The organism is Leptospira weilii (assembly GCF_006874765.1).
Classification (GTDB): domain Bacteria; phylum Spirochaetota; class Leptospiria; order Leptospirales; family Leptospiraceae; genus Leptospira; species Leptospira weilii.
The window spans coordinates 1410001-1467500 of the sequence record NZ_CP040840.1; the positions used below are offsets into that span (position 1 = coordinate 1410001).

Consider the following 57500-nt stretch of genomic DNA (forward strand, 5'->3'; position numbering starts at 1 on the left):
TTCGTCGGTTGGAATTGGAACAACCGGTAACTCTTCTTTTGGATATCGTTGAATGAGTCTGGCTATTTTTAAACTGTCTTCTTTATCGGTCTTTTTTAAAGATTGATAGATCGTTGCTAAGTCGCCGGGATTTAGGACAATTACTTGAGTTGAGTATTGATTTTGCAATTCTAAAAGATTGAGATCCAATCGAGCGATCCGTTGAGAGCGAGATTGCCAAAAAGCAGCGGAGCGCTGCTGTTGGCTCTTAGCGAAGCTAAGAAACCTAAACCTACAATATCATTCAAGGTTAACCATTTTAATAAACTGTTGATACCGTTTTCCGTTGTACCGAATTGTCGACGTTCGAGCAAGTTTTCCGTATTGATTCGAACAACCTCTAAACTTTTCTTTCCACAATCAATTCCTACATACTTGCCATCTTGACTTTTCATTTCTTTTCTCCTAAAATGACAGAGGCGGAAGGACTTAACAAAGTCGGGTGATAACACCAGCACTCCCATCGAACGATCCTTAGAGAGTGAGATGTTGAGTTGCCCTTCGCGGTCGACTTTGTTAAGTCGCCACACTTTGGTTTGCGGTGGCCGATTTAGATTCATCTATGGATCGGGGTCTTAAGCCCTGTCGAACGATCCTTGGAGAGTGAGACACTGAGTTCAGAGCGATCAATCCATCGAACGACCCTTAGGAAGTGAGATGCTGAGTTACTCCACCGGCCTTCTTGACTCCGTCGAATCAAGAGTATCACACTTCGAGCTGTCTTACGTTCAAGAATCATACTAATCTATGGATCGGCTAAACTCAGCGAATGCCTCTCTATGGATCGGCTAAACTCAGCGAATGCCTCTCTATGGATCGGCTAAACTCAGCGAATGCCTCTCTATGGATCGGCTAAACTCAGCGAATGCCTCTCTATGGATCGGCTAAACTCAGCGAATGCCTCTCTATGGATCGGCATTCAGGTCCGAAACATAGAATCGCTTTCGCATTTTGTTATATCGAACTCACGTTATTTTATAGAGTTCGAACAGGAATCCAATGGAGATATATTTCTCCGATGTTCGGTTCTAAATCAACATTAAACATTACATAAAAGATTTTACGAATTGGTTCGGCCGGAGTATTTGATAAAATTGAAAAAGAAGCATTAAAACTTTATGAGCGCTCTGTTAAAATTAGAACGATGACATCAGGTGGTGCTTCGCAAGAGCTCTCAAAGGGGCTTGCACGGGTCCGAACCCGATGGATCGCGGCAAAAGAATTATTTAAAGGCATATTCTCGTAGATCGGCGTGGAGCACCTGCAGCTTTTATAATCGCTCCGGCTGGAACTCATGATTAAAAATTAATATTTAATAATTTATAAATTATAAATATATAAAACCGGAGATTGTTTCATCAGATAAATATTATTCTAACAATGCGATTAAGAATAAATTAAAAAAGAGGAATATTCAGTATCGAATTCCAAATAAAAAGAATACGATAAATCCTGAATGGATTACTCCTTTACTGATCCCTATGAAATAGAGTGCCGTTAATTCGAGTAGTAAATCCCGCGTTTAGACGCAGAATTTTTCTATTACGTAGAGATGAGTAAAACCTTTTAGATGAACAGTCGAACGTACTCTTGCTTTGGCTCAATGCGTTTAGAGCCATAAAAACTTGTTGGGAATTCAAGGAAAAAAATTACTTCGCTTTTTGCATAGTAGCATGTTCGATTATTCTTTTCAGGATGGCTAACGATAGTTTTAGGACAAACTCTTAAAATGTACCGACAACTTTGCGATTCCTTGTCGTTGACCGTATCAAAATGTTGAATGCGGCAGTGAAGAAATTGTACGATCGGAGTTCGTTTAATTTTCCGAAGTTTTTTCCAACCAATAATAGAAAACTGGAAGAATCACCAGAGTTAATAATGTGGAAGATACGATTCCTCCGATCACTACGGTTGCCAGAGGTTTTTGCACTTCCGATCCGAGCCCGTAGCCGAATGCCATTGGTAGGAATCCGAAAGACGCTACAAGCGCCGTCATGATTACGGGGCGAATTCTGCTCGTGGCTCCTTTTAAAACCGCTTCTTTTAGGGGAATGTTCTTTTCTTCGCGAATCCTGTGAATCGTATCCAATTTGACGAGCCCGTTTAGCACGGAGATTCCGCATAACGCGATACATCCCACGAAAGCGGAGACGCTTAAATTCATCCCTCTTAAAAAGAGAAACCAAATTCCTCCGGTTAGTGCAAAAGGAACGCAAAAGAATACGAGTAAGGCTTGACGAACCGATTTCAAACCTAGATATAGAACTACGAAAATCATCAAAAATGTACTAGGGAGTATGATAGATAATTTCTCTTTCGCCTTCGAAAGATTTTCAATCTGCCCGCCCCAGTACACGGAATAACCCTGAGGGATATTCATATTTGAAATCTTATCTTTCGCTTCAGAATAGAATCCCTCTAAATCTCTTCCGCGTAGATTCACCGAAACCGCCACAAATCTTCTGGATTTATTTCTGGAAATGGTCATGATTCTTTCTTTTTTTTCTATAGAAGCCAGAAGTTTAATCGGAATCATTCCTCCGTCTTGTGTTCCCACTCCTATATTCGATATTTCGGATTCGCGATTTCTGAATTCTTCGGAGAGTCGGATTTTAATCGGAAACCGAACTTCCTCTTCGTAGTATCCTCCCAATTCGAATCCGCTCATAGACGCCTCGACTACGTTGTTGAATAAAGGAAGAGATATATTATAATACTTTAATCTAGATTGATCGGGAATGATATCGATCACCGTGGATTTCCGAAGAGCCATGATCGGATCGAGTTCCACTTCCGCTGCTCCCGGAATCTTATGCAGATTTTCTTTCAAAGAATTTTGTAAATCTAAGAGAATATTTAGGTCCTTTCCGAGAATTCTTACGCTGATATCCGCTCTACTTCCTTCCAGAAGTTCGTTGAATCTTGCCTCCAGAGGTTGGCTGAGAGTCAGTTCTGATCTTGGATAATTTTCTTGAACTTTTTTGTGGATTCGGTTTAAGAAATTCTCCCAATTTTTTTCCTTTAACAGATCTTCCAAAGATTCTTTTTTAAGAATGATAAACGTGTCGGCGTTGAAGGTTCCCATCGGGTCGTTTGCTACGGAACTGGTTCCGATTCTGGAGAACACGCTCTGAATCTCTGGCATTTGCATTAGGATTTTTTCCACTTCCTTTTGTTCCTTCAAACTTTCCTCTATACTGATATTTCCTTCTCTCACGATTACGAGCATCAAATCTCCCTCCATCAATTTCGGAAGAAAAACCGTTCCCATTCTGGAATAGATGAATAGAGTAAGCAGGAAAAACGCGATGGATCCGATTACAATCGGTTTCGGTTTATTTAATAGGATCGAAAGATATGTTTCATACAACGTTACAATTTTACTTTTTTTTATCTCTCGGTTTGAGATATGTTTTGTTGGGGTAATAAAAAAGAACAACAAAGGAGGGAGAAAAAATACCGCCAAAATCAAACTAAAACCCAATGCTAGAAGAACGGTTTGGGCCATCGGACGAAACATCTTTCCTGATATTCCGTCTAACGTTATAATTGGAACATATACGAGCATAATGACTACGATTCCGAAAGAGACGGGCTTTAAAACTTCCAAAGACGCGTTCAGGATCGTTTTAATCTTCTCTTCTCGATTGACAATGGAATTCCTTTCAAATCGTATTAGGACGTTTTCGGTAATTACGATGGAGGCGTCCACAAGGAGGCCGAAATCGATTGCTCCTAGACTCATTAGGTTCGCGGAAATTCCGAAAACCCTCATAAAAATCGCAGTCAAAAGCATCGATCCCGGAATGATCGTCGCAACAATGATCGACGCCCTTATGTTGAAAAGAATGAAACATAAGGTCAAAATTACTAGGATTGCGCCTTCGGAAAGATTTTTAGTAACGGTTTGAATTGTGGAATGGATTAGAAACGATCTTTCTAGAAGAATTCTGATTTGTACGTCCTCCGGGAGATCTAAACGGAACACGGCTCGGTTCAGGTCCGCATTGATTTGATAACTGTTTTCTCCCCGCAACATCATAGCGGTTCCTAAAACGATTTCTTTTCCTTCGGAACTTGCTCCGCCTAATCTCTGTTTGCCGTGTTCCTTTACCTGCGCTATATCGGAAACTCGGATCGGCGAGCCGGTGAGAGTACGACGAACCGTAATCTCGGATAAAGAGTTTAAGTTTTTCTTAATTCCATACGCTCTAACGATGGAGAGTTTGCCTTCGTTTTCGATAAAGCCTCCCCCGAAACTTTCTCCGATCGTAGATAATTCTCCGATCAATTGATCGATCGTGATTCCCAGAGTTCGCATTTTGGAAGGATTTAGATCGATATGAATTTCTTTTTCGTACCCTCCGTTGGAATCCACTTCTACGATTCCGGGCACAAGAGATTTTAACTGAGGACGAACCATATAATCCTGTACGGTTCTCAAGTAAAGCAAACGATCCTTTTCCGGGAGAAACGTTAGGCGGCTTCCCGGTTTTGCTTCCACGGTATAAAAGAGAATTTCCCCGAGTCCGGTTGTGTTCGGAACGATCGTGGGAACGATTCCTTTCGGAAGTTTTTCTTTAGCGCTTGTGATTCTCTCTAAAACCATACTTCTGGCTTGATAGATATCCGTGCCTTCCTTGAAAATCAAAGATATATTAGAAAGTCCGAATTTAGATATGGAACGAACGTCGATCAGATTCGGCATCCCCATCAGTTCTGTTTCAAGAGGAAATGTGATTACCTTTTCGATTTGCTCCGGATCCAAGGAACCCGTTTTGACGGTTACGATTACCTGCGTGTTCGTAATGTCGGGAACCGCGTCGATCGGAACTTCGTTTAAAGTAAAAAAAGAATATGTAAATAAAAATAATGCGGTTCCAACGGAGAGGATCGGATTATTTAAGCTGATATTCAAAAGTTTGGACAGCATATTGAAACGTTCCTATGATTTCTTTTTCGTTCGTGATATATAGTAGGTTGAGTAGCGCTTCGAGGTGGGCGATTTGTGCGTCCAATATCGCGTGATGAGTTTCGTGAAGTTGGTTTTCCAATTCCAGATAACTCAACATTAAAATTCTCCCTTTTTTAAATTCCACGTCTGCGTAGATCAGATCTTTTTCTATTTCGTCTAACTTTGACAAATTGAAAAGTTTAAGATTGGCCTTGGACTGTTCGTAATCTAAAAAGGCTTGTTTAAAGGCGGTCTTTACGAGGTTTTCCTGATGATGAAAAATCCCCTGCTTGGATTTTACGTTGACCTCGGCAGCCGAAATCTTATTTTGAAATTGATCCCATACTGGAACTCTAAACTTAAGACCGAAGTCGTAAAATCGGTTAGAGACCCCCGACCGGTCTTCTCCTACTTGACTGACGATGGAGTAGTCCGGATATTTTTCCAAGTTCGCGAGATTGAGTTCCGCCTTTGCCTTTTCTATTTCTTCTTTGGCCGCCATGAGAATCAGATTTTGCGAAAGCGCTTTGATTTGAAGTTCGTCGAAATTAAACTTCACTCCTTCCGAAAAAAAAGGGATTCGAAACGAGGGAACCGATTCGAGCATAAGATATAAATTCATAGCCTCGTATTGTTTATGCGAATCCAATTCGAGATCGTTGAAATGTTTTCGCAGAGCCAAAATTTTTCTTTGAATGATAAATAGATCCGTCTTTGCCTGCGGGGTTATGAAAGGTCTGGCGCGGATATAACTTTCCAAGATCGATAATCTTTTAAGACGTTCCTTGACGTGATTTCTTTTACCAACGGAAACTAAATAACGATAAGTGAACTTAAGAGCGTTGAAGCGAATCGAATTGTTTGCTTCCGCGAGTTGAATCTCCTTAATTTTGGAATCGTTATCCACTAAAAGCTGGCGCAGTTCCTTACGGCCCGGAAAGTATATGGGTTGTTCGAACTGAAGCGCATATTCCGCTCCGCTTTCGTTGGCCGCACTTCTTCGACCGTAATCCAGAGTCAAAAAAGGATTTTGAGTTTTTCCTTGTTGTTTGCGCTGATAAAAAAGCGATTCCAAATCCGCATTCAGGGAAAGAAGTAACGGAGAATTTTTCTCCGCCAAGTCAAAAATAGTCCGAATGTCCAATTCGGAATAAGCTTCGGATCGAATCGGAACGACTAAAATAACGGTGAGAATTACGAAACGTTCCAAAACGGATCCGGCCCAAAAAATATTTTTTGTCCGGTTCGATACTAGTTTAAAAAAACGGAATATGCTTTCGGGAGTTTTACTCCGTTTCGTCTGCATAGTTTACCTCGTATTTGAGTCCCTTAGGGTGAAAAATTTACGCTTTAGAACAAGCGATAAAAGACATTTATTTCAAACTCTTGAAACGGGAGAACGTATACCGTTCCATCCGATTTCAAAACCGAAAGAATAAAAATTGCGGAGATTGAGGATTAAATCAAAAGACGAACGGAAGAGAGAGATCGAATCTCGTTCGAACCGTTTTCGACAAAATCGAAAACGAACCCCATCCGTGCTAAGAAAGGAAAGAATGAAAAGAGCGGGTTTGCGGAATCAATACGCAGCGGTATAAAAAACCTTAAGAATTTGAAAAGGTGGGAATCCGTTTCCGAGAGAACGATTGAACTGGAATCCCATTCGCAACCGGAAGTCTTTTCCGAGTTCGATTCTTGATGACAAGAAGCCGAAGATAGAGGAGTTTCGAGAATTTTGCTTATTTTGGAATCGAATCCGCAGATTGGTCCGCAATTCAAAACCAACACAAGAACGGATAACAAAGTGCATCCGATCCACGTTTTAAAAATCGAGGAAACCATATCTCCAGCTTACCATACCTCAGAGCTTGTCAACGGAAAAAACGATCTTAAGACCTTTTCAATCACGGCTTATCATTTCCCAAAACTTCGCTTTAAAAACGAAATGAGCGTTTTTGAAAAATTCGAAACGATTCGTCGAGCCTATTTAACGTGAGTTCGATATAACAAAATGCGAAAGTGATGATTCTATGTTTCGGACTTGAATGCCGATCCATAGAGAGGCAGCCGCTGAGTTTAGGCAGCAACATTGAGTTAAAGCGCGGTCGCGAGCTATTTTATCTATGAAATTCGCGAGCTGCTGCGACGACCCATCGGGAGTCGTTGCGCTTTAGTTTCTTATTCGCCCAAACTTTCTTAGGCCAAACTCACGTATTTAAGTCGTTTTTTATCGTCCTTCGAAATAAACCCTCTTTGTTATAATATTCAAAAATATGAATTTACTCATTTTTGTAAATGATAAATGTCCTATCGCGATTCTTTTTCATATACGATCGACGGGGATTAACGCGTTTCGAACTTATATCGGAAAATGTCGTAGTCGCTAAAATCCTTATTTATGTCTATGTTGAGATCCAGGAGTATGCCTTCTTGGAGATTGTATACCCAGCCGTGAAGTTGAAGATCGTTTCCCTGGCTCCACGCGTTTTGAACGATCGTAGTCATACAAAGGTTATAGACCTGTTCTCTCACGTTTAGCTCTACGAGTTTTTTGTGTTTTTCATCCTCGTCTAAAATTCCGGAAAGTTCTTTTCGGTTCATTCGGTAAACCTGTTTGATATGTCTAAGCCAAGCGTCGATCAATCCGTGATATTTGCCGTCTATCGCCGCCTTGACTCCGCCGCAACCGTAATGACCGCAAACGACGATATGTTTGACTTTCAGAACTTCGACGGAATATTGAAGAACCGACATCAGATTCATATCCGTATCGATTACTAAGTTTGCGATGTTTCTGTGAACGAAAAGCTCGCCTGCGTTTGTACCCGTCATTTCATTGACTGAAATTCTGCTGTCGGAGCAGGATATGAGAAGGTATTTCGGAGTCTGGCCTAAAGCAAGATTTTTAAAGTAATTCGGATCTTTTAAAAGTTTTTCCTCCACCCAAATTCGATTGTTCTCGAAAAGTTTTTGATAATCCTGTTGGATGATCGGGTCCAGGGGTTTGTTTTTAATTTTCTGATAAGTAGAGGTCACGTCGATAATCTCCACTTTGATATTGCGGAACTCGGCCACGATCTTAAAGTCTTCGATGATTTCCAAAACGTCCGGATCGATATATTTAGACTTGGAGCCGTCTATGATCAAGTGCGCGTTATCCGGAACCTTATCCAGTTTGTACAACATGCTCGATTTGTTCAAAAAAGACACGTCTTCGGAGAGATCTATCTTTACCTCGACTCCGTACGTCATTTCCTTTTTGTTGAATTCGTAAGGATTCAGAATATTCCTTCTTACGATAAAGAACACGGAAAATAAACAACCGATTCCGATTCCGATAAGAACGTCCGAGAAAACGATTCCGATCAACGTCGAGACAAACGGAACAAATTGATCCATTCCTTTTCGGTATTGTGTTTGGAAAATTTTATAATCCGTGAGTTTATAGCCTACGACCAAAAGTACGGCCGCCAAAGAAGCCAAAGGGATTTTTGAGATCCAAGTCGGGATCAAAATCAGAGATAAAAGAATCAGCAAGCCGTGTAGGAATGCGGAAAATCTAGTTTTCGCTCCGGCTTGTAAATTCGTGGAACTTCGAATGATTACGGACGTGATGGGTAGTCCGCCAAGAATCGCAGAGAATAAATTTCCGGTTCCTTGGGCAACCAGTTCGCGGTTTTTGGAGACAATTCTTCTTTGCGGATCCAACTTTTCGATCGCATCCAAGTTCAATAGGGTTTCAAGACTCATCACGAGACAAATCTTAATCGCGGTCAGATAAATCGCCTGATTTTTCCATTGAGAAAAACTCGGGAAATGATTCCCCTGAAAAAAGTCCGTAATTCCGTTTAGTTGAATCGGCTGGATCATATGCTCCGAGCCGACGGCGATACCCAGTTCGAAAGTTTTAAAAACTTCGTTTAACAAAACACTGACCAGAATCGCGACTAAAGATCCGTGAATTATGAATTTTTTATGGAGTTTTAGCTTTTCCCAGATCAAAATCAAAACCAAGGAAACAGAGGACAGAACGATTGCTCCGGGAGTGAAACGATGAAACGCGGCCAGGATCTCCGAAAAAGTATTTTCCTGATCTTGTTGAAAAAAGACCATATCCCCTTCGTAATCCATATCGTAGCCGATCGCGTGCGGAATCTGTTTTAAGATTAAAACCGCTCCGATTGCCGCTAACATTCCTTTGATCACCGAAGACGGGAAAAAATTACTTAGAATTCCTGCTTTCAAAAAACCTAATGTGATTTGTAAAACTCCGGCCAAACAAAAAGCGAAAAGAAAGTCGTTAAAACTTCCTAATGTTTGAATCGAATCGAAAACAATCACTGTAAGTCCCATAGCGGGACCGCTCACGGATAGAGGCGATTTGCTGATCAGAGAAATTACGATACCTCCCACGATTCCGCTGATCAAACCGGAAACGATAGGCGTACCTGATGCAAATGCAACTCCAATACAAAGGGGAAGAGCGACCAAAAAGACGACGATACTAGAGGAAAAGTCGTGTCTTAAGTCGTCCCAAGAAACGTTAGGAAAAAAGTATAAGATATTCATATAAACTCCTTCGGATTAAGGCTCGGAAATTTCGAAATTGTTAAATCGAGAGATGGAGGTTTTCCGGAGGCGGGTTTTCTATTTCCGAAAAATATTGAATAAGGATTTGTTCGACCGCGTTATTGTAACGGACCGTTTCTAAATCGTAATCGAATATAAACTTATCTTCCTGAGATACGAGATCTTCTAGTTTGAGTTCAGTCGTTTTTTCCTTTTCGGCTTCCGGGGCTTCGCTTGAGGCCGCTGACGGCTGGAAATTTTTACCAAAAACGCTGTATTGGGTCCGTACAGTCGCGCAATAGAAAATCAGAGCGATGTATAGAAAAATAAAAAATTTATGGTCCAAGCAGTTTAGAAATTTCATAGGCTTTTTAATGAGAACTTTGGAAGCCGTCTTACAACGGAAAAGCATTTTAAAACAAATCGTTCGTTTGAAATTTGAATCGCATCGCTTTAGGTACAATAAATTCTCATTAAAAATATGTGTTTAGGTGCCTTACAAGCTAAGTCCGTTCATTTTTCATGAGAATAGACGCACTTGACTCAAACAGGAAATCTTTTGGTTGAAATCCGACCAAAGCTTGGGATTCGGAGTTTGTCTCAAAACCTTAAGAGAGATCAGTTACCATCATTCCACAAATTCCTAATAAAATGTAGGACTTTACACGTTTTAGTGGATAGATGTTGTATGTATGTAAAGTCTTAAAATCTATTCACTACTAATCCCTATCAAATAGAGTATCGTTAATTTGAGCATAAATCCCGCGGTTAGCGCAGAATTTTGGACACTCTATTGTGTAGAGATGAATAATATCTAAAAAGTTCCTACATTTTTGTGAAATTCAGGCGTCTCACTTCTATTGTCGCTCGACGGGCTTTAGGACAAATTCTTAATTCTTGTTTTAAATCGGACTCAGTACAATCGAATCAATATCGAATTTACAAAAAAATTCCATTGAGACCGTTGCGACTTCACCTGAATCCTAACTTATATTCAATAAGTCATTTTATGAGTATTTTCAATCATTTTTTAACATTATAATAAACTTCATCTTTTTATAATTTAAATTTTTTCGTTTACTGAATTTTTCCCAAGAAGATACTCATCTTAAATTGATTTTGAAAGTTCATTACTGATGGAATATTTGCAAAAAACCGAAAGAGAAATGGATGTCATTGCTTCTATTGAACAGAAGCATCATGTCATTGCAAAGTATCTTTTAGAGCAAGAACTCACTTTCAAAACCTATCCCTTTGATCGAAAGGCGATGATTAGAAAAATTCTGGAAAAGGGCGGAAAGATCCTCATTCAATTTTTGAACGTGGAAAATTTTCAGGAAGGAAGTTCCTTTATTCTTTATATGATTCTCGCAACATACATTGAACTGGAATGTGTCCTTCTTCAGAAATTGGAAAATTCTCTTTTTATTGTTAAGGTGAAAAAGCTTGCGATCGCGAGAAAAAGTAGGGATAATCAGAGATTTGCGGTCGAACCAGGAACTATGTATGTGACTAACGTGGTATCTTCCAAAGCCATAATCGAAGCGAATATGTTCAATATTCCGACCTTGGTGAAAGTAAATTTCGAAGATTATAAGAATCGTCTCAAACAAAAAACGAAAGACATCGTGGACATCGATACTTTCAAACCAGATTTGGATCGTAAATTCCAAATCGTTAAGAAAACGCTCAAATATCTTCTTATAGAAAATACCCAAGATGAGAGTTCTTATAAAAATGGTTCCCCGGAAAGGATCAATTACGAAGAGGAGGTGGACGACGATTTGTCCTCCTGCATCAGAGTATATAAGGACCAACAAATTGTTTCCGAATTGATCGTTCCGATTATCTATCTGAATCTTGAGCGAGAACAAATCCCGATCGGTTACTTTTCGATACAGAGTAAGGAACAAGAACTTACGGAGAAATACGTTCTAGAACTTCAAACTCTTGCTAACGAAATGGTAGATAGAATCAAAGAGTCGAATACGACGAAAACGATCGAACATTTTCAGATCCTGAACGCTTCCAAGACTGGAATCTGCGTTAAGATCGAAAATCCTCATTTGGTCGAAACCTTGCCGAAACAGAACGATTTTGTGTTCGATATCTTTTTTAAGATGCAGGCTCCGTTTACGGTTCACGGTTTGATTCGCTGGTTGGCTAAGGACGAGAATAACCATCTCATTTTAGGGATCGAACTCGCCGGAAAGTCGGATTTACCGGGAGAAAGAGCCCGTTACGAATCGAACATCGAATCTTTGTCTCAAGAATAATCGACTAGAAGTTATCTCAAAAATATTCTAGAATGATTGGAATCGGCGTCTTAAACAAAGATAAAGTTTTTGAGATAGCTTGCTTCTAATCAGAAAATTCTAAAATTGAATCCGATACGGATCTAAATACTCGTGGTCCTTTCTCCAAGGCCGCAGCCCGTGAAACTCCACTCCCGCCGCTTGTTTTGCGTTTAAAACGGTTTCTTTTCCCCGATGACGTATAACGCACTTCACGTTACCTATGTCGCTTTGCTCTACGTATCTAGGACTTCCATCCGGGTCTCGATAGATATAACCGGCGATTTGATCCTTATCCATTTCGCTTTCCACCGATATCTCATAACCGTCGAGACGCGTTTTGAAACTAAGTTTCGGATATTCCACTTTTGTCGAACTTCTCAGAGAACGAAGGATGGAATGCTGATGGATCGGAATTCCTCGTCTCAGAAGAGTGACGAAGGTCAAAGTCGGAGTCAACGGCTGAGGGCGGACCGTCACGATTTCCATGGACCAATCGTCCGGATCGTTGTCGAACTTAGGAACGAAGGTCCAGAATAATTCGGAAACTCGGTTTGTTCCCCAGATATGATTGAAATGTCCATTCGCATTTTGGAATGTGAATTTTCGGTTTGCGAGTCGAATCCAACCGGCGACCTCCGTAAAAGGGGATGAGACGATACTTCTCGTTTTGGGAATGGGAGTCTTTTCCAACCAACGGGGGAGATGTCCGCTGGGTTCCAATTTATGTCTGAATTCCAAATCCCAAGCTAGATCTTCCGACTTTGAAGTTTGGATTTTGCCGCGCATGTGATCTGGTCCTACGGATGCTTCCGGAAATTCGATCTCATGTTCCTTGATCAAAACGTCCTCATAGGGAAAAGACCGGACCGTAGTTCTATGATTCTTTGGGTTTTTACGATCAAATAAAGACGTCCAAAGAGTTCCCATCGGAAGCAGATCGCGATTGTTTCTGGGATTGAGTGTGGAATATCGGACCCAAAAAGCCTGGTCGTTTTCAGGAATGAGAACGGTCGCAAACCAGATTTCGAATCTGGGTTTTACAAAACTCGCCGCGAATTTGGAAATAAAACTTTCTCTTAAGTTCATCTTTCGATAACATCTGAGCGAGCTTTTTTGGATCGAAAAAATTTAAGCCCGACTTTTTTTTCTTTCCTTCAGGTATTCGATCACCGCAGGCATGACAGAGATAATAATAATTGCAAATATTACAATTTTAAAATTTCTTTTTACGAATTCCAGGTTCCCGAAATAATACCCGCCCAGAATGAAAATAGAAATCCATAGAATTCCACCTAGAACATTATATGTAATAAATTTAACGTAGGTCATCGTCCCGATTCCGGCGACAAAAGGCGCGAAAGTGCGTATAATTGGAATAAATCTTGCGATGATGATCGTTTTTCCGCCGTAAACCTCGTAAAACCGATGCGCCTTTTCCAAGTGTTCCTTTTTGATCATTGGTATTTTTTCTTTTTCTAATATCTTTTCTCCGGTAAGGTTCCCGACCGAATAATTTACCGTATCTCCTAAAATGGCGGCAATGATGAGAAGAATCAATGTGCTTCCCAAATCCAAAGAACCTCTCGCAATAAACGCTCCGACGGCAAAAAGCAGGGAGTCTCCGGGAAGAAAAGGTGTTACGACCAAACCGGTTTCCGCAAAAATTATCAAGAATAGAATAACGTAAGTCCCGTTTTGATACGTCTGGATGATCGCATCCAAATGTGTTTCCAAATTTAAAAATAGATCGATAAAAAACTGAAGAGTTTCCAAATTGCCTCCCTTGTTCGAAAGAACGAGGTCCTATTGTGAATTGAATTTAGGATAGGATTTATCCGGGAGCGGGTAAGTCAAACGCGTAAAACCCTAAAAAAGCAAACGTTCTTTTTCCGGATTATAACGAAAAATTTTTGTCGGGTAATTCAATCGGATCGAATTTGAGGAAATTCCTTTTCGATCCGGTTTGATTCTCGCGTCGAACTCGACCTCGTCTCCTAATTGAAGATTCATGGTTTGAAACTTTCGGGATAAATAAAACAACTGAGATTGGATGATCGATTTTCCGGAAATTAAAAGACAAATATCCCGCAATAGAATTCGGGATTGTTCCGGATTTTTATGATGTAGGATCGATTCAACCGTTCCGCGAAAGCGGGTTCTTTTGCGGGGAAGAATGTGAATTGAATTTTGCGCCGTCATTTTATTTTTCCACATGTTTCAAAACTTAGAAACTATTCCAAGAACTTATTCACTGAAAACGGGAAGTTTCAGTATTCTATGTTAGATATCAGAAGTCCTTGATTACCGATCTTTACAGTAAGCACTCAATGACCCCATCTATCGCTAATGTAAAAAACGGATAAACTAAAAAACGAATATAAATTGGCCAAAAGAGTTTGATGTATTTTCCCAAAGCGGAATGACGTCCATTGAAATGCTTTGGATAAAAAATCTTCGATCCGTTTCGGGCGAGAAAGTCTCGCCCCGGAGCCGTTGGCCTGACCGACCTCGTCTCGGTGAAACGCCTTATGAAAGCCTGAAATCATTGTATCCGCTAAAATCGCTAAACACCATTTACATCAGTAATCTGGCGAATGATTTGAAAAAAATTGACAGACCTCATGCCGTGGCGCAAAGTGTGCGACTGACTTAAGACATTAAGGTTGGAAATTTACCATTTGATTCACGTGATGCGGATCAACATAAACAGAGAGGTTTATTAGAGGTGAACGATAATGACGAGAACAGCATATTAGAATTTTCTAGTAAGTTGGGAAGTTTTCAGGAAAATTGCAAGCGGATTCTGGAAATCACCAATCTTTGGCCTGAAGCAAAAGCTCAGACTGTTCGGAACTTTGATTTTAATGCCGCCTATAAAGAATTCACAACATGTCTAATTGAATTATTATCAAGCAAGGAAGCAGAAAATACTGGGTTCATCTCTGATCTGGTGCTCTATTTTGATATCCGCGATAGAGATATTATGGCATATTCATGCCCTGAATGGTCGGAAGACGACGCAGATTGGAGCACGGATATTGGATCCCAAGCCAGTATGGATGATAATTCGATCGTTCGGACAATGCAAAGCCTGACAACAATTGACAACAAAGAGTCAGATATTTTCGCCTGCTTGGTTTTGATAGTCTTCAGCCACCACTTCGGTTCCGATAATTTTGCCGATGCGTCTAAATACTTTCTCAATAGTACGCGCGATCATGTGTATTTTTCCATTGGAGTACATTCCAGCAGCCTCTTTACCATTGGCTTGCTGAATAAAAACGGATACGAGACTATGAATGTAAGTCATTAAAGAACCAGAAAAATTTAACATGAAATACCGCTAACCTACAAAGACGATAAATCCGATAAATTCTGAAACATGACACTTCCAATGGATGCTAAGTAACGCGATCTCGATACTTAACATCCATTATAGTTTTTAGACTAGATCACTTACTGTAACGTGCATCTGCCTCCCGAACACTGATTTACTAACGAGCTGATTGGATATCTTCCTGAACCTCTTCTGTCCTCTCCTTCTCCGGTGCAATCCCTGTTAGAAACCATGAGTCCAAAAACACTTTCATAAGCTCCTACCGGCTGTATAGTTGTGAGTACTAGCATAGTTCTGCCTGGTCCTTCCAGATCAGCAAGTATCTCTTCCGGATTCGTCCTGGGTATTAAAGATGATCTGTAGTCGTTAAATGATGTCGTAGGCGTGTTTGTTCGAATTGCCACTAACCCCTCAGAGGTCCTAATAACTGGAACGGCATGTCCCGAAATAGTTCCGTTTGCACGCTGCCTTCTCATTAATACCAACCAAATACTTCCGGGAGGGGAATTTGTGAGTGATCTAATATGAGATAGCATTTCAGGTCGAGTGGTCATTGGAGCAGAGCTTTCCCATTCGTACTGAGGCATCATAATCATAGTAGATGCGTATGCCAGCACTCTGCCTCTGTTAGCGTATGTCGCAGGTACATTTGTCAGTAGTCTGTACAATTCCCGATAACGTCGGCTAAACGAAATAAAAGGATCCCTATCAGGGGCTGTATCGAAGAAGTAGCCTCCGCTCTGAAGCGGTCTTTGAGAATGATACTCCTGGAGTTCTGCTAACATTTGAAAGCTATGAAGTAGGCAAACGCCGCACACTCCAACCTGCTGGGGTCTGTAACCGGGTCTCGCAGATTCATATGTTGCTGATCTAGCTATGTCGTAAAATCTCCTGATCCAATCATCAGTTAATTGAAAGTCAGACGGTAGGTTCCTTTTTACTCTTTTATGCGCATAGCTTTTCTTATTACCGGCTGGACAGTACTGTTCTGTATTTCCAAGATTACCGGTTGTGTAACGTGCCCAACTCAATAAGTCTTTATCAACAAAAAACAGAGACGTAGGATTATGGGTAGTATCTGCCTCTATATAAGAGGGTTTAACTGTATAAGCAACACCCCAATTCGGTCCGGCCTTGGTAACTCTAAGTATATTGCCTTGATAATCTGTAATCATCCCTCCTTCTTGTGTCTCAAAATATATGTTCCAATAAGCGGAATTCTCCTTACTCGTCACAGGTGCGTCACTACACTGTGCCCAGTAAACCCAATTCCAATTATATTTACCTACCTTAGAATACATACAAGAGAGAAGTCCATTAGCAGGATTGTATTGGGCAAGATGTCCATTTTCGGGATTGTAGTAGATAGGCGTAGTATTTCTATCTGAACCTCCCGAACGAATAAAGTAGCGGCCAGCCATATTATTCCAAATTCCATCGCCCCAATTCGAATCCCAAGCTATGGAAGTCTGAATGCTAACGTTTCCAGGAGTGGCCACTGTCTTAACCCAATCATTCATCGTAGAGTCTAAGGTATGGTTGTAGTAATCCCCGGATGTTTTTGAGATATAGGCAAGCCAATGCACATCCTTCAACTGATAACGCCCATCCGCAGTCCAAAAGGCGTTATTTTTTACTATCCATCTTTGTTGAGGATCATTGATAGTACAAGGTCTGAGGTTCACATAATCCCAGTTTGTTTCTCCTTTAATTACTTTCTCTGGAGTAGTGACACATAACCACGTGTTATTAATGTAATAGGAAATTCTCTGAAACACGTCGTATCTTGCTTTAGGAGTTTTATCCCCACACCCCTGAAGTTGTATAAAACTTCCATCAATGGTGAACATAGGAGAGTAACAATAATTTTTCCCATTATGCGCAATGATCTTAATAGGTTTATCATTTGGTTTATCAGTAGGCTTTTGAACAATCGAACCTGGGATACCACTCGATGAAATAGAGTTCCCCCCGTAAGTAAAACTAACTCCAATTGAAACTAACAAAACTACCGTCAGAACTATCCAACGACCCATTCTTACCTCCTTTTTTTGAAAAATTAAGACGTAACGTCTGCACTCTAGGGATATGATACAACATACCTTCCCGGCGAATCTTGTTTGAACCGGTCTGTTGATAAGTCGAACTACCCGATTGAGTGGAAACTACGTCGCTTTAACATGTTGCCATTATTTTTTATTTCGAGTGAAAAGTTTTTAATTTATTAGAATATTCTAATAAAACTGAATGAAAACATGTTTCTGTGAACACGTTGTTTGCATGTCATAAAATATCAAATAAAAATTAATTCTATATGAATCCAATAAGGTAACTGTAGCTTTAGTGGTCTTTCATGCTATTCAATTGATTACTCAAGTGAAATTTTTAGACAAAAAATATAAAAAAACGTTAATACGAAAATAAAAAATAATTAAAGGAAATTTTGGCTAACTTATTCCCGCGAAAATATATAAAAAACAACATTATATTTAAATATTTTAAAGTAATATTTATGAATCAATCTAAGGATTATTTTGGAATTATCCTACGGTCGACCCGCTTTCAATTCTAATGCCACACTATGCTTTGAGATGGACATTTTAATTTAAAAATTTATTTCAAATTTTGTTTTGCGCAACTTTGCCACGATTTTAAAGTTTTCTATAATTTTCAAACGCCCGGATCTATGTATTTGGATTTAGAACCGTTGATGATTAGATACGCGTTATCCGAAACCTTGTCTAACGTACAGCGCATCCGACGACCTGCCAAGCGATCCTTAGAGAGCGAGGCAGCTTACGAGCAGCATAGCGTAGCGAGTTGCTCTTTTCGCAGAAAGGATATCCAAGCGATCCTTAGAGAGCGAGGCAGCTTACGAGCAGCATAGCGTAGCGAGTTGCTCTTTTCGCAGAAAAGATATCCAAGCGATCCTTAGAGAGCGAGGCAGCTTACGAGCAGCATAGCGTAGCGAGTTGCTCTTTTCGCAGAAAAGATATCCAAGCGATCCTTAGAGAGCGAGGCAGCTTACGAGCAGCATAGCGTAGCGAGTTGCTCTTTTCGCAGAAAAGATATCCAAGCGATCCTTAGAGAGCAGTGCCACTTTCGTTTCTTTTGGGACCGGCTCTGATACGACATGCTAGCTTATTCAAAAGGGAAAACTCTTCGGAAAGATCAATCTTCTCCTCGACTTTGTAAGCCATTCCTTTTTGAAACTGCGTCTGCGGAATCCTAAGCCGTAAGTTTGTGAGTAAAAACCGAGGCTGAAGATACCAAAGGAATTTTTACGATCGAAGTCGGAATCAAAATCACTGAGGTAACAAAGTGTAAAATAGGTTCCTAACTCTGATTGTAAATTCGCGGAGCTACGAACGATTGCAGAGGTAATCTGCAATCAATCGTAGAAAACAGATTGAGTGAGTATTCCCTATTTTTAGATACAATTTTTCTTTTAAGTTTCAAAGAAGAGTTCTTGTCTCCTAAGCCAGTAAAAACATTAAAAAAATTGAATTTTCTCTCTCCGGGATTTGAAATCCGGAACCGTATTCGTAAGAGGGGAAAAAATGAAAAAAGAAGTTCAATATAGCCCAGCCCAAAAAGCGGTGATCGAAGAAAAGTCAAGATTCGTGCAAGTTGTAGCTGCGGCGGGTTCCGGAAAAACAAGCACGATGGTAGGGATCATAGAACGAATTTTGGTTGAAAATTTGTTTCCGGAAGAATCTATCTTAGTCTTAACATTTTCGAGAAAAGCCGCCGGAGAAATTTCGGATAGGATTCAAAGATCTACCGAGAAAAATTCCATACGGGTCCAGACGTTTCACGCGTATTGTTTGTATGTACTGGGTCGCTGGCATCCTAGATTTATAGCGCAAAAACCGAAAATTCTTCCGTTGGAAGAGAAAAATCAATTCTATCGCGAATTCTTAAAAAAAGAACGAAACAAAATCGGAGGGATTCCCTACGAACTTTTTTGGGCGGAGAATATTCCTTATATCCGCGAGAATTTCGCAGAGCTCAAAAAAAATCTCGAATTCGCTTATCAAAAATACAAAGAGGAGAATGGTTTTTTAGACTTCGACGATCTGGTAAGAATGTTTTTGGACGGTCTTCGAAATGAGGAGGAATGGACTCATGAATCCAGAAACATACTTCGAAAAATCATTGTGGATGAATTTCAAGATACGGATTTGGAACAACTTGAATTTCTTCAGTTGTTATCCAGAAGTGCGTCAATCGTCGTTGTAGGCGACGACAGCCAAGCGATCTATAGTTTTCGGGGAACCGCACCCGGGGCGTTTTTAAGTTTTCAAAAACTTTTCCAACCTTGCAAGCTTCATTTCTTAAATACGAATTATCGCTCCTTGCCGGAAATCATTCGAACGTCCGCGATTCCGATCCGAAAGAATCGGGAAAAAATCGAAAAAGAGGTTTTTCCATCGCGTCAAGGGAAAGCTTTCGTCGGTAAGATCCTCATGGAGGGAGCCGTCGATCTGATTCCGTTTTTAATTCGAGCGATTCCTTCGTCCGAAACGGACTTGAAAATCTTATGTCGATCGAATTTTAGAATTAGCGAATATGCCAGAATTGGAATTCCGAAAGACTATCTTATGACGATTCATTCCAGTAAAGGTTTGGAATTTCATACCGTTTTTGTGGACCTTGCGGACGGTTGGAATGTGAGACCCGATTCTCCTTTGGAAACGATCGAAGAGGAAAGGCGGATTCTTTACGTCGGTTTGTCGAGGGCGAAGGATCGTTTGTTGGTCTTGGGTGCCGCTAAGAATTCGAGAAGAGAAACGATCGAAAACGAGTTCTTCCGTTATTTCAAAAAACTAAAAAAGATAGAACCCGAAGATCTTTCGAAGTAAATAACGCGATTTCGGTATAACAAAATGCGAAACGCTCTCTACCATAACCTTATCCGCAAGTATTTGGATCCGAAGATAAATCTGTCGGAATTACGACAAATCCCCCGTGAAACAGTCTCGGGAGATTTTTCTCTATCAGAAAATCATACTTTTTGCAAGTAAAGAGTATCATTCTTGTCGGAACGCTTGAAAAATATCAGTTTTTGATCCTTATTATCCCAAAAGCCTTCTTAACTTGTGGGTTGGTTACGGCTCCCTACGGGATCGGCTAAACTCAGCGAATGCCTCTCTATGGATCGGCTAAACTCAGCGAATGCCTCTCTATGGATCGGCTAAACTCAGCGAATGCCTCTCTATGGATCGGCATTCAGGTCCGAAACATAGAATCACTTTCGCATTTTGTTATATCGAACTCGCGTTAAGTAATTCTTTTCAAAGGGTTTTCTACTCGGCATTTTTCTAGGTTTATGGCGCTTGAGTATGGCAACTACGATATTCATTGACGGAGTTGAATATCGTTTACGGGTCTTTGAATCATTACTACTCGAACGCACGAATAGAATACTATGACAAACTTATTTCGAAAATTAGAATCTCCCTTTAAAAAGTCGGGATTTCCCGGTTTGACTTAATTTTTGAGAACTGCCGTACTTTTGCAAAACCGACCGCTTATTTTCGAGTATTATTTTCACGCGGCCGAGTAGTAGTTTCTTATTCGCCCAAATTTTCAACCGCCGAACTCACGTGAAATAAAATGTTTTCCTTTTCTTTACCAATCGATCGGAAAATAATCTTTTAAAAATTTACCGCACCAATGTTTTCCGGTGAGAATTCCGTCAAAGAACGGATCACAAACTCTTGCCGCGCCGTCGACGATATCCAATGGGGGTTGAAAATCGTGAAGATCCTGTTTTTTTTGGGATAACTCGACCGGGTCTTCGTCGGTTACCCAGCCAGTGTCGACGGCGTTCATATAAATTCCGTCTTTTGCAAAATCACTCGCGGAAGTGTGCGTAAGCATGTTCAATGCGGCTTTCGCCATATTGGTGTGAGGATGCCTGTCCTCTTTTTTGAAACGATGAAATTTCCCTTCCATCGCGGAAACGTTTACGATATGTTTTTGTCCCGTATTTTTTCTTCGCATAACGGAAACAAGGCGATTGCAAAGAACGAAGGGGGCGACTGCGTTTACAAGCTGGACTTCCAACATCTCCGAGGTCTGAATTTCACCTAATTTAAGTCTCCAACTGTTCGTTTTTCTAAGATCGATCTGTTGAAGATCCGCATCCGTTTGACCTTCGGGAAAAACCGTCTCCAATTCGAAAGAATTATCGTGGGAATACGGGATTTGGGAAAGCCGTGCCGAGGAATGGATTCCCACTCCGGGTATTTTTCCGTTCCAACTTACGGGAAGTGCGGATTCGTCGGCAAGATTCATTCCTCCGAAAGACGCAAGTTTCCGTTTGCAATCTCTATGAAGTTTTAGAAGTTGTCCCGCTTCTTTCGGTATATCATGAAAGTCTAATGATTCGAATTTCATCAAATGAGTATAGAACCCGGGAGGTCTGCGAACCGTCTGGGCCGCGTTGTTGATGAGAATGTCCAAACGATCCACGGTTTGTTCTATATAGCTCGCAAAAAGTTCCACACTTGGGGTATGTCTTAAGTCCAAACCGAAAATCTGAAGGCGATCAGACCATCTGGAAAAATCGTCTTCTTTAGAAAATCGTAATGCAGCATCGACCGGAAAACGAGTGGTCGCGATCACGGTCGCACCGGCTCTTAAAAGCATTAAGGTCGCTTGATAACCGATTTTCAGTCTAGAGCCGGTGATCAATGCGACTTGGCCGTGCAAAGACGCGGTCTGAAATCTTTTCTTATAATTTAATTCTCCACATGACGGACACATGGCGTCATAGAAAAAATGAAGCCGGGTATATTCTTTTTTGCAAATATAACAGTTGCGAGGCGAAGAAAGTTTCGGTGCGTTCTCGCTTTTCCAGATATCGGTTTGATCGGTGATTTGCAGAGGCGCCTTAAATACTGGGGTCGTTCTCGCGGTTCGGATTCCGGTCGCCGCTCTCGCTTTTCTTTCCTGAGCGACGATCTCTTTTCTTCTGGAATGTTTGATCGTTTTGTTTCGAATCCGAATTTCGTTCCGATTAGGTCTGGAAATTCTACCCGCAACGGTCATCAATGCGATTCGTTCTTTTTCGGGAATAGACGTTAGCAGTTCGGGATTTTTCGTCAATGATTCAAGAAGCCGGATACATTCTTGAATTTCATCAATGGCTAGTTTGTTTTTGCCGTTTGTTTGAGAATCGCTCATGTTAATTGTATTTACGAAAAAATTTTGAAAACGTTTGGAAATTCCATTCTACTTTCTATCCATTCCAACTATACCTCAAAAAACAAACTCTTGAGCAAGCCTATTTCCTAACTCTGCAATTCGATTGTTTCTGAATCGGAATGGGCTTGATCTAGAAGAGCGGTTCACAGCGTTTTAAAACAGAACTTTACTAATCCCTATAAAATAGAGTACTGTTCATTTGAGAACAAATCCCGCGTTTAGACGCAGAATTTGAAGCACTCTATTGTGTAGGGATGAGTAAAGCGAAGATATATTTTTTTATAAGCCCAGGGAGTCTTTGGCGATTTTTTTCTAAAAGGGTTTTTGTTTCTTCACAAACAAAGGCTTTAGAATTCCATGAATGAAAACGGGCAAATCAAAAGGTAAAAAGACGGGTTAGGTTTTATATTGTTTTGGAATTATCTTGAGAACGAATCGTTCATTGCGAAACCAAGGCAAAGATTTTTGAATATGAAAACTATTATCTTTACATTTTGTATGATTCTTTTTTGATCGATAATTCGATTCAAACAAAGAACATAGCGCAAATGACGGGTCGTTTTTCCGAATGGAAAGATTCGATGCCAACGTCTTTTTCGAAACTCTGATTCCTACGTAGTAGGGTATCGTGAATTTTAAAACGAATTCCTATTTAGGAGAGGAATTTTAGACCCTACTTTGAATAAAATCGAAATCAAAGGTCAACCGTCTAAAACAAAAGTGTAAAACCGCATGAACAATCTAAAACAAAACATAACGTTTGCAAATGATGAGGGAATGAAAAGTATTCTGAATTGGTTAACCAGCCCGGAATCCAGAGCCTTAGAAGCGAAGGAACTGATAGAAATTCTGAATCGAAAACTTATACAAGTAGGAGTTCCGGTTTGGAGATTCTTTACAAGTATTCCCACTATGCATCCCGAAGTGATGGTGCGTTCTCTCATCTGGACGAGGGGAGAGGAGACACAAGTATTATTCATTCCGCATGAGGGACTCAAGCAGCAGCAATATAAGGACAGTCCTATTTATCTCATCCGAGAGGAACAAAAGGATTTCATTCGTTGTAGGCTGACCGGTCCGGACGCGGATCTTTCGTACCCGATTTGTGTCGATTTATACGAAAAAGGAGGAACGGATTATTGTATTTTCGCTTCCGTATTCGGAACAAATATTCGAAGCGCTATGTCCTGGAGTACGGACGCTCCCGGAGGGTTTTCGGACGAACAAATCGAATTCCTGAATTCGATTCGAAACGTTCTCTGCTTACGTTTGGACCTGGAATCCAGGAAATTTGCCATCAACGAACTTTTAGAAGTATATCTAGGTTCCAATGCGTCCAAAAGAGTTTTGTCGGGAGAATTTAGAAGAGGAACCGGCGAGACGATGTACGCCGCGATTCTTTGTGCGGATTTAAGGGACTTTTCCTATTTGAGCGAAAACAATTCTCCCAAAAAAATCGTGGAAATTTTGGACAATTACTTCGAACTTACTGCGCAGCCGATTCAAGAAGAAAAAGGGGAAATTTTAAAATTCATCGGAGATGCGATTCTTGCCGTTTTCCCCGCGGAAACCGATCCGGATCAAGCCTGTTTAGCGGCTTTGAATGCCGCTCAGAAAATTAAGAATTCCGTAATACGATGGAATACGGAACATCCGGATTCCCAAATTCATTTGGGTATGGCTCTGAATGTTGGAGACGTAGTTTACGGAAACGTTGGCGCAAAAGACAGACTCGATTTTACCGTGATCGGTAACGCAGTCAATCAGGCCTTTCGGGTGGAGTCGTTGTGCAAGGATTTAGGAAAGAACATCCTTACCACCGAAGAATTTACAATCAAAGCCGGAAAAGAAAATTTTGAATTTGTAGGAGCAAAACGACTGAAAGGAATTAGCGGAGAAAGGAATATCTATTCTCCTTTGGACAAGAACTAAAGTACGATTTTTATCCAGAAGAGCGTAACCAATAGAAAGAAGAGTAGCCTATGAAAATCTATAGGCTACAAGATATTGACACCCTCGATTAATTCACACTTCCTTCTTTCCAAGCTTTCAAAGTTCCGTCCAATTCACGCGCGACCGCATGGGCCATCCCTTGCGCATACTCTTCCAGAGAATCGCTAAAGGTGCTACTGCCGGTCGGAGGGCTAATCCCCGTCATAACGATCGAACCATCCTGTGTGGAAACGAGCTTGATTTGATATTTAAGTTCGTATTGCGTTTTCGAAACTCTCTCACCTGTACTCATATCCGTAGTAAAAATATTTTTCTGTGCGAGCTTAGTGACTTCAATCATCAAAACGGCGTCAATCCCCGCCAATTTTCCCAATTCGATCGCGTTCTCTTCTACTGTGGAACCGGATAACTTCGGCTTCTTTTGATTCAGGACCGATATCAATTGATTTCTTTCGACTAGTTTATAACCGTTGTCTATAAAAGTAGAACCAAGAGTATCGGCAATTTCTAATGTTGCCGCATTCTTAGCCACAATTTCAGGGTCGATGAAGTCGCCTTTTACGGTGCGACTGTTTTTATATTCGGAACTCGCACTCGGTCCCGTAATACTCAATGCGTATGCGAAATCGCGGCCTATACCGACCGCGGATATTCCGCCCGTATTTATAGTATGTTTTGATTGAGAAGTAGTCGTAATTTCTCTTTTTAATTTAGGGTCTTGCACCGTCGGAATCACCGAAATGCTCTTTACTTGTTTCATTTTGAGCTGATTCCCTTTGAAAGCCTGCACTGAAATACAACCAGCCAAGCTAAACATTAAAGTAATCGCTAGAATAAAAATTCCTTTTGTGTTCTTCATAAATTATTATATCCTTCTTATTGTTCCGTATATTCCGTATAACAATAGCGTCCCGGTCCTTCTCCCCAGCAGACGATCTTCTTCGTCACTTTTGGGGGCTTTGGTAGCGCGGATTCTATGCCATCCAATAAACTTGCCGCGCTCTTCTTATCCTTATCATAAGAAAAACGTTCAACAATCACATATGCATTTTCAGGATCCTCGATTCGATTCCGAAGTGAAGTAAGAGCTTTGATTTTGTCCGTTGAAAAGCTAAACAAATCCATCAATTCCGCCACTTGTTCGGCGGTGAATGTCGCTCTAGAGGCTTCCGATTTCAAAACCGACAATTTGCCATCACTAAAACCTTCTTTATCGATTCGGCCTTTGATATTGGCGAATGTACCATGGTTCACAGCAGCTACCGAAAAATTAACTATCAGAACGATAGCAATCGTTACTACTTTCTTTAAAATATTCATTTTTAGTTTCCTTTGTGTCTTAGTCAAATTTGATCCGAATTTACCTAGGAACTTTAAACTATTCCTTATTCGACTTTCACTTCTCCGTTCTGAATTACAATCTTATCGCTCCCCGCAGCTTGAAAACTGCCAAGACCGGAAATACGAACCGTACATTCTCCGCAGATACTGCTCAGTTTCTTCCCCGGATTTAAAACCTCATCGTGTTTTGTACCCGCATCATCATACTGAATTCGATACGAACTCTTGTCCTTATTTACTATATCCACCGCAAAGATAGAATTAAAAAATAGTAATATACTAACCAACAAAATGTTTTTTTTCACCATAGACCGCCTACAAAATTTTAACCAGAGTGACTCAAACAAAGCACAGAGTCTATGATTTTTTGATTCATTTGCCCCCATGGATAACTCATATTATAGTTTGAGAGATTTATCTCTCCCGAACCATTTATAATCGATATTATAATAACGTGAGTTCAGCGTAAGAAAGTTTGGGGGAATAAGAAACTAAAGTGCAACGACTCGCTATGGGCGTCGTCGCAGCTCGCGAATTTCATAGATAATGGCTCGCGACCCGCGCTTTAACTCAATGCTCTCCCTACGGTCGAAACATATAATCGCTTTCGTATTTTGTTGTACCGAACTCACGTTAAATACCTAATTCCTTTACGGTGTGAGTTCCTTCGAACGGCTTCAAAAATGCTCCCCAAAGCGGTTTCTCTTTACAACAATGTTAGACCGCATGAGTCGCTTCTCTTTGAGACACCTAGTTCATTCGAAAATAAATTTACTAAAAATAAGAGAAACAATGGTCAATAGAATGAAACTCAGTGTTTCGCTCTCCACAGATCGCTTATCTCAGCTATGCTTGAGAAACAACGCATTTGCTTCGCGGCGTATGTTTGTTTCGTTTCTATTGACACTCTACGGATTTTAAAATTCCGTAAAACAACGATGCGAACTTCTTAGACAACGCCGCGGTTCGCAGACTCTTCAGGTGAGGTTATTTAAAGAATCGCCGATCGCGCGTTCGATTCTCTTGGCGTCAACCCGATCTGTGATCTTATCGATGATTGTGATTTCTTTTCCGTTATACAATATGCAGGAAACGGAATGATATTCGGCGGAGTATTCGGAAGAAGAGTCTCTCTCGGAGCTTGTATAAGCGGTTTTGATATCTTTTTTACGGATTGTCTTTTTCCATTTTGTAGGAATGGGAGACGGATAAACGGTCACAAACCACGCATCGATCGAAACATTCGTGGAATTGAATGAATTATGAATCGAAGAATAAAGGATGAAACCGGGAATCGCCAAAATAAAAAGCGTAAATACGGATTGTTCCGAAAAATCGAAATCGATACGATCTAAAACGACACCGCCGATAAATAACGAGGAAGCAAAAATTCCGAGCAAGGACGTATATTGAAATCGATCGTAAGAATATACGATCTTGTTTCGTTTTTTTCTAACGGTTATTTTGCTCATTGTTTCGGATTCATTTTTTGAGAATCTATTTTGAAGTCAATCCGAGAATATGAATTCAAGTTACGATCGAATTGGCTCTTTTTGAAAAGCATCGGAGAATTATAGTTCTGTATCTTTTTTACTACCGATCCCTACCTACGGGAATAAGGATCGAAAACGCACGTTTCAAGCGGTTAGTGAATAGGGTTTAGAGCTTTACATACAATAAACGTATGTGTTCCAAAAAGACGAAATTTTTTACTTGCAAAAAGTATAATTTTATAAAATAGAAACTCTTGGTTTCAACACTCCATTCTAATTTTCGAATGGAGTATTTTCGTTTTTTACCCTAACGATCATCACCCCGCCGCGTATTGGTCCATTAGAGATTTTGCAATTACTCTCAGAGCCATCACTTCTTCGGCGCCTTCGAAGATGGAGAATACTCGGGCGTCCACAAAATAACGGGAAACCGCGTATTCTTCCGCATAACCCATTCCACCGTGGATTTGCATTGCTTCTCTTGTCACCCATTCGGCGACTTTGGAAGCGTAGAACTTGATCAAAGTGGCTTCCATCTGGCCTTGGTGATTATCCAATAAGTTGGCTACGTGATTTGCAAATTGACGGGAAGCCTGTAGAATCACCGCCATTTTCGCTATCTTGTATTTCGTTAAGTTGTATTCGTAGATCGGTTTTTGAAATACGGATCTCTCTTGCGCGTAACGAAGAGCGGCTTCCAATGCGGCTTGCATCACACCGTGAGCGCGGGCCGCGGTCTGGATCCTTCCGCCCGCAAATCCTTCCATCTGGAAGTAAAATCCTTTTCCTCTTCCCGCTTCTCCGCCTAACAAATTTTCTGCGGGAACAAAGTAGTTGTCAAAAGAAACTTCGAAAGAATGCATTCCTCTATAACCGATGGTTCCGATCGCTTTTCCTTCTATCTTACCGCCTGTCGGTTGAGTGTAAGTAAATTCGTGACCGGTAAAACTCGGCTTTTCCGCAAGTAGAATGGAAAGCCCTTTGTGTTTCAAGGAAGGATCGGGTTCGGTTCTACAGAGAATTAACAGAAGATTCGCATAACCCGCAAACGTACACCAGGTTTTAACACCATTGATGACCCAACCACCGTTAGACGGTTTTGCGGTAACGGAAACACCGGCAACATCCGAACCGTAATTCGGTTCGGTCACCATGATCCCGGCCATTCTTTCCCCGGACGCAAGAAGTGGAAGCCACTTGTCTTTTTGTTCCTGGGTTCCTCCTTTCAGAAGAGCCTTGGACATGATTTCCGGTCTGGTGATGAGAGAACCCGCAATTCCCAATCCTCCTCTGGAAAGTTCTTCGGTGACGACGAGCATGGAAAGATTGTCCGGTTTGTCGTTCGGTTGGATTCCGCCGTATGATTCCGGAATACAAAGACCGAAACATCCCATATCTTTCAACCCGCTGATAATGTCTTCGGGAATGATATCGTCGTGTCTATGGACGTGTTCCGCATGAGGTATGACTACGTCTTCCGCAAACTTCTTAAACGTTTCACGAAACATTTCATGGTCTTCATCCAGACCGTATGCTCCGAAATGACCTTTGGCAACGATCTTGTCCGCGATCTGGTTGTAATTTTGGATCGCCATCGCGCTTTCTAGAAATTGATTGATTTCGTCGTTGAATATTTTGGAAACCAGACTGGAAGCTTTGATTCCGTACTCGGAAGGTCTGGAACTGATTTCGGAACGAACGTGGTTCACGGTTTCCGCCGCAAATACAATGGCCATTTCCTGTTCGAGATCCCCCGTGCCCCGTGCCGCGTCCCAAGCGTATTCGATGAACTTTTCCGCGATTTTTTGTTCGGAAGTAAGCCAGGCGATTTGGTATTGAACGAGTTGGTTTTCGTCCATCTTGTCAACGGAGACTTTACCGTTTACATTGCAACGTGCTGCAAGTGCTTTCGTAACTTCTTCGATCACTCCTGCGGAAACGGAAAGTGCTTTTTTCGCGGTCGCTTGATCTGCGACGGTATTGGTTGCGCTCATGGGTTTTTAATCCTGAAGTAAAAAATTCGAATCTGAAACCTACAAAATCACGACTTCTACCCCTGTCATTTGCTTTTTGAGCGAACCTTCTCGGGGAACATGCAACTTCGAAATCAAAGCCAAATGTTCATTTTGTCGAAAGACGTCCAAAAAATCACAGGCCGCATTCCGTTCTGAAAAGCCAGAACGGAACCGCGCTTTCCGCTCCAGTCAAGAAATTGAGATCTGCGGAAATCGAAGATATACGGTGAAAGCAATTTCTTGACTACACCGAACGATCCTTAGATTAGTATGATTCTTGAACGTAAGACAGCTCGAAGTGTGATATTCTTGATTCGACGGAGTCAAGAAGGCCGGTGGAGTAACTCAGCATCTCGCTTCCTAACTCAGCGGATGCCTCTCCGAACTCAGATCTCACTCCCTATGGGTCGTTCAATAGATCGGCATCCAGGTCGTTCGATTGGATTTCAATCTTTTAGAATTGCAAAATCAATACTCAACTCAAGTAATTGTCCTAAATCCCGGCGACTTAGCAATGATCTATCAATCTTTAAAAAAGACCGATAAAGAAGACAGTTTAAAAATAGCCAGACTCATTCAACGATATCCAAAAGAAGAGTTACCGGTTGTTCCAATTCCAACCGACGAAGAGGAAGACAATCGAAGACTTTGCACGGAACATGAGAACTGGACCAAACAACTAACGCAAGGAAAGAATCGACTTCACAGTTTATTCACTCAAGCAGGTTTGACTCATATTACCAAAAAGCATTTAAGAACAAAAACATCCAGAGAAGCTTCTGTAACTTTACTTCCCGATCGATACAAAAAGGAAGCGGAACGAATCTTAAAGGTTTTAGATTTAGTCGCACTAAATCTAAAACTCATAGAAGAAGAAATTAAAGAGGCTCTGAAAAAGAATCAGAGTTACATTCAAACGATCATGTCCATGCCTGGGATCGGTATAATTACTTCTTTGGCGATCATGAGCTACATGGGAGATTGTAAAAGATTTTCATCCGCAAAACAAGCAGCCTACTATTCAGGCTTGGTTCCGAGAGTTGACATTTCGGGAGATACGGTTCGATACGGAAGAATTGTATCTCGTGGTTGTCATGCAATTCGAAGGGTGATTGTTCAGGCGGCCTGGAGTTTGGTCCGTTGTCAGCATGGCGGTAAGATAAAAGAATTCTACGAAAGATTATATGTTAAAAAAGGGGCTAAAAAGTCGATCATAGCGACTTCACGCAAAATGATCGAAGTTCTTTATACAATGATTCGAACGGGAAATCTTTTTGATTCTATGCCCGAAGAAGAATTGAATCGAAAGTTAGCTCAATATGGTCTTATGTAAAAAAAATAACGGGAGGGCTTGACACAAGAAACATAGGAGAGAGGCATCCGGAAAGGAAAAGAAATCGAATTAGGATCATCTATCAAAAAATCATTGTACCACTTGTCGGATATTCTCTTCTGATTAAATAAACCTGTCTCGCGCCAATAGAAGCGAGACGCTGAGTTTCTTCTCGCGCCAATAGAAGCGAGACGCTGAGTTTCTTCTCGCGCCAATAGAAGCGAGACGCTGAGTTTCTTCTCGCGCCAATAGAAGCGAGACGCTGAGTTTCTTCTCGCGCCAATAGAAGCGAGACGCTGAGTTTCTTCTCGCGCCAATAGAAGCGAGACGCTGAGTTTCTTCTCGCGCCAATAGAAGCGAGACGCTGAGTTTCTTCTCGCGCCAATAGAAGCGAGACGCTGAGTTTCTTCTCGCGCCAATAGAAGCGAGACGCTTTAGTTTCACAAAAATGTGGGAACTCCCACAGATTTTGTCTCTTTGACGGTTCTTTAGAAATTTTATCCAATGTAAGAGTTTTTACAAAAACCGTCGCATCGGGCATTTTCAAGCAATTCTAAAATCGACTCAGTTTCATAGGAATTCCTACATTTTGAGGTTTTGGGGCAAACTCTTAAAAAAAGTTGCTGTCAATGCCGACAGAAATATTATATTTACCAAACAAATGTATGGTATTATTTTGGAATTATAAACTGAGAATCAATGGATTAAAATTCAAAATGCGATCGCCTTCCTTGCTGTGAGCTTTAAAGAAAAAGCGGGACGACCAATATCTCAAACGTTTTTATATAAACTTCTTGCATATGTAGATTTTACCTCCCTCAAAAAATATGATATTCCTACGCTTGGGCTAAAATATGTAGCAATGGATAGAGGTCCAGTTCCGATTGAAATTTATAATGAAATCAAAGAACAAAATAAATTTATCACTTTTGAAGTTATCGATAAAAAAACAGAAACTTATTCAATGAAATTAATCGAACCTCTTATAAAAGCAGATCTTGATTACTTCAATCAAGATGATGTGGATATGATGCGTTCGATTATAAATGAACATGTGAACGATTCTTCAACGGCTTGAAGATATCTCAAATCGATCACATGATGATATAAAATCTTGGCAAAAGGCTTATTATGGCAACGGTCCAGATTCACCAATGGATTATGCCGATGAATTTGAGTCTTTGGAAAATCTTCCTCATAAAGTAGAACTATTTCTACTTTACAAAGAATTAAAAAAATAAACATTAGTAATCACTAATGTTAGTGATACCGCATACCTATAGATGGGATGGCTATGTGTTTCATCAGTATGCCGGTGAGAATAAAGCATCTGTATTGGAAAAAATGGCATTTTATCCGAGTTATCTTATTTCCACTTAGCTACAACAACGACCTCGTATCATTCAGATAAAATTTCTCAAAATGCATATTTCAAAATTGATAAAGATAAATACGCATTTTTTGATTCGGATTGTTTTATCTACTTTCAAGAGAGGATATTTACTCTTCAACAAATTGAAATTGAACAACATAAAGAAAAAATTGAATTTAAAGGCATTATTAATTTAGATGACATGCGAAAAATTTATTTAGGTTATTGGTTTTATAAAACTATTCCGCCCATAGATTTAAGAGAGATAAAATTTTCTTTGGAGAATATTGGAGTAAAAAGTTTACCGGATCCTAAGAAAAACTTATAATTTAAATGTATATAAAGTTATGATTCCGAAATTTCCTTCAAAAAGTATGGGACAAGCTACGGGAAAATCACGCAAAAGTCTAAACACCGTTAAAGAAACGGTTTCTGTGAGAACCTACAAATTTTCCCCGAATTGTAGGAGAATATCTTAAGAGAATTGGATAAATCACCGAAAGGTCCGATATGAATCACATCAGAATTGCTTGATTCTTTTGTTCTCTTTTTCTGATTAACGTGTGTTCTATTTCGTGCTCTCTTATAGAAAGGCGCTTTTCGGAAAAGGATCTCTCGTTCACTCGAATTCTGGAAGCGCGTAGTTTTTTACAAAGGTTAGAAATACATCTCGGAGTAATCACCGAGATTGTACAAAAAAATAGGGTGTTGGCCGTTCAAAGTGCTAATGGAATCTATTCGTATGAAGACCGCAATCAATTGGACTTACAATTTCAGGAATTACTCAAAGAAATCTGTAGAATTCGTGAAAGCGCGAAATTCAAAAAAAGAGCTTTGTTGGATCCTGAAAATCCTTCCTGGCCGAGGAATATGTTCCTTCAGATTGATCCTCACGATTATTCGATTCTATTCCCATTGCCGGAATTGAAACCTGAAAAATTCGGAATTCTTTCGTGCAATTCAAAAGACTTTCAAAGTACACTGAATGTGAAAACGGCGGTTTCCGCGGATCGTTCTATCGGTTCTATGGATTATGCTCTTTCGATCTTAAGCTTTGAAAGAGCTAGAATTGGCGTTCTGTGGGAGCGGTTGGAATATAGCGAACGTTTGCAAGAATCTTTAATTGAATCCTTTTCGAAGACAGATTCTTCGTATCTTCTACAAGAAACTCAAAAAATCTTCGATTGAATATTGTTTTGGAAGATTTAGAATTGAGGGAGTTGTACATTTAAGATTACTCCCAAGTTTGAAAATTTTGTGGGAGTTCCCACATTATTTTGCTTTCTTTTCCGAATGAGTTTCAAAAAATCTTCGGTTTCGAGTCGTATAACGAGGCGAGGCAGGATTGATTTTGGAAATCGAGAAAATACAAAAACGTTTGGACGAACTGGAACAAGAAATCGTATCTCTCAAAAAAGAAATCCTCGCGCATACTCTGAAAAAAACAAAACAAGAAACGGATTCCCGGTCAAACTCTCAGCCGATCCAATTCACCACACCAATCGAATCAGTCGCAGCGCCAATTGAAAAATTTAGAAGTCGCGAATGGGAACTTTTTTGGGGAGGAAATCTTTTAGGCAAATTCGGATTGGTTTCGATTCTTCTCGCAAGCGTATGGCTCATCAAATTCGCATTCGACAATCGATGGGTAAACGAGTCCGGTCGAATTTTGATCGGACTGTCGATCGGATTCGGAGTTTGTTTTGCGGGACTTCGATTGGCCGTAAAAAAATACCGGGTTCTACCGGAGTCGGTTTTAGGAACCGGATTTTCGATCGTCTATTTGAGTTTGTTCGGCGCGTATTATTACTACGATTTGTTCTCCCTCTCCGAAACCTTTTTATACCTTGTTCTGTTAGGCGTATTCTCCTCCGGCCTGGCTTATTGGATCCGTAAGGAGATCCTTTATCTTTTCGCGTTAGTCGGTTCGGTATTATCCCCCGTTCTGATTTCTCAAGGGGAAAATTCCTATCAATTCCTATTCAGTTATTTATTTTTTTTGAATATACTACTATTCTTAATTTCTAGAAAAGTATCTTGGATCGTATCCTCTTTCCTATTATTGGCCGCCAACTTCGTATTGTATTTTTTATGGTCGATAGAAAATGCCAAACGAAGCGGATTTTTGATTCCCTTCCTATTTATCAATGTGACGTATCTGTTGTTCGTTTACGGAAATGTTTTCTTTTTTCCGAAACTTTCGCAAAGGAACGAAAATTCGGGCGGCGTATTTCCTAAGTGGAATCGGATTTTTTATCCCGTCTTTTTAGTTTTAAATTCCTTATGTTTCGGATATACGGGGTACTTGCAACTACGGGAATTTTACCCGAATTTAAGTCCGCATTTTATGTTGTTCGGGGCCGTTCTTTTTTCGTTATGGATCTTACTCAGTCGAAAAAAGTCGGAATTTTTTTCAGCATCGGAACGCGTGATTTTCGAAACGATCCATTTATATCTTCTCTTAGGATTTACTTTCGCGGCGCTTTTGGACTTTTCGGAGGGAAGTTGGCTTACGTTTTCCTGGATCGCCTTCGCCGGTGCTATTTCTCTGTTGAGTTCAAACTCTGAGAACGTACAAATCCGAACTCTTTCGCAGGGTTTCTGGATTGCGGCTTTGTTCAAATTGTATTTTTTCAATTCAATGGACGACGTGAATCGATTGTTTTTATTCAACGAAAGATTTGCGTTGTATCTTCTCGCATCCGTATTTCTTTCCGGAACGTACTACATTCAAAAAAACAAGAACTCTTCGAAGTTCGATCGGGGATTTATATATATGGGAATTTTCACTCTTATTCTAGGCACTTTGACGGACGTTTATCACACCGTTCACAACGAACATTACAGAAATTTAGGATATTCTTATGTTCTTGCCTTTTACGCCTCTTTGTTCCTTTTTACGGGATTCAAATACTCGTTCAAATCCCTTAGAATCGCGGGAGCGCTCGTGTCCATGATATTGGTCGGGAAATTATATTTTTATGATATATGGACGATGAGTAAGATTGTCAGAATCATCGCAGGGTTTACTCTCGGTCTCGGTTTTATTCTTATCAGCGTTTATTATCAGAAGTTTAAGGAAAAACTCGCAAACTATCAGAATTCATCCGGTTTTTTACTGCTTTTGTTTGTTCTATTCTGCTCGTTCGTCGTTTCCCCTTTTTCCCCTTTGGAGGCCGAAACAATCAATACGAAAGGTTATCGGTATTATAAGGAAATTAAAATTCCGAAAATCTCTCGCAAGGGCGTCGCGGAGGAAGATAACGTATTTTACGGTAAGATCAAATTGGACGAGGATATCGTCAGACATTCCGGAATCAACGATAGACGGATCGTTCATAACGGTCGTGCGATCCCGTTTATTTCGCGGAACACTTTCGCAAATTCAAACGACGCCGGAGAGGTCGGAGTGAAACTTCTTTTCGAAGAGAAAAACGAAGACGATAACAATAGAATTTACGTATTAAAACTTCCTAAAGTTCCCGTTAAAGCCCAATATTCTTCGATTCTCGTTCAAGGACTCGGAGAATACGAGGTGAATGGAAAAATCTATCTGGGAAAAAATCCGGAAGATTGGAGACTCGATTCGGAGTTCAAAGTCTACAATTATTCCGAAGGAAACGCTTCCAATCAAATTCCATTCGAAGCGCAACAAAAGGAAACTTACGTTCGGATCGAAACCGATTCTGATGTCCGTTTAACGTTTCTCAAAGCGACTTACAAACCGATTATCGAAAGAGCGGAATTCAAAAGAGTTTTGGAAAAAACCGATTTAGAATTCGGTTTTAACGCGGATACGAGATCGAGCGTTTTCTATTTTAGGAATCCCATGAAAATTCCGATTCATAGAGCGTTTCTGTTCATCAAGGAAAAGAAATTCGAACGCAAGGTAAACGTATTCTTTAAAAATTCCTCCAAGGAATTCGAGTTGCTCGGACACCGTATCATATTCAATAAATCGAATGGATCTTCGGATACGAATTTGGTCTTTTCGAAGCCGATTTCTTCCGAACTTAAATTGGAAATTTTCGACGGAGACGACGATCCTTTGGCTTTGGAAAAAATGGAAATTTTTACCCTTCAAGAGGAAATCGTTTTTCCGTTACACTTGGAAACGGATCAAGAAGTTCAGGACTTGAAAATTTTTTACGGAAATCCTTACGCGCAGCCCGTCGAGTTCGATTTCGAAAAAACGTTTTCTGAATCCGTATTTCAAAACGAAGCTTTGATTCAAGAAGAGCGTGAAAACGAAAATTTCGGTTATTCGATGGGAGAGCCTCCCGTTTCCACTTGGATCATTCGCATATTCTTTTTTCTAGGATTAACGATTTTGGCTTTTTTAACGTATAGGGTCTTTCGTTTTAAAGTTTCTGTGGAAACTTAGAACGCACAACCAATCCCATAAGTTGAAAAAGATTTTGGAATAGAGCTGTTGAAAAATTAATTTCTTTATCCATTTCCGCTTCATTGAAATGGACGTTTGAAGCGGTTTTGTTAATCTGAATCATGGAATTTTTCAACAACTCTAATGATAAGGATCAAAGGCCGTATTTTTCAAGCGTTCCGACAAGGCAAGAGTAAGGCCTTTTACTTGCAAAAAGTATGATTTTCTGATAGAGAAAAATCTCCCGAGTCTTCCCGCCTCCTCCAAACTCAATGATTTGCTCCCTACGGGTCGTTCATCACCCTCCACCCAAAATTAGGGAGGGGCGTAAGTTTCACAGAGGATTTGTCGGAATTCCGACAGATTTATCTTCGGATCCGAGTATTTGGTGGGGTTATGTTAGAGAATAACACTTTAATTTCTTATTCGCCCAAACTTTCTCACGCCGAACTCACGTTAAATTATAGAATTTTTAATAACTCTAATAAATTTTAGTTTGCAATTTAAAAGAATATTATGAATTTTAAAATATTATGAAAAAATTATTAATCTTATGCCTATTGTTTGTCATTCACTGTAATGAGCATGCTTCGCCTAGACAAAAATGTTATGAAGAAAATGCGTGTTCAAGTGCCGGCAAGCTTTGCTTACTGGGTGCCGCTCTAGCGCAAGATTTCTTAAAAGTTAGCTCGACCTCGGACAAAACCCAAAATCCCGATTTCATAATTTTATCTAGTCCTTTAATTTGTGGTAATGCCAAACAGAACTGTGTAAATAATTGTAATGCTAATCATCCTTTTTAAAAAGGAAGGGAAGTTGAGTCTCGCAAAAATTAAAGTAGCGAAAGGTCGAATCAATATAACAAAAAACCGATATGTTCCGCGAGAAAACAATGAGATAAGGAAGATGAATATAAAAATTGTTCAGGATTTGACAATGTGGTTTTGAGTTAGATGTGTAAAGTATGTATGGGTATTCTCACCTTAACAAATATGCTTAACTTCGAATAAAGTATATTATATAAAAAGAATATATCATTCTCTTATCAATAAAGAAATAATGCGAAGCTTGATTTTTCGAAGAAAAATAGCTCATTTATTTTTAATGATTTCCTAACGAATCGGGAAAAGTTGCGCATAACCGTCGATCGAAATACCTCCGGAGCATATATGGTTTCGAAAGGTGTTTCAGATGATTTAATTCAAGAGATTACAATCTGAAAAGTTCGACCGTGGAAACGAATTATCTGAATTTCATGAGGAAAAGATCCATGTTTCCTCCTATGACTTGATAATCCTTCTCGTTATTGTCTGTAATTCCGGTAGAATAAAGATTTCCATCCAAATCGATTCCGATTCCTCCGGAGTAGAAGGTTTCCCCGGGAGTGCCGATTTGACGTATCCATTCGACTTGTCCGATAAAATTATGTTTAGTCAGAAAAATATCTTGGTTCCCTACTAATTTACTGCGTTCATTGATTGTATTTCCAGAGGTTTGGCCTGTTGTAAAGATGTTTCCAACGCTATCGGTGGCGATTCCGGTGATTTTAGTTGATTTTCTATATTCGTGCGGTCCAAATTGTTTGATCCATCTTTGAGCACCGTCGAAGTCATATTTCATTAAAAACCCGCGAGTGTTCGTCCTTTGGCTTGTTTCGGATTCTAAATCTATGTCGCTTTGTCCTCCCACTAAGACGTTTCCGAATGGGTCTACAGCAAGAGAGTGGGGTATTACACTATCTGAGTAGATAATCGATTGAGCGAAGAATTCTTGATTCCCGTTTTCGTCGAATTTAAGAATAAAAAGATCCCTAGGTCCTGGACTGATATGATTGAGAGTGGTATTGGTTCTAAAATTTGCGTTGACTGACGTTCCTGCTACGTAAATACAATCTGCGTTTTCGTCGAAGGCGACTTTTTTCGGAAAGATACTGGCTCCGGGTATCGAGATTTGTTTTACCCAAATTTGGTTTCCGTTAGTATCAAACTTAATAATAAACCCACCGTTAAGGTTACCCACTGCGTTGTCTCCGAAAGGTCCGTCTGAGATTCCAACTACATAAGAATTTCCGAATTTATCTACGGTGATCCCTTCTGTAAAAACGTTATAAGTATTGTAAACTCCTTTGGCTCTTTTGGGGCCCGCCTGTTTTTTCCAGGCTATTGTTCCGTCCGGATTGAACTTAACTACGAACATATCTTGTTTTTCGGATATAAGCGCTTTTTCGAAAGGGCCGTTTGTATAACCGGTTACGTACGCGTTTCCGTTAATGTCAGCCGCAGTACCGGTGACCTTCAGGCTTACGTTTCGAACTCCGACTCGTTTCATCCAAAGTTCGTTTTGCCCGGAATCAAATTTTTTAAGAATGATATCTTGGGTCCCGATTTTTGATTCGTCGCCAATAAGATTGCCTTTCGAATTGGCCGCGATATAAATGGAACCTTCCCCATCGATTGCGACATCCGGTTCCCCGACAATTTCAGTAGGAATTTCGAGTAGTGAAACCCATTCTAAAGCAGGCGGATTTTCACCAAAAGCGGTGGGAATTTCCTCGATGACAGCTAAGTTTTCATCAAAAACGACAGGATTAAGGTTCTCTTCTTCTGGAGTTGAAGTAATCGAATTCTTATGAAAATTAGAATTCCCTTGAGCTAAAGGAATCAGAAAGAAGTTGTTCGTTTTTGCATCGGACGTAGGCGAACAAGCTTGAAATAAGAATATAAAAAAAAGAATCAAAAGATGTATCATAATTTTCCTTAACACTCAGTATACTTTCTATTCTTCGATTCAGAAAGGTCCAAGGTTTTTTAAAAGGAAACTCTGGGAAGAGTAGGGTGTTTTACCCTATTTGAAAAAAGAATAGGAAATGAGCGCTTCTTTATAAGTCATTGGAATTTGATAAGTTCTTTAGTAAATATCCGATCTATCGAACGATTCATAAAGAGTGAGATGCTTTAGTTTCCTCGAACGATTTATAAGGAGTGAGACTTTAGCTCAGGAAAGTTCTGCGCTCTGAAGTTCAGGGAGCGATAAGCTTTAGTTTCACGAAAATGTAAGAACTTTTTAGATATTACTCATCTTTACATAATAGAGTGTCTAAAATTTCACGTCTAAGCGCGGGATTCGTGCTAAATTGACGGTACTCTATTTTATATAGATTTTAGTAATAGAGTTGTTGAAAAATTAATTCTCTATCCATTTCTGCTTCATTGGAATGGATGTTTGAAGCGGTTTTGCTAATCTGAACCATGAAATTTTTCAACAACTCTAATGGGAAATTTAAGTCTTAGGGTGGGATAGGCGGAAACGTAGATACGTTATGCGATCCTTGGGAAAGTTAGGGCCCGAAGTTTGCAAAATTAGAACCCAGTTTGTGGTAGAGGGGAGCGGGAAAAATATTAATTTTCCTGCTCTTTTTTATTCTTTAATTAATCTCTCGATCGCTTTTTCCGAGAATTGTTTCATGTGAACATTTTTACCGCTGATAGTTTCCAAAGACTTGGAAAAGTTATCCCGGTCTTTTAATATTCCGATGGAAAAAATATTTTCGGATTCTACTTCTAAGTTACGAATCGCATCCGTGAGTTTATTTTTCTTTTCCTGAGTTTGCTCTTTCAAAACGGCCTGATCGATGTCTGGGTTTTCTGCAAGTTCTCTAAACAAAGGTGTTTCACCGAACAGAATGTTTATAAGCTCGCTGTTCGGCGTATTCCCTTCGTTTAAAATACCGAGTTTCATTTGTTCACGGCTAAATTCTCCTTGAAGACTAGCAAGGGTTTCCTGAATTTTCAGATAACGGGACGTGAGTACCGAAGAAAACTCCGTTTTGTCCAGACTGCCTCTCTCGTCTTGAGTGGGCAGAGCTCTGGCGCTAACGGAAGACCGTTTGTCGCGGATAAGTTTTTCCGCAGAACTGATCAGATTTGTGAGTGGAACGTCCATGTTCTTTCCTCCTCTTCAGAATTCAAGATCCGGAAAGAATACCGACATCATATGAATTTTTAGTAGGGACTTCTTTTCTGAAATACCCTATGTCGCATCAAAGATCTTACTTCTGGAGACAATCTAAACTATATATCGGAAGGTATACGGGAAAGAAATGAATTTTTTTTCCGAAATTATAAAAAAAATCAATTCGTAGTTAAGAAGTTCGCGTCTTGAAATACCTTCGAATACCGCTTCTCATACTTTAAAAAAAGATTTTAAAAGGAATGATTTTTATTGTAAATAGCCTTTTGTTGCTCGTGTTTTATTGTAAACTAAAACTCTGGTTTTAAGGCAAGTTGTAAATTGGGTGAAGATTTTAAAGATTCATACGACGAAACATCCAGAAACACAACCCCAAAAACAAACTGGGAGTGATCCAAACTCCTACGAAAGGCGGTATAACTCCGTTTTCTCCTAGGGATTTGCCCGCGGAATTGAATATATAATAGATCAAGACCACTCCTATCGTGATTCCTAAAGATGCGACTCCCGCGGTCTTTTTGGTAAAATAGCCCGCGATCGTTCCGATCAAGGTTACGATGATCGTCATCATAGGCAACGCAAATACGGAATGTTTTTCGGTAAGAACGTCTCCGTAAGAAAGGCCTTTTTGAATTCTTCTTTTTTCCTCTTCTTTCAATTGAAAGAGATTCATTTCTTCCACCGAACCTGCGGGAACTTTAAAATAGGTGGGATCTTCGGGAAGTTCGTATTCTTTTTCCTCGAAAGATTCCTGAGAACTGAGTTTTAAGTCGTTATCGAAATGCCACTCTTCCACCTTCTTCATCGTCCAGAGTTTTGTTTCGTAGTTGTACTTTGCTTTTAAGGAAGAAATTACGGTTTCCGGTGATCCGTCGGTCCGGAGTCGAATGTAATTGAATCCGCCGTTGATTTCGTCCTTATTGGGATCGTAAAAATACAAATAATAAAAACCTTCCTTCCCCTTCACATGAAATTGATACACGCTGTTTGCAAGAGTTCCCATTCCTTCCGTAAGAATATCGTGTTCTATCTTTGCCAATTTATTGACCGGTCTTACGACGAGTTCCGTCGTAAGAAGCATCACGATCCACATTAAAATTCCGAACATGATAAGCGGCGCCACGATTCTGAAAAAAGAAACTCCCGCAGCCATCATAGATACGAGTTCTTTATTCACGGAAAACTGGCCGACGGTAAAGCAGATCGAAAACATCAAAGACATTGAAACGACGGTAGTGGATATGATTTTTGGAAGACTGTAGACCAAAAAAAGAGCTACGTGATATCTGGGCGCTTTTGTGGCCGTGAAGTTTCTCATGTTGTCGTTTACGAGAGAAAGGAGCATGATTCCGGTGAGCAGAATTACGGTTCCGATAAAGATCTTGAAGAACTCTCCGAATAAATATCGATCCAAAATTTTAAGGGGAATAAATTCCTGTTTCCATTTGTGGAAAAAGTTTTTGAGCGAATGAGACTGGAAAGGAATTGCGAACATATTCTTTTTTTAGAAATTTGAGGTTATCTTGACAAGGTTTTCGTAAATGCGATCCCTTGGTTTATTTTTTGAATACGATCGAATGTGCAAAGCAAATTCCGGGAAATCAATGATCCCCTTAGAATTTTAGATTGACTCTTACGTTTCTCTACGCGATTCTTCCGAAGGAAAGGAGTCACTCATGAAATTTCGTTCTCTTCTTATTCTTGCGCTCGCCGTTTCTTTCGCGTCCAGCGCTCTTCTTGCGGAAAAATCCACCGAAGAACATATCAAAACTCTTTCTTCCGGTTCCGATTCTGAAAAGTACGAATCCGCAGTCGCTCTTGGAAAGAATAAGGAAAAGTCCGCGATTCCGGAGCTCATCCATCTTCTCAATCGTAATAATGAACCTAAAATCGCAACGGCTGCTGCGATCGCTTTGGGGAAAATTGCGGAGCCCGGCGATGCGACGATTGCTTTGAAAAATAAAATTATTTCTTCCGAAAACGGGGATATCGTTTACGCTTCTTTGGCTTCGCTTTTGAACATCACCACAAAAAATGAAAAATTGGAAGACTCCACAAAAGAAGCCTTCGAATTCGCCGATAAAAATCGAAGAGGGGACGAGTTCGTTGCCGACTTTTTGGATCTGATCAAAAAGAAATTAAAACTTTAATTTCACGCTAAATTCTCGTTTAATCGCTTCTCCGGAAAATGAAACGGTTTTCTCGAAATTTCTTTTCGGAGAAGAAATCGAAAGCGTGAAGGTCTCCCATAGAGACGAGGCTTGAGATTTAGAGACTTTTCGCTTCACTCTTAAAAATCTGTAAAGCACCTAACTCATCGAATGTAAAAACTCGCACTGTATCTTTTTCCTCTTTGTAAAATCTATCTCAAAAGTAACTTAAGTTTGTCCGAAAACCTTGAAAAAAATCGGTTCTAACTAACGTGAAGTTCGATATACTCCAAATTCGAATTTGGATCTTTTTTCCTAGCGATGCCAGAAAGTCTTCGAGGAGAAATTCAAACGTATCGAAATCCGCAAAGCTTAGCAATGTTGTGAGCGGAACATCTTTCCGACCATTCTAGGAAAACCTTTTCAATCCCCTTTGTCAAAAACAGATTTTCTCCGCGAGATCCTTTGATTGCTCCGAAGACACCTTCAATGGAAGGAAATCTTTTGGAGTAAATGATTTTGGATCGAGGTCCACTCAGTTTCTTTCGCATTTCCATGGTATAAAAGTTGTTCATCTGATTCGGTTGATAACTTTTAGGCTGACTCGAATGGATATAGTTTCTTTTTAGATTCTTAGAATTTACCAAAATAACGTGACTACTTCAGATGAAGGTTTCAAGATAAGCACAGAAACGATCTTGGATGCATAATTATAGAAGTGCCTAAGCAGAGAAACACACAAGAATAGAATACTCCCTTAAAAAAGGGAGAGATTCCTTTGGAATGGAAACAGGATCGTAGTAAACTATCTCAAAAAGATACGGATGCCGGATGGACGAAAAAATGGAAAAAGAGTTACTATGGATACAAGAATCATATCTCCGTAGATTCGGTCAGTAAGTTCATTCATGAATATCATATAACGTCTGCGAATGTATATGATAGGGTTGCGGGCGTAAAGCTTTTAAAGAATCGAAAAAATGGGACGACATTGTATGCGAATTCTGCGTATCGAAATTGGGATACGTTCATGAGGAAAATGAAAGATAAATCTATGATAGAAAAAATTTGTTTTAAAGGATATAAAAACAGGCCTTTAACTGAAAAAGAGAAGAAAATCAACACCAGAATATCCAGAGTTCGTAGTAGAGTTGAACATGTATTTGGCGATATGAAGTCCTATTCCGGTAAAACAATAAGGACGATTGGTATAGAACGAGCAAAATTTCAAATCGGCCTTATCAATCTTGTTTTTAATTTTAGACGTTTTGCTTTCCTTCAATCCTGATATCGAGTTCTTCAGCCGATATTGTTCTTCAATGGGGAAATCGATTCTTTTATTTTTAAAAATTAAAAATCCTAAGCCTTGATGATCGTTTCCTCGGAAAAAACATTACAAAATTTTCTTTTACTCATCTCCACATCATAGAGTGTCTAAAATTCTGCGTCTAAACATGGGATTTGTGTTCAAATTAAGGGTACTCTATTTTATAGAGATCAGTAATAGAGGTTCCCTTTTTTAAATTTACCTTTGGTTTTGAAAAATTTCTCCGCGCTGTCTGAATCGCAGAATCTAAGATTATGATTTATCAATATTGGAACGATTACGGAAAGTTTGATTGAATTACTACTCGAACGCAAGAATAGAACACTATGACAAACTCATTTCGAAAATTAGAATCTTCCTTTAAAAAGTCGGGATTTCCCGATTTGACTTAATTTTTGAGAACCGCTGTACTTTTACAAAACCGACCGCCTATTTTCGAGTATTATTTTCACAGGTCCGAATAGTGGAACCTTTGGAGTGAAATTAATTCGAAAGCTTCGGGCTTTTTTCATATTCAAAATTCTTCAACTTTTAAATTCGGATCTAACTTCGTTCCAATTTTTTAGAAATTCCAAAAACTCGTCTTGCAATTCATCCGAGTTTCTGTTGAACTATAAATTTGAATTTTAATAGGAGACTCGTTTTATGAGAATCAAAGGATTCGTATTCGTATTTTTGATTTCCGCAACTTTACTTCAAGCGGAACCGTTTCAATTGAAAAGTCCCGAATTGACTTCCGGCAAACTTATCGCCAACGAACAGGTGTTTAACGGTTTCGGATGTTCCGGTGGAAACATTTCTCCCGCGTTATCTTGGACCGGTCTTCCGAAAGATACGAAGAGTATCGCCATAACCGTTTACGATCCGGACGCACCGACCGGCAGTGGATGGTGGCATTGGGTGGTTTTTAATATTCCAGCTACCACAACCTCTATTCCTGCGAACGCCGGGAACTTGGAAAAAAATCTTCTTCCCAAAGAAGCGATTCAAAGTAGAACCGACTTCGGCATGCCTGGTTACGGCGGTCCTTGTCCACCTCAAGGCCACAAACCTCATCGCTATTATTTCACCGTTTACGCTCTTAAAGATAAGATTTCGGCCGATCAGAATTCTTCTGGGGCATTGATCGGTTTTTACATCAATTCTCTTAAAATCGGTGAAGCTAAAATTTTAGCGAAATACGGTAGATAATAAATTACAAGCGATCGGAACCTGCTCTTTGATTTTTGGAGCGGGTTCTTTTATATTAACGTGAGTTCTGTATAACAAAATGCGAAAGCGATTCTATGTTGTGAAATCAACGCGATCCTTGGAGAGCGTTTCACTGAGTTTAGGCAGCAACACTTTAGTTAAAGAACTCAATGAAACGCTTTTTACGAAAGCGTTAACTCAGTGTCTCACTCCCTGAATGCCGATTCACAAAAGAGGCATTCGCTGAGTTTCCTGGGTCGTTCGACAGGTCGCGAGCCGTTGCACTTTAGTTTCTTATTCGCCCAAACTTTCTTACGGCCCTGCTCACGTTATATTAGGTACTAGTTATGTAGTTTTCAGTAATATAGGTTTTGTTTGAAATCTTCAAATACGACTGATTTGTCATAGGTTGGCATCTCATGTATTTCCAATTTTCTTTGAATTATGCATGCCTTGAATCGTTATCTCGGTTAAATCTATTTTGTTCGGTTCTTTATAGAGTCTGTCGTTATGAAGTTTTTTCTTTTTTAATTCTTTCTTTTCTTCTCACATAGACGATCTTGTCAAGTTCGGCGACTACCTTCCCCGTTTTCGCATCGTAAATTTTAGTTTGAAAAAACGCGTCTAACTTTCTTTTTTCGTCTGCTTCTTTTCGAATTCTTTCTATTTCTTTCTGAGAAATCTCAAAATCTGCATAGACTTTGCCCACTCCGGGAGTGACGAATCGAATTGTCGCGGCTTTATCCCAGACGATATATTCCTCTCCTAAATTCTCCATAAGAATAAGCATGTAAAACGGATCACACATGGAGTAAAGCGAACCGCCGAAGTGAGTTCCGACGAGGTTTTGATTCCACCAGTGGAGTTTCATAGAGAGTTGAAAATGGGTAAAATCTTTGCTGATTCTTTTGTATCGGATTCCGGCGGCAAAGTAGGGAGGATAGAAATTAAAAAAATAAAATCGAAGTCTTTTCCATAAATTCATATGATTTGGTACCAAACATTATAGTCAGATTGTCTTTTGTTATCGATTGATATGATTTTGAAACTAGAAAATAAGTGATTTGTGATGAAAATTATCTAAAACCTCCGTTTAAAAAGTATTTTGGTTTTTCGGGACCAATTCGATAGGGATGTCCGCGATAGAAATTTAAGGGCCTTTGCACGCGATTTCGAATGAGACACACTCCCGATTATCGTAAGGATATGCGGGGTTTTATCGAGTCTAAAATATTTGGCTTTGAAATATCAAAAAAATCTTATAAATTTTTTCGAAGTTTGAATAACGTGAGTTCGGCGGTTGAAAATGAGAAAGAACTTTCTAAAAGTAGGAGTTCCTAGTTTTAGAATTTGTTCGTAAAATCGCGATTTGTTGTAGTTCCCACATTTTAAGAATAGATTTACAAAGTTCAAATTCCGACGGAAAAATGAATCACGCCGAACTCACGTTAAGGCGGATCGTAATTTTAAGACTTTATCCTTTGAATCAAAAATTCGATTCAAAGGATAAAAGTATTCTTTTTTAAATTCGCTTGACCTTTCATCCGAATTTAGATTGGAACAGTTTTGAAAATTCTTCTTGCCCTCTTGTTTCGAATTTTTATAACTTCCATTCATGCAAAGAACGATCGCCCTTGTCCGAAAAAAAGGATCTCTTGAAAATGTTCGTTTGGAAACGGAAACTCTTTCTGAACCCGGTGAGAACGAAGTACAAATCGAAGTTCATTCGATCGGATTGAATTTCGCGGATCTGTTTGCGATCCAGGGATTGTATAGTGCGGTTCCGGAAGGAGCTTTTATTCCGGGACTCGAATATTCGGGAGTTGTAATCGCTGCGGGAAAAAAGGTTAAGAACATAAGGAAAAAAGATAAAATTATGGGAGTTACCCGTTTCGGCGGTTACGTCTCTCATTTGAATATCGATTCGAAATATGTGTTCAGGCTTCCTCCTAAATGGGACTTTGATCAAGGCGCTGGTTTTCTAGTGCAAGGATTGACCGCCTATTATGCGTTAGTCGCTTTAGGAGATCTTAAAAAAGGACAAACGGTTTTGATTCATAGCGCGGCCGGTGGGGTCGGAATTTTGGCAAATCGAATCGCGAAAAAATTGGGTGCGTTTACGATTGGAACGATCGGAACTTCTGCCAAAATCGATTTTCTTAAAAAAGAAGGCTACGACAAACAAATCGTCCGTTCCAACCGGTTTAAAGAGGATCTTCAAGAATCGCTTTCCGGAAGAGAATTGGATCTCGTCTTAGAATGTATCGGCGGAAAAATCTTTCAGGAAAGTTATGATGTCATGGCTCCGATGGGAAGAATGATTGTTTACGGCGCCGCGGAGATGATGGGTGGGGGCAGTGGGGTCAACTGGCTTCGACTCGCCTATAAATATTTTTCCAGGCCGAAATTGGATCCGATGCGGATGGTTTCGGATAATAAAGCGATTATGGGATTCAATCTGATTTGGCTTTATGAAAAGGTAGAAAAATTAACCAAACATCTGAACGCTCTTGTCAAACTCAATATTTCTCCGCCTCATATTGGTAAAACATTTCCGTTCGAGAGAATTGACGAAGCTCTGAAATACTTTCAATCCGGTATTTCCGTTGGAAAAGTCGTACTAAAAGTAAAATCTTAAGCGTTGAAGATCTTGCGAGTGTTTCGAAAGATTTTCCTGGGATCGTATTCGGAGATTCTCAAATACTTCGTTTTCATTGTAACTTGTTTCAAAATCTGAGAAGAAATCGGAATCAAGATTGCAAAGTCGTCGATAACAAAGCGCGGTAGTTTCCGCAGATTGCGCCTCTTTGGGAAGTGAATAGGTTTGAAATCGTCTTTTCCCCGTTACGTTACTGATCCTATAAAATAGAGTACCGTTAATTTGAGCACAAACCCCAGGTTTGGACGCAGAATTTTAGACACTCTGCTATGTAGAGATGAGTTCGCATTCTTGAGACAAGTTCTGATATGAGTGTAGGACTTTGCTTTACAATTCGAAGTTTGCTTTCAATTTGGAGACAGAGTGAGTCGATCTTCTTTTTCCGATATATTCCATTCTTATAGAGTTGTGTTTGAGAATTTTTTAAACTCTCAAACCCTTTCCATACTTTCCGAACAATCCGCCCCCGAACTTTTTGAAGCGATGAAATACAGCCTCGTTGCGGGAGGTAAACGGCTCAGGCCGGTTTTGGTATCGGCTGCTTTCGGCGGATCTGAAAACGAAACTCGAAACACCCTTCTCCTCGGGTCGTCTTTGGAATGTATACATACCTATTCTTTGATTCACGACGATCTTCCAAGTATGGACAACGACGATTTTAGAAGAGGGTTGCCGACTCTTCATAAGAAGTTTTCTGAAGCCACGGCGATTTTGGCGGGCGACGCGTTAAACTCTTTCGCGTTTTATTTTATTTCTTTGGTTCAAGGGGAAAATGAGGATTATTTTTTGCATCGGGATTTATTAGAAATTTTGCATACGGGATGTGGCGCGCCCGGAATGGTTTCCGGACAGATATATGATTTACAGATGGAAAGAAAAAATACCAAGGACCAAAATTTCAAAAGCGAACAGGAAAAGGTCGCGATGGTCCAATTGACTCATCGTTTAAAAACGGGAGCTCTCATTAAGGCGGCCTTACTTTTGGGAAATCGTCTTCGTAAGGATTGGAAAAAAAGAGAGGAGCCCTTATCCAAATATGGAGAAGACCTAGGCTTACTTTTTCAAATCACCGACGACATCTTGGACGTGGAGGGAACTCAGGAATCCTTGGGTAAAACTCCGGGTAAAGATCAAAAAACGGGTAAGATCACATATCCCGCGTTGTTGGGAATGGAGCGTTGTAAAAAAATGGTCGAGGAACTTCAAAAAAACCTAATTTCCATCTCTTCCGGTTTTGTTTCCACGGACGAAGAGATAACATTTTTTCAGGAACTTCCGATTTACATTGGCCAAAGAAAAAATTAGACTCGATGTTCTTTTACTCGAACGGGGACTTGCGGATTCCTTGGAAAAATCGAGAAGTTTGATTCTTTCCGGTTCCGTCTTGTTAAACGAACAAAAGATAACCAAAGTCGGATTAAAATTTCCAAAAGATTCGGAAATTAAAATTCTCAACATCATACCCGAATATGTGAGTAGAGGCGCGTATAAATTATTGAGGGCTTTCGAGGTTTTTCCCTTACAGGTGGATGGAAGACTTTGTATAGATCTTGGCGCTTCTACGGGAGGATTTACGCAAGTGCTTTTGGAAAAGGGGGCCTGGAAAGTTTTTGCCTGCGATGTGGGCTATGGTCAGTTAGCCGAAAAATTGCGAAACCATTCTTCCGTAATCGTGAAAGATCGTTTTCATCTGAAAAGACTGTCCGCCTTGGAAATCGAGTGGGAGACAAATCGTTTTCAGGCGCCCCGTCCCGAATCGATCGTGATTGTCGCGGATCTCAGTTTCATTTCTCTCCGATCTGTTTTTCCAGTATTTCGAAAATTGAGAGAGGAAAAATATATTCCGAAATTAGAATGTATTACTTTGATAAAGCCTCAGTTTGAGGCGGATAAAAAAGATCTTATGAAAGGGATTTTAAGGGATTCTAAAACTCGAATTAGGATCGTTCGTTCTCTCTGTAGCTATCTCAAAAAAGAGATCGGAGGTGTTGTTTTAGGCTTAGAATGGTCTCCGATTGAGGGAAGATCCGGAAATAAAGAGGTCCTTTTGTATTGGAAATTGTAGCGGGGAAAATAAGAGTTTTGAGAAACCGAAATTCATACTTTATTTTTTGCATAAGACCGTGATTGGAAAGTTTTCAAATTTTGTTCTTATATGAAATTCTAAAATTTCTCCGTGGATCATCGAATATAAAATCTCGATCGTTTTGCGGTATGCGTAGATGATTGTTTTTTGGGATTCTCGTCGTCGGAAAATCGACTCCGGGAAGAGAACGATTGAAGCGAATAAAAATTGACAAATAGGGAATCTTAAGCTTGTCGTCAAATTTTCAAAAGGAAAACGAATCATTACTGATTTCCGCATAAATAACGTGAGTGCGACGTAAGAAATTCATGATTCATTTTTTTTGTAGCGAGTTTGAATTTGAACTTTGTAAATCTATTCTTAAAATGTGGAAACTATAACAAATCGCGATTTTACGAACAAATTCTAAAAGTAGGGACTCCTACTTTTAGAAAGCTCTTTCTCATTTTCAACCGCCGAACTCACGTTAAATAGATACCATGAATTTTGAAACGAATCCCCGTTTAGACGCAGGTTCTAGAACATTTTGTCATATAGTTTTCAATAGATTCAAACGAGGGATTTGAAAGTTCACTTTACATTTTGATCCGAAAAAATACAAAGTATAAATCTTAAAAGTTTTCAGGATAATTTATAAATCGTTTTGAGAGAAGGGCTTGTTTGGAAACCATATAACGAAAGATCCTGTTTTTTATCTTCTACAAACTTTATTTGAAAATAAAATACATGATAAAATTTGAATATGAGAACGGAGTTTATGGAGCAAAAAATAGAAAATAAAAAAGGGGAAATCCCGCAGTTGAACGGATTGCGAGCGTTTGCAATTGTCGTTGTATTTGTGTATCATTATTATTTTTATTCCGGATATACCTCCGCAAATAATAATGCAATTCTCCAGGCATTTATCGAAATACTTCATCACTTTGAAGTGAACTTGTTTTTTATTCTCAGCGGCTTTTTAATTTCTATGGCCTTGTGGAAAGAATGGTCGGAGAATGGAAAAATTCGTTATTTGGATTTTTTCTTAAGGAGGAATTATAGATTACTTCCTGTTTATTATCTTTTTATCACGATTAGTTATTTGATAAATCGAATTTCCTATTCTATGAGTGAAAAATGGGTGGCGACAAAAAAGTTATCCGTACCCGAAACATTGATGGCTTTGAATGTTCTGGAGAGTACGGATAACGGTTTGCGAAACGCTTGGGCCGATTTCGTTTTTCTTGGGAATTATCTAAGAGGGCCTAATATTCATACTTGGTTCCTGTCCATAATAGAACAATTTTATCTGATATTTCCTTTTTTCTGCGGATTCATTCTGTTTAAGCGGGATTTTTTTACAAGACAATGTATTCTTTGGGGATTGTATTCGATTCCCGGTTTGTTGAGAGTTTGTATTTATCTTAGTCCGGATATTTTTGGAACGGATTATGAAACCTTGGTTTTCCGCCCTACGCATACTCGCGCGGATTCGATTGTTATGGGAGTGATTCTCATGGATTGGATTGTCAATCGCCGAGACTATTTGAAAAGATATCTATCGGGTCGTGCGGCGAGTTTTTTATTGATTCTATTACCCTTTTTGATTTTAGTTTTTATTAATTTAAAAAGTGAATCCATTTATTCTTTTTTTTCAGGGACGATAAGATTCAACTTAATTGATTTCGTTTATTCCCTTATTCTTTTATCGGTGATCTTTTTTCCTAACACTCTTTTGGCCAAAGGGTTAAGTCTAAAATTTGTTACTCCGATCGCAAATCTGAGTTATACGATTTATATATGGCACTTACTTCTTTCCTTAATTTCTTTTGGCGTGTTAAAAGTTTTGTTGCCCGATCTTTTTGAAACCGGCCTAACTTTTTTTGTTTTAAGCCTTCCGCTGAGTTTTCTTTTTACCTTTGGGGTTTCTTGGTTGATACATCGATATATTGAGGAGCCGTTGAGCCGCCTTTTTAAAAAGATTTTTTCGTCCTCGTCTCGGTGAAGTTCATTTATCTTGTATAAGGAAACTTTTCCGGTATACTTTTACCATTATTCCTTTTGAAGAATTTTCGGGAACTTCTGCCGGGATCCGCTTGCACTTTATGCGTGAGAGTTTCTGCGTTTTCGCAAATTCTGGGATCGAAAGTTGCGTAGACGGAGAAATGCGGGAACTACCGCAAAACTCTGCGGACTCGGAATCAAAAAAGCGGAACTTGAATACCGATTCTTTAAATTGCGGATCAAATTCCGATTTGTATCCGTGTCAAATCGAACCGGAATGGACCTTTCGGCTCTTTTTTCTTGACTTTGGGGGTCAAAGCGAAAATCTGTCCTCTACAGGACGATATTTTCATGTCAGTATTATCAAAAGCGCATAGAACTCCTTCTCTTACGAAAGAAAATGCCTTAAAAGGCTGGTTCGTAGTGGATGCGGAAGGAAAAACTCTGGGAAGACTCGCTTCCGGGATCGCCGCAAGACTTCGCGGAAAACACAAAGCCACCTTTACTCCGAACCAAGATTGCGGAGACAATATCATCGTTATCAACGCTTCCAAAGTGAAAGTAACGGGCAATAAGGAAATGCAAAAGATGTATTATCATCACTCTCGTTATCCGGGAGGGATGACCGAAACCGTGTTCAAGGATTTGATTGCAAAACAACCGGAAAAGGTAATCTACGAAGCGGTAAAAGGAATGCTTCCCAAAAGCAAACTCGGAGCTAAAATTCTCACCCACTGTAAAATCTTTTCGGGTGCGGAACACAACCTCCAGGCGCAAAAGCCTGTGAAACTGGAAATCTAAGGAGACCTGATAAGAATGGCATCCACAAAAGAAATTTGGGCCGTAGGAAGAAGAAAGACTTCCGTTGCTCGCGCGAAAATCAAAGAAGGTTCCGGTAAAATCACCGTTAACCACAAAGATATCAAAGATTATCTTCAAAACCGCAAAGCAATCATTGACGAAGCGATTCGTCCTCTTTCTCTTTTGAACGTTCAGGACAAATATGATTTGAATCTGAACGTAACCGGAGGAGGAATTACCGGCCAAGTAGGAGCGATCCGTCATGCGCTCGCAAGAGCGATTTGCAGGATTAAGCCGGAGTTCCGTCCAACCGTAAAAAAAGAAGGGTTCTTAACTCGGGATCCAAGAATGGTGGAAAGAAAGAAATACGGTCTGCACAAAGCGAGAAGAGGAACTCAGTTCTCCAAACGTTAAGTTTCTTTTTTATTTCATTTCGTTTTTGAAATGCCTGAATCTCTTTCGTCCAGAGTTTCAGGCATTTTTTGATTTTAGAGGTATCATGAAACGCCAATCCGTAGCGGAAATCCGCGAAATCTTTTTAAACTACTTCAAAGACAAGGCTCATAGCGTGGTTTCGTCGTCTTCCCTTCTTCCCGCGGGAGATCCCACACTTTTGTTCACGACTGCGGGAATGGTGCAATTCAAACCGTTCTTTACCGGAGCGGTCGAGCTTCCTTATACTAGAGCGGCTTCCTGTCAAAAATGTCTTCGGACTACCGATCTCGAAGTGGTCGGTAAAACGGAGCGTCATTGTACGTTTTTCGAAATGCTCGGAAATTTCAGTTTCGGAGATTATTTCAAGGAAGAAGCGATTACATACGCGCTCGATTGTTCCGTAAATCATTTCGGGTTCGATAAGGATAAGATTTGGGTTACGGTTTATACGGACGACGACGAGGCGGAAAAAATCTGGCTTTCCAAGGGAATCCCCAAAGACCGCATAACGCGCTTAGGAAAAAAGGATAACTTTTGGGGGCCCGCGGGGGATAGCGGGGCCTGCGGTCCTTGTTCGGAACTCTATTTGGATCGGGGGATTGAGAAAGGCGGACCGAACTGCGCCACTAGCGGAACCTGTAGACCCGGTTGCGACTGCGATCGTTTTTTAGAATTTTGGAATATAGTATTCAACCAATTCAATCAGGATACGGAAGGAAATCTCCAACCGCTCAAACAAACCGGGATCGACACCGGTTCCGGTTTGGAACGAGTCGCTCTTTTGTTACAGGGAGTAGATTCCGTTTACGATACCGACGAACTTCGCAAGATCATTTCTTTTTACGAAGAATTATCCGGAATCCCCTACGAAACGATTTCGTCCGGAGTTCAGGCTCGGAGAAATGACACTAAACCAATTACAGATAATAGGAAAACCGCATTTAGAGTCGTAACCGATCATATTCGTTCTGTGTTGTTTTCGATCGGAGACGGAATTTATCCGGACAGAACCGGAAGAGGTTACGTGATCCGCCGTTTGATTCGCCGTGCGACTCTTTTCGGGAGAAAGTTGAACTTCAGAGAACCGTTTCTTTATAAACTCGTCGATAAGGTCGTAGAGATTTACAAACCGCGTTATCCGGAACTTGGAAAGAACGCCTCCGCGATCGCAAAGACCATTCTCGCGGAAGAAGAACTCTTCTTAAAAACATTGGAACTCGGCCTCGAAAAGATCGAGTTTCTCGTTCAGAAAACGAAATCTGCCGGCAAGCCGATCTTTTCCGGAGCGGATGCGTTCTTACTTTATGGGACTTACGGTTTCCCTGCGGAGATGACAGAGGAAATCGTATTGGAACAGGGGCTTGGTTTCGACAAAGAGGGATTTCAGGAGGAACTGGAAAAGGACAGGCAGGTTTCCCGCGAATCCTGGAAAGTCAATAAGATCTCTTTAATGACGGGGCAGGAGACGGGAAAGACGGAGTTTCTGGGTTATTCTTCTGTATTAGAAAAAGGGAATATTGCGCATTTATTCTACAGATTTTCCCGAAGCTCGGATTCTATATCGCAAAAAGATTCAAAGCTACCCCCCATTGAGCAACCTGAATTGCGCTCCTTGGGAAACAAAGATGAGATGGGTTCTTACGATTATAAACCTTCTTCTACTTTGAAAGAAGGACAATCGGGCGTGATCGTTCTAAACAAAACTCCTTTTTATCCGGAAGGAGGGGGACAGGTCGGGGATACCGGCTTCTTACGTCAGGGAAAAAACGTATTCAAGGTTTTGGACACGCAAAAAGAAAACGACGTCATTCTTCATTTTGGAGAGGTTTTGAGTGGGGAGTTCTCCGTTGCCCAGGAACTTGAGGCCGAAGTGGAGGCGACTCGCAGAGAGAGGCTTAGATTTCATCATTCGGGGACCCACCTTTTAAACGGAGCGCTTCGAACTCTTCTAGGAGACCATGTCCTACAAAAAGGTTCCGTCGTTTCTCCCGAGTATCTTCGTTTTGATTTTTCTCACCCTTCCTCGCTTACTTCGGAAGAAATTCGCAAAATAGAATCCTGGGTCAACGAATCGATTCGGAAGGATTTCCAAGTGGAGACTAAGGAGCTTGGAATCGACGACGCGAAAAAAACCGGAGCCATCGCGACCTTCGGTGAAAAATACGGAGATCGAGTGAGAGTCGTCCAGATGGGAGACGTTTCGGTCGAGTTTTGCGGCGGAACTCATGTTTCCCACACGGGAGAGATTGGATATTTTTTTATTAAAAAAGAGTCTTCTCCGGGTGCGGGTAATCGTCGTATCGAAGCCGTATGCGGTCCGGCGGTGATCGAAACGTTCCAAAATCGTTTTGCGGAGCTCACCGAGTCCGTGCAAAATTTAAACTTGAAAATCAAATCGGAGTTAGGCGGAGAGGAAAAAAATCTTCTGATAACGTCTCATGTTCCCGGACCGGAGGAAATTCGAGAAAAGCTTGAAAGAGAAGGAGCATCTGCGGTTGCATTTTTCCGAGATCTTTCCGAAGGTATTGTTTTCAAAATCGAGGAAAATACTTCTTTATTCTTAAAAGCAAAAAAAAGTTTGGAATCGAGAGATTTTGAAAATAATAATTCTGTAATCGAAAAAGTTTTTTCTTCTTCGATCGAAACTGGAATCGGTAAGATCGTTTCCGCAATCTTCGATGACAAGGATCCGAATTCTCTCAAGGGTCTTTCGGATAATCTCAAAGTTCGGGAAAAAAATCTTCTCGTGATTCTCGGAAGTAAGAATGCGGATAACGCGAGTGTCGTGATCACTTGTTCCGCACAACTCGTTTCTAAGGGAATTCATTGCGGGAATTTGGTCAGAGCCGTCTGCGAGATGTTAGGTGGTAAGGGCGGGGGAAAGCCGGACATGGCTCAAGGCGGCGGTAAGGAAAAGCAGAACTTGGAATCCGCAATCTCTTTCGCGATCCAATTAGCAAAACAAACTTTAACCGGAGAAAAAGTATGAGCGATCCATCCTTTGACGTAGTGTCCGAAATCAGTAAGCCGGAATTGACCAACGCGGTGACTCAGGCTCTCGGAGAGATCAAGAACCGTTTTGATTTTAAGGGTTCCAAATCGGATATTCAACTCGAAGACGAACAACTCGTTTTGGTTTCGGACAACGAGGCCAAACTCGAAAGTGTGATCGACGTTCTTGTTTCCAAGATGGCAAAGCGAGGGATCGGATTGAAGAATTTCGATTTCAAATCCAAGGTCGAACCCGCGACAGGTGGAACCGTTCGGATGAAAGTAAAGATCCGAAAGGGTATGGAAAAAGAACAGACTAAAGAAGTCACCCGAGTCATCAAAGATTCCAAGCTCAAGGTCAACGTCGCGATTATGGGAGAATCCGTTCGAGTCACCGGTAAGAAAAAAGACGATCTTCAGGAAGTGATTCATCTTTTGAAGAATGCGGATCTTCCATTCGACGTTCAGTTTACGAACTACAAGTAACGGTATGTCGCGTATCGGAACACCGAACTGCTGCATCCCGGCATCAAAGAAATCACCGCTTTTTCGAACCGACCTTCTACTTGACACAGTTACGATTCTCTGTCAAACTTATCGAGCGACCTAAGTTACGACCCGTAGGGAGTAACTTGTGAGTTCAGGGAGCGAGATAGCCTGAGATAGCGGAGCGTTATCGAAGGCGATCAGCGAAGCTGATCAAATTGAAACAACGCAATCTAAATTTTTGAATTCAAAACAGATTTAAGAGATGAGTTCCGCTATGCATACGACCGAATTAAAAACGGATAAAGATCTGGTCCAACTTCCGGAAGGAACCTTGGCGGAGCTTTTGGATGGTGAAATATTTATGGTTCCTGCTCCGGTTCCCGAACACCAAAGAGTGTCCGGAAAACTCTATGCAATTCTTTTAAACTTCGTCGAAAATCGAAGTTTGGGCGAAGTGTTTTACTCCCTGATTGACGTATTTCTCGACGAACACAATGTGGTTCAACCCGATCTGATCTTTATTGCAAAGGCGCGAAATGCCATCATCCAAGAAAAAAGAATCGAAGGCGCGCCCGATTGGGTCGCCGAAATTCTTTCGGAAGGAAACGCATACCACGACCTGAAAACCAAAAAGAAACTCTACGAAAAACACGGAGTCCGGGAATATTGGATCGTAGATCCGATGGAACGTTCGGTGGAGATCTATCAAAACGGAACATCCGGTTTTACTCTTATCGCTTCCGCGGATTCGGGTACGGTCGAGTCTAAAATCCTCGACGGATTTTCTCTGGAAGTGCAAAGTCTTTTCACGAAATCGCTTTGAATCTTCAATGAGTGTCCATTCATTGCAACGATAAATGCGGTTTTTATTCTTATCGAATTGTTTTCAAAGGAAATTGCACGTTTGAATGCTCTTTTCAAAGCCACCAATCCGTTCTTCCGAAAATTTAGCGCTTGCCCAAAACCTGAAAAGAAGTCAGCTCCGATCGTTTCCTAAGTTCGTAATAAAAGACGTGAATTCGATCTAAGAAAATTTGGGCGAATCCGGCCTTTGCTTGCAAAGGCCGGACCGCGCTTTCAGCTTCAGTCAATAAATTGCATGAAAGAAACGTAATGC

41 protein-coding genes and 6 pseudogenes (1 of these 47 running past the window's edge) are annotated in these 57500 nt (G+C 40.3%); 24 read left to right on the plus strand and 23 right to left on the minus strand.

What is annotated here, in order from left to right:
- Positions 1-434, minus strand: a pseudogene (locus FHG67_RS06780) (IS110 family RNA-guided transposase) (it extends 704 nt beyond the left edge of the window).
- 575 nt (positions 435-1009) lie between these two features.
- Here FHG67_RS06780 and FHG67_RS22285 point away from each other — a divergent pair.
- Positions 1010-1767: pseudogene (locus FHG67_RS22285) on the plus strand (transposase family protein); the annotation flags it as partial.
- 88 nt (positions 1768-1855) lie between these two features.
- On the opposite strand, the gene FHG67_RS06790 reads toward FHG67_RS22285, so the two are convergent.
- The 3 genes from FHG67_RS06790 to FHG67_RS06800 form a co-directional block, all read right to left on the minus strand.
- Positions 1856-4972, minus strand: a complete 3117-nt coding sequence (locus tag FHG67_RS06790; RefSeq protein WP_142499707.1) for an efflux RND transporter permease subunit — start codon at positions 4970-4972, stop codon at positions 1856-1858.
- Entirely contained in the window at positions 4938-6299 is a 1362-nt protein-coding gene (locus FHG67_RS06795) for a TolC family protein (protein ID WP_004499502.1), read from the minus strand. The genes FHG67_RS06790 and FHG67_RS06795 overlap by 35 nt, the downstream gene beginning before the upstream one ends.
- Before the next feature lie 152 nt (positions 6300-6451).
- On the minus strand, positions 6452-6835 hold the full coding sequence (locus tag FHG67_RS06800) for a hypothetical protein (protein ID WP_004496408.1): 384 nt from the start codon (positions 6833-6835) through the stop codon (positions 6452-6454).
- Between FHG67_RS06800 and FHG67_RS06805 the strand changes: the two genes are divergently transcribed.
- The gene (locus FHG67_RS06805; RefSeq protein WP_232423467.1) at positions 6738-6989 is read left to right on the plus strand and encodes a hypothetical protein; all 252 of its coding nucleotides are present in this window, start codon (positions 6738-6740) and stop codon (positions 6987-6989) included. The genes FHG67_RS06800 and FHG67_RS06805 overlap by 98 nt on opposite strands.
- 347 nt (positions 6990-7336) lie before the next feature.
- On the opposite strand, the gene FHG67_RS06810 is transcribed toward FHG67_RS06805, so the two are convergent.
- Together FHG67_RS06810 and FHG67_RS06815 are read right to left on the minus strand one after the other, a co-directional pair.
- Entirely contained in the window at positions 7337-9562 is a 2226-nt protein-coding gene (locus tag FHG67_RS06810) for a SulP family inorganic anion transporter (protein WP_002632992.1), read from the minus strand.
- A 40-nt stretch (positions 9563-9602) separates the two neighbouring features.
- On the minus strand, positions 9603-9974 hold the full coding sequence (locus FHG67_RS06815) for a hypothetical protein (RefSeq protein WP_004501849.1): 372 nt from the start codon (positions 9972-9974) through the stop codon (positions 9603-9605).
- A 724-nt stretch (positions 9975-10698) separates the two neighbouring features.
- On the opposite strand from FHG67_RS06815, the gene FHG67_RS06820 reads away from it, so the two are divergent.
- On the plus strand, positions 10699-11838 hold the full coding sequence (locus tag FHG67_RS06820) for a DUF1577 domain-containing protein (RefSeq protein ID WP_004501857.1): 1140 nt from the start codon (positions 10699-10701) through the stop codon (positions 11836-11838).
- Between the two features lie 99 nt (positions 11839-11937).
- Here FHG67_RS06820 and FHG67_RS06825 read toward each other — a convergent pair whose 3' ends face one another.
- The 3 genes from FHG67_RS06825 to FHG67_RS06835 form a co-directional block, all read right to left on the minus strand.
- Positions 11938-12945: a hypothetical protein gene (locus FHG67_RS06825; RefSeq protein ID WP_004501877.1), complete on the minus strand. Its 1008-nt coding sequence runs from the start codon at positions 12943-12945 to the stop codon at positions 11938-11940.
- A gap of 42 nt (positions 12946-12987) precedes the next feature.
- On the minus strand, positions 12988-13632 hold the full coding sequence (locus FHG67_RS06830; RefSeq protein WP_004496383.1) for a DedA family protein: 645 nt from the start codon (positions 13630-13632) through the stop codon (positions 12988-12990).
- A gap of 93 nt (positions 13633-13725) precedes the next feature.
- Positions 13726-14058, minus strand: a complete 333-nt coding sequence (locus FHG67_RS06835) for a hypothetical protein (RefSeq protein WP_002632993.1) — start codon at positions 14056-14058, stop codon at positions 13726-13728.
- Between the two features lie 526 nt (positions 14059-14584).
- Between FHG67_RS06835 and FHG67_RS06845 the strand changes: the two genes are divergently transcribed.
- Positions 14585-15172, plus strand: coding sequence for a hypothetical protein (locus tag FHG67_RS06845; RefSeq protein ID WP_002632981.1), 588 nt, complete (start codon positions 14585-14587; stop codon positions 15170-15172).
- A 143-nt stretch (positions 15173-15315) separates the two neighbouring features.
- Here the strand turns inward: FHG67_RS06845 and FHG67_RS06850 are convergent, their stop codons facing one another.
- Both FHG67_RS06850 and FHG67_RS22830 read right to left on the minus strand, forming a co-directional pair.
- A complete protein-coding gene (locus FHG67_RS06850; protein ID WP_142499709.1) occupies positions 15316-17232 on the minus strand; it encodes a DUF1561 domain-containing protein in 1917 nt (638 codons plus the stop codon).
- 578 nt (positions 17233-17810) lie between these two features.
- Positions 17811-17941, minus strand: a pseudogene (locus FHG67_RS22830) (bifunctional permease/carbonic anhydrase); the annotation flags it as partial.
- Positions 17942-18756: 815 nt separating this feature from the next.
- Between FHG67_RS22830 and FHG67_RS06855 the strand changes: the two are divergent.
- Entirely contained in the window at positions 18757-20061 is a 1305-nt protein-coding gene (locus tag FHG67_RS06855) for a UvrD-helicase domain-containing protein (protein ID WP_142499710.1), read from the plus strand.
- Between the two features lie 769 nt (positions 20062-20830).
- Here FHG67_RS06855 and FHG67_RS06860 read toward each other — a convergent pair.
- Positions 20831-22390, minus strand: a complete 1560-nt coding sequence (locus FHG67_RS06860) for an SDR family NAD(P)-dependent oxidoreductase (RefSeq protein WP_004499546.1) — start codon at positions 22388-22390, stop codon at positions 20831-20833.
- 753 nt (positions 22391-23143) lie between these two features.
- Between FHG67_RS06860 and FHG67_RS06865 the strand changes: the two genes are divergently transcribed.
- Positions 23144-24343 (plus strand): adenylate/guanylate cyclase domain-containing protein, encoded by a 1200-nt coding sequence (locus FHG67_RS06865; RefSeq protein WP_061231015.1) that lies wholly within the window; start codon positions 23144-23146, stop codon positions 24341-24343.
- Positions 24344-24431: 88 nt separating this feature from the next.
- Here the strand turns inward: FHG67_RS06865 and FHG67_RS06870 are convergent, their stop codons facing one another.
- From FHG67_RS06870 to FHG67_RS06890, 5 genes are all read right to left on the minus strand, one after another.
- Positions 24432-25223 (minus strand): CsgG/HfaB family protein, encoded by a 792-nt coding sequence (locus FHG67_RS06870; RefSeq protein WP_010576686.1) that lies wholly within the window; start codon positions 25221-25223, stop codon positions 24432-24434.
- Positions 25224-25240: 17 nt separating this feature from the next.
- A complete protein-coding gene (locus FHG67_RS06875) occupies positions 25241-25684 on the minus strand; it encodes a proline and serine-rich protein 1 family protein (protein ID WP_061218366.1) in 444 nt (147 codons plus the stop codon).
- Between the two features lie 65 nt (positions 25685-25749).
- Positions 25750-26013, minus strand: a complete 264-nt coding sequence (locus FHG67_RS06880; protein ID WP_010576688.1) for a hypothetical protein — start codon at positions 26011-26013, stop codon at positions 25750-25752.
- Between the two features lie 669 nt (positions 26014-26682).
- Positions 26683-27177, minus strand: a complete 495-nt coding sequence (locus tag FHG67_RS06885; protein ID WP_004499455.1) for a hypothetical protein — start codon at positions 27175-27177, stop codon at positions 26683-26685.
- Positions 27178-27515: 338 nt separating this feature from the next.
- Positions 27516-29192, minus strand: a complete 1677-nt coding sequence (locus FHG67_RS06890; protein WP_142499711.1) for an acyl-CoA dehydrogenase family protein — start codon at positions 29190-29192, stop codon at positions 27516-27518.
- Positions 29193-29642: 450 nt separating this feature from the next.
- Here FHG67_RS06890 and FHG67_RS06895 point away from each other — a divergent pair.
- A pseudogene (locus tag FHG67_RS06895) lies at positions 29643-30546 on the plus strand (IS110 family RNA-guided transposase); the annotation flags it as partial.
- Positions 30547-30628: 82 nt separating this feature from the next.
- Here FHG67_RS06895 and FHG67_RS22295 read toward each other — a convergent pair.
- Entirely contained in the window at positions 30629-31087 is a 459-nt protein-coding gene (locus FHG67_RS22295) for a hypothetical protein (protein ID WP_244947482.1), read from the minus strand.
- Between the two features lie 195 nt (positions 31088-31282).
- On the opposite strand from FHG67_RS22295, the gene FHG67_RS06905 reads away from it, so the two are divergent.
- The 4 genes from FHG67_RS06905 to FHG67_RS22835 all read left to right on the plus strand — a co-directional run bounded on the left by FHG67_RS06905 (position 31283) and on the right by FHG67_RS22835 (position 37105).
- Positions 31283-31624 (plus strand): Panacea domain-containing protein, encoded by a 342-nt coding sequence (locus tag FHG67_RS06905; protein WP_172616496.1) that lies wholly within the window; start codon positions 31283-31285, stop codon positions 31622-31624.
- A gap of 846 nt (positions 31625-32470) precedes the next feature.
- Entirely contained in the window at positions 32471-33106 is a 636-nt protein-coding gene (locus FHG67_RS06920; protein ID WP_232423651.1) for a flagellin N-terminal helical domain-containing protein, read from the plus strand.
- A gap of 157 nt (positions 33107-33263) precedes the next feature.
- On the plus strand, positions 33264-36302 hold the full coding sequence (locus FHG67_RS06925; RefSeq protein ID WP_080634044.1) for a DUF2339 domain-containing protein: 3039 nt from the start codon (positions 33264-33266) through the stop codon (positions 36300-36302).
- 533 nt (positions 36303-36835) lie between these two features.
- A complete protein-coding gene (locus FHG67_RS22835) occupies positions 36836-37105 on the plus strand; it encodes an LA_0364 family Cys-rich lipoprotein (RefSeq protein WP_080591045.1) in 270 nt (89 codons plus the stop codon).
- Positions 37106-37544: 439 nt separating this feature from the next.
- Here FHG67_RS22835 and FHG67_RS06935 read toward each other — a convergent pair whose 3' ends face one another.
- Positions 37545-39050, minus strand: coding sequence for an SBBP repeat beta-propeller lipoprotein, LipL53 family (locus FHG67_RS06935; RefSeq protein WP_142499712.1), 1506 nt, complete (start codon positions 39048-39050; stop codon positions 37545-37547).
- A gap of 669 nt (positions 39051-39719) precedes the next feature.
- Positions 39720-40244: an LIC10415 family protein gene (locus FHG67_RS06940; RefSeq protein WP_002624211.1), complete on the minus strand. Its 525-nt coding sequence runs from the start codon at positions 40242-40244 to the stop codon at positions 39720-39722.
- On the opposite strand from FHG67_RS06940, the pseudogene FHG67_RS22840 reads away from it, so the two are divergent.
- Positions 40243-40443, plus strand: a pseudogene (locus FHG67_RS22840) (hypothetical protein). The gene FHG67_RS06940 and the pseudogene FHG67_RS22840 overlap by 2 nt on opposite strands.
- A gap of 162 nt (positions 40444-40605) precedes the next feature.
- On the opposite strand, the gene FHG67_RS06945 reads toward FHG67_RS22840, so the two are convergent.
- Positions 40606-41766 carry an LptF/LptG family permease gene (locus FHG67_RS06945; RefSeq protein ID WP_004495768.1) on the minus strand — a complete coding sequence of 387 codons (1161 nt, stop codon included), beginning with the start codon at positions 41764-41766 and terminating at the stop codon, positions 40606-40608.
- A 181-nt stretch (positions 41767-41947) separates the two neighbouring features.
- Between FHG67_RS06945 and FHG67_RS06955 the strand changes: the two genes are divergently transcribed.
- The gene (locus FHG67_RS06955; RefSeq protein ID WP_002624209.1) at positions 41948-42421 is read left to right on the plus strand and encodes a HEAT repeat domain-containing protein; all 474 of its coding nucleotides are present in this window, start codon (positions 41948-41950) and stop codon (positions 42419-42421) included.
- A 347-nt stretch (positions 42422-42768) separates the two neighbouring features.
- Here the strand turns inward: FHG67_RS06955 and FHG67_RS06960 are convergent.
- Positions 42769-43080: pseudogene (locus FHG67_RS06960) on the minus strand (transposase); the annotation flags it as partial.
- A 119-nt stretch (positions 43081-43199) separates the two neighbouring features.
- Between FHG67_RS06960 and FHG67_RS06965 the strand changes: the two are divergent.
- Both FHG67_RS06965 and FHG67_RS06970 read left to right on the plus strand, forming a co-directional pair.
- On the plus strand, positions 43200-43709 hold the full coding sequence (locus tag FHG67_RS06965; RefSeq protein WP_002614351.1) for a transposase: 510 nt from the start codon (positions 43200-43202) through the stop codon (positions 43707-43709).
- A gap of 684 nt (positions 43710-44393) precedes the next feature.
- Positions 44394-44939, plus strand: coding sequence for a YbhB/YbcL family Raf kinase inhibitor-like protein (locus FHG67_RS06970; protein WP_002615452.1), 546 nt, complete (start codon positions 44394-44396; stop codon positions 44937-44939).
- Between the two features lie 508 nt (positions 44940-45447).
- On the opposite strand, the gene FHG67_RS06975 is transcribed toward FHG67_RS06970, so the two are convergent.
- Positions 45448-45924 carry a DUF4442 domain-containing protein gene (locus FHG67_RS06975; protein ID WP_002615455.1) on the minus strand — a complete coding sequence of 159 codons (477 nt, stop codon included), beginning with the start codon at positions 45922-45924 and terminating at the stop codon, positions 45448-45450.
- Positions 45925-46554: 630 nt separating this feature from the next.
- Between FHG67_RS06975 and FHG67_RS06980 the strand changes: the two genes are divergently transcribed.
- The 9 genes from FHG67_RS06980 (at position 46555) to FHG67_RS07030 (ending at position 57206) form a co-directional block, all read left to right on the plus strand.
- Positions 46555-47577: a synaptic vesicle VAT-1 family membrane protein gene (locus FHG67_RS06980; RefSeq protein WP_004495760.1), complete on the plus strand. Its 1023-nt coding sequence runs from the start codon at positions 46555-46557 to the stop codon at positions 47575-47577.
- A gap of 384 nt (positions 47578-47961) precedes the next feature.
- Positions 47962-48903 carry a polyprenyl synthetase family protein gene (locus FHG67_RS06985; protein ID WP_004499510.1) on the plus strand — a complete coding sequence of 314 codons (942 nt, stop codon included), beginning with the start codon at positions 47962-47964 and terminating at the stop codon, positions 48901-48903.
- On the plus strand, positions 48884-49663 hold the full coding sequence (locus FHG67_RS06990; protein ID WP_016759650.1) for a TlyA family RNA methyltransferase: 780 nt from the start codon (positions 48884-48886) through the stop codon (positions 49661-49663). The genes FHG67_RS06985 and FHG67_RS06990 overlap by 20 nt, the downstream gene beginning before the upstream one ends.
- Positions 49664-50441: 778 nt before the next feature.
- Positions 50442-51668, plus strand: a complete 1227-nt coding sequence (locus FHG67_RS07000; RefSeq protein ID WP_142499713.1) for an acyltransferase family protein — start codon at positions 50442-50444, stop codon at positions 51666-51668.
- 350 nt (positions 51669-52018) lie between these two features.
- Positions 52019-52468, plus strand: coding sequence for a 50S ribosomal protein L13 (rplM, locus tag FHG67_RS07010; RefSeq protein ID WP_002623283.1), 450 nt, complete (start codon positions 52019-52021; stop codon positions 52466-52468).
- 15 nt (positions 52469-52483) lie between these two features.
- Positions 52484-52882, plus strand: coding sequence for a 30S ribosomal protein S9 (gene rpsI / locus FHG67_RS07015; protein ID WP_002623296.1), 399 nt, complete (start codon positions 52484-52486; stop codon positions 52880-52882).
- Between the two features lie 85 nt (positions 52883-52967).
- The gene (gene alaS / locus FHG67_RS07020; RefSeq protein ID WP_142499714.1) at positions 52968-55892 is read left to right on the plus strand and encodes an alanine--tRNA ligase; all 2925 of its coding nucleotides are present in this window, start codon (positions 52968-52970) and stop codon (positions 55890-55892) included.
- Entirely contained in the window at positions 55889-56380 is a 492-nt protein-coding gene (locus tag FHG67_RS07025; RefSeq protein ID WP_002623277.1) for a YajQ family cyclic di-GMP-binding protein, read from the plus strand. The genes alaS and FHG67_RS07025 overlap by 4 nt, the downstream gene beginning before the upstream one ends.
- 277 nt (positions 56381-56657) lie before the next feature.
- Positions 56658-57206: a Uma2 family endonuclease gene (locus FHG67_RS07030; protein WP_004499508.1), complete on the plus strand. Its 549-nt coding sequence runs from the start codon at positions 56658-56660 to the stop codon at positions 57204-57206.
- The last annotated feature ends 294 nt before the right edge of the window (positions 57207-57500 follow it).

What these genes read in the sequence shown, in the direction of transcription:
- FHG67_RS22835 (WP_080591045.1), top strand. Translation starts at nt 36,836, where the DNA reads ATGAAAAAATTATTAATCTTATGCCTATTGTTTGTCATTCACTGTAAT.
- FHG67_RS06975 (WP_002615455.1), bottom strand. Translation starts at nt 45,924, where the DNA reads ATGAATTTATGGAAAAGACTTCGATTTTATTTTTTTAATTTCTATCCT.
- FHG67_RS06945 (WP_004495768.1), bottom strand. Translation starts at nt 41,766, where the DNA reads ATGTTCGCAATTCCTTTCCAGTCTCATTCGCTCAAAAACTTTTTCCAC.
- FHG67_RS06850 (WP_142499709.1), bottom strand. Translation starts at nt 17,232, where the DNA reads ATGGGTCGTTGGATAGTTCTGACGGTAGTTTTGTTAGTTTCAATTGGA.
- rpsI (WP_002623296.1), top strand. Translation starts at nt 52,484, where the DNA reads ATGGCATCCACAAAAGAAATTTGGGCCGTAGGAAGAAGAAAGACTTCC.
- FHG67_RS06955 (WP_002624209.1), top strand. Translation starts at nt 41,948, where the DNA reads ATGAAATTTCGTTCTCTTCTTATTCTTGCGCTCGCCGTTTCTTTCGCG.
- FHG67_RS06890 (WP_142499711.1), bottom strand. Translation starts at nt 29,192, where the DNA reads ATGAGCGCAACCAATACCGTCGCAGATCAAGCGACCGCGAAAAAAGCA.
- FHG67_RS06880 (WP_010576688.1), bottom strand. Translation starts at nt 26,013, where the DNA reads ATGGTGAAAAAAAACATTTTGTTGGTTAGTATATTACTATTTTTTAAT.
- FHG67_RS06790 (WP_142499707.1), bottom strand. Translation starts at nt 4,972, where the DNA reads ATGCTGTCCAAACTTTTGAATATCAGCTTAAATAATCCGATCCTCTCC.
- FHG67_RS06820 (WP_004501857.1), top strand. Translation starts at nt 10,699, where the DNA reads ATGGAATATTTGCAAAAAACCGAAAGAGAAATGGATGTCATTGCTTCT.
- FHG67_RS06940 (WP_002624211.1), bottom strand. Translation starts at nt 40,244, where the DNA reads ATGGACGTTCCACTCACAAATCTGATCAGTTCTGCGGAAAAACTTATC.
- FHG67_RS06860 (WP_004499546.1), bottom strand. Translation starts at nt 22,390, where the DNA reads ATGAGCGATTCTCAAACAAACGGCAAAAACAAACTAGCCATTGATGAA.
- FHG67_RS06855 (WP_142499710.1), top strand. Translation starts at nt 18,757, where the DNA reads ATGAAAAAAGAAGTTCAATATAGCCCAGCCCAAAAAGCGGTGATCGAA.
- FHG67_RS06800 (WP_004496408.1), bottom strand. Translation starts at nt 6,835, where the DNA reads ATGGTTTCCTCGATTTTTAAAACGTGGATCGGATGCACTTTGTTATCC.
- FHG67_RS06980 (WP_004495760.1), top strand. Translation starts at nt 46,555, where the DNA reads ATGCAAAGAACGATCGCCCTTGTCCGAAAAAAAGGATCTCTTGAAAAT.
- FHG67_RS07025 (WP_002623277.1), top strand. Translation starts at nt 55,889, where the DNA reads ATGAGCGATCCATCCTTTGACGTAGTGTCCGAAATCAGTAAGCCGGAA.
- FHG67_RS06875 (WP_061218366.1), bottom strand. Translation starts at nt 25,684, where the DNA reads ATGAATATTTTAAAGAAAGTAGTAACGATTGCTATCGTTCTGATAGTT.
- FHG67_RS06835 (WP_002632993.1), bottom strand. Translation starts at nt 14,058, where the DNA reads ATGACGGCGCAAAATTCAATTCACATTCTTCCCCGCAAAAGAACCCGC.
- rplM (WP_002623283.1), top strand. Translation starts at nt 52,019, where the DNA reads ATGTCAGTATTATCAAAAGCGCATAGAACTCCTTCTCTTACGAAAGAA.
- FHG67_RS06865 (WP_061231015.1), top strand. Translation starts at nt 23,144, where the DNA reads ATGAACAATCTAAAACAAAACATAACGTTTGCAAATGATGAGGGAATG.
- FHG67_RS06815 (WP_004501849.1), bottom strand. Translation starts at nt 9,974, where the DNA reads ATGCTTTTCCGTTGTAAGACGGCTTCCAAAGTTCTCATTAAAAAGCCT.
- FHG67_RS06825 (WP_004501877.1), bottom strand. Translation starts at nt 12,945, where the DNA reads ATGAACTTAAGAGAAAGTTTTATTTCCAAATTCGCGGCGAGTTTTGTA.
- FHG67_RS06810 (WP_002632992.1), bottom strand. Translation starts at nt 9,562, where the DNA reads ATGAATATCTTATACTTTTTTCCTAACGTTTCTTGGGACGACTTAAGA.
- FHG67_RS06935 (WP_142499712.1), bottom strand. Translation starts at nt 39,050, where the DNA reads ATGATACATCTTTTGATTCTTTTTTTTATATTCTTATTTCAAGCTTGT.
- FHG67_RS06970 (WP_002615452.1), top strand. Translation starts at nt 44,394, where the DNA reads ATGAGAATCAAAGGATTCGTATTCGTATTTTTGATTTCCGCAACTTTA.
- FHG67_RS07000 (WP_142499713.1), top strand. Translation starts at nt 50,442, where the DNA reads ATGGAGCAAAAAATAGAAAATAAAAAAGGGGAAATCCCGCAGTTGAAC.
- FHG67_RS07030 (WP_004499508.1), top strand. Translation starts at nt 56,658, where the DNA reads ATGCATACGACCGAATTAAAAACGGATAAAGATCTGGTCCAACTTCCG.
- alaS (WP_142499714.1), top strand. Translation starts at nt 52,968, where the DNA reads ATGAAACGCCAATCCGTAGCGGAAATCCGCGAAATCTTTTTAAACTAC.
- FHG67_RS06885 (WP_004499455.1), bottom strand. Translation starts at nt 27,177, where the DNA reads ATGAGCAAAATAACCGTTAGAAAAAAACGAAACAAGATCGTATATTCT.
- FHG67_RS22295 (WP_244947482.1), bottom strand. Translation starts at nt 31,087, where the DNA reads ATGCCCGATGCGACGGTTTTTGTAAAAACTCTTACATTGGATAAAATT.
- FHG67_RS06870 (WP_010576686.1), bottom strand. Translation starts at nt 25,223, where the DNA reads ATGAAGAACACAAAAGGAATTTTTATTCTAGCGATTACTTTAATGTTT.
- FHG67_RS06795 (WP_004499502.1), bottom strand. Translation starts at nt 6,299, where the DNA reads ATGCAGACGAAACGGAGTAAAACTCCCGAAAGCATATTCCGTTTTTTT.